We start from the raw sequence: 57671 nt of genomic DNA, 5'->3' as shown, positions 1-57671 counted from the left end.
CTCGATACACTCCCCATCAACCAATATATTAAAGTCAATGGAGAATGGAAAGAACGCTGCATTACAATCAATCAAGATGGAGATTTCATCTTTATTGCGGCCCCGCATAAACTTCCCTCTTCTTGTCTACAAACCTATTGTTCTAAAATCCCTGATGGAACAATTTTTGAACATGCCCCCTTACGACATCAATTCATGCAACAAATCAGCCACCATTTAGTGCAAGTAACAGGTTCTGCTTTGCTTATCGATTATGGTGCTTGTGATCTTGCCTTTGGCGATACCTTGCAAGCACTCTCACAACATAGATTTCGTGATGTTTTTGAGGCTCCTGGTGAACATGATTTAACATCCCATGTTGATTTTTCTTTTTTAAAAAATATAGCTCTTGAACAGGGCTGTTTTGCTGAAGTCTTTGAACAAGGAGATTTCCTTTTTAAAATGGGGCTACTGGAGCGTGCAAAACAACTTGGAGCGGGTAAAAGCGCTTCCTTGCAAGACAAAATCCATCAAGATATCGAGCGGCTCGCTGGCCCCAATCAAATGGGCAAACTATTTAAAGTTTTACATTTTAGTGATAAAAATATATCCATCCCTCCCCGATTTTGATGATCAGCATTTTTTTCAAGAAGCACATTATTATCTGAAATATTCATTGATAAATACAAACATCTCTCCCACTTCAAATAATCCCCATAAGGAACTTTTATGAAGCCTATCCCTCATCCCATCCTCGCAAAAAATCTTTCTCCTTTACACACCCATGGGATAAAACATGGATTTTTTACACGTCAAGCTGGTGTTTCAAAAAATTCTTATCATGACCTTCATGTCGAAAAAAGATCAAGTGATCAAACTGAACATAGTGTAGAGAATCGTCTTTTGATCGCTGATTATTTTTCTACTAAGGTGCAAAATCTCGTCACCGTCCATCAAATACACTCCTGTAACGTTGTCGTAGCCCATCAAGAAATTATCGGTGCTCCTCCTAAAGCTGATGCTCTTGTTACGACCACACCTGATCTCGTTATTGGGGTTCTTACAGCTGATTGTGGCCCAATATTGTTTGCTGATCCACAAGCTGGCGTCATCGCCGCAACACATGCTGGCTGGCGCGGAAGCTTAAATGGAATTATCGAGAAAACAATTGCTGTTATGGAAAAACAGGGAGCCAAAAGACAATCAATAACAGCAGCTCTTGGACCTTGTATTGGCCCACACCACTATGAAGTAACAAGTGAATTCTACAACCAATTTATTGAGAGTCATAGAAAATTTCAAAAATATTTTTTAAAAACAGAAAAAGCCAATCATTTTCATTTTAATCTATGGGCATTTATTATAAATCAACTCAAAGAAGCCGGTGTTAATGCTTCTTGCGTAGAGCTTTGTACCTATCAAAATGAACAGAATTTCTTTTCTTATCGACGTGCAATACACCGCAACGAACCTGATTATGGGCGGCAAATTTCTGCTATTATGTTGAAATAAATATTTTTTGCCTCACAAAAAGATCAAAACCACAAACAAAATAATGCCAATAAAATAAGTAAGCTTTTTTCTACTATGCTTTTTTCATAAAAATTCTTACTAGCTTCATAAAACACAAAAAATATAGCTTGAGAAATAAAACGAACTCTTCTTTTCAATGTTTGCTTATAATGACCTTTAACACGTCATTATTTAAACCTAAAATATCATTGAAACTGTTTTTTCAATCAAATAATTGAAGAAAAAGCTAAGCTAGCTGATTAAAAATATCTTCACTGCCTTCACTCTATCTACAAACAATGACATATCAATTTTTTAAAACATCTAGAAATACCAAAAAATAAAAAACATGACGCGCATCATGATCAGCAAAAGCAACCTTAGAACCGTAATATATCAAGGATTGTAGAGATAAAAAATATTTCTGAATTATGAAATAAAATTCATCATGCTATGGGCTATCTCACTTTTGAAATACAAGAGCATACCTATTTAAATGAAACTTTATAACAAAGCTTTTTAAGCGATCTCACTCATCAATGATCACAACAGATAAAATGAAACAGTCTCTCTTTATCAGAGAATTCCCCCGTACAAATAAACCGCATCCTTTATTTTTTCTTAACAATTTCAAAAATTAATTCTAAAAGAAACAAAAATTTTGGAAAAAGAGAAAACATACCGCATAGCTCTTTAACAATAATCGATAAAATTGTAAGGCTTTTGTAATTGTTTTCTTGCAATTTAATAAAAAGAAATTAAAAACCGTGTCGCATTCCTGTCATGATTATTCAGAGGTTCTATTATGAAACTTTTCTGCGGAAATTCTAATCCACGCCTTGCTGAAGATGTTACAAATTATCTGAACATACCCTTAGGCAAGGCAACTGTAAAGCGCTTTGCTGATCAAGAAATTTTCGTAGAATTGCATGAAAATGTACGTGGACAAGATGTTTTTGTTTTGCAATCGACATCTTATCCTGCAAATGATCATTTGATGGAATTGCTCATCATGATTGATGCCCTGCGTCGTTCTTCTGCGCGTCGTATTACAGCTGTAATACCTTATTTTGGCTATGCCCGCCAAGATAGAAAACCTGGACCACGGACTCCCATTTCTGCAAAACTTGTTGCCAACCTGATTACTGAAGCAGGTGCTCATCGTGTTTTAACGTTGGACCTTCATGCTGGACAGATTCAAGGTTTTTTTGATATCCCTACGGATAATCTCTATGCTGTTCCAGTCATTGCTCGCGATGTCAAAATGCATTACCCTCTTGAAAATGTTATTGTTGTTTCACCTGATGTGGGTGGTGTGGTCCGCGCTCGCTCACTTGCTAAGCGCTTAAACAGTTTGCTTGCTATTGTAGATAAACGTCGCGAACGTCCCGGTGAATCAGAAGTTATGAATATCATTGGGGATGTCTCTGGAAAAGACTGTCTTTTGCTGGATGATATTGTTGATTCTGGTGGAACTTTATGCAATGCAGCCAGTGCACTCCTGAAACACGGTGCAAATAGTGTCACAGCTTACATCACACACGGTGTTCTTTCTGGTAATGCGATCGAACGAATTACCAATTCAGAAATGAAAGAATTGGTTATTACAGATTCAATTATGCCAACAGAAGCCATTGAGAAGGCGCATAATATTCGTGTTTTGCCCATTGCCGATCTCATTGGAGAAGCAATCGCCAGAACAGCAGCAGAACAATCTGTCTCAAGTTTATTTGGTTAAAGTGGTTCTTTGGGATCTCCAGGTGCCGTTTCAACACCAAGATCAGGAAAGGCAACAATACGTTGACCACTAAAATGTGTATGAATAACAATGAGGCCGCGCTCTTCAAAGTAGGTTAAAAGCCGGCGTGCACGACTTAAAGAATGCGTCCCATAAAGTCGGGCCAAAAATGCATCGGATGGGCATGGCTTTCCGCTTAATGCGGCCTGTGCTATATTCAAGAAGACTCCTTGAACATCATCTTCCAAACTTTCTGATATCTGCAAAATATGCTTCCAGTGCTCACTAACAGCTGTTTGTTCATCGACAAAAGCTTGAGCAATCGCCAATTTACGCCGAAATTGTGAAAGATTAAAAGGAATCTGTGGCATACCATGGATACGACAACGAACCGAAAAATCTTGATAAAGTACCGCTGTTGAACGATAAAAGGCTTCAGGATCCTCAAGAATTTCTCGAATAATATGTTCTGCTTGACGATCAAGCTCAACATCAGACAGCTCAGGAAATAAACTTAGGGGTTCTTCCAACACCTCTTGTTTTTTATGCACGACCTCCTCTAACATCTCGTGCATTGATTTTTCTCTTACGGGCTCTCGTATTTGTTTAAATGGCGTTAAAATTTCCTCTGGTGATGCCGTAAAAACGAGTTCTTGTACATCATCCCGTTCTGTTGGAAGTGGCATTAATTTAGGGCTAGAAGAGCGTGCTAAAGTTTCAACAGAACCAATGATAATTGGTAAGGGGCGTCGTGATAAAGCAGGGCCTAAAGCGATAAAATGCCCCCGCTCAAGATCTCTAAACATTTCCGCTTGACGACGCTCCATTCCCAAAAGATCAGCCGCACGCATCATATCAATATCTAAAAAAGTCCGCCCTATTAAAAAGTTTGAAGCTTCAGCAGCAACATTTTTGGCAAGCTTAGCCAAACGTTGTGTCGCAATAACACCAGCAAGACCACGTTTACGTCCTCGACACATAAGATTGGTCATAGCGCTCAGAGAAAATTTACGCGCTTCATCAGAAACTTCCCCTGCTGCAGTTGGAGCAAACAATTGTGCTTCATCAACCACCACAAGCATAGGATACCAATAATCACGCTCCACATCAAATAGTGCCCCAAGGAAAGCCCCCACAGCACGCATCTGTTGTTCAGTATCTAATCCTTCAAGATTAAATACCACCGAAACCCGATGTTGCCGAATGCGATGGGCAATACGCGTCAACTCTAATTCGCTGCGTTGAGCCTCTACAATCACATGACCAAATTTATCTGCCAAAGTTACAAAATCGCCTTCTGGGTCAATTACGCAGTGCTGCACCCACTGAGCACTTTGCTCTAAAAGACGACGTAAAAGATGTGATTTCCCTGAACCGGAATTACCTTGTACAAGAAGACGTGTCGCCAATAACTCTTCCAAATCAAGAAGTGCCGGCATCGATTTATGCAAAGCACGACTCTCTGATACCTCACCTAAGGCAACTTCAACCTTCATAACATCTCCAGTGTTTGATTTTTAATATATCAGCGCCTAGCGGTTGATTCTCTATCCGCACCGCGATTTGTAACATTTCCTCCTTTTTAACGGTAGAAATCATCGATTTTTCCCACAACTCTTGCATCTATGAATAGTTTGAATTATAGAACAAGCTTCTACGTAGACACCCTTGGAGGCAACGTAGAATGGAGCAATCGCTGCTTATCAGCGCATATCTTCATGTCCATGCAAAAACTGTTATTGTTTTTGAAGGATCTCCAATCATGTAAAAAGGACTTAAATTATGAGTAAAAGCTACACTCTTAAGGCCGAAAAACGCGAGCGGGTTGGTAAGGGGTCCTCCCGTGAACTTCGCCGCAACGGTCTTATTCCTGCTGTCATTTATGGTGAAAAACAACCTCCTTTGGCAATAACAGTTCCCTATAAAGAAATTTTCTACAAAATCCATGCCGGTGGCTTTCGTACCACCATTGCAACAATTGTTCTCGACAAGCAAAAGATTATGGTCTTGCCTAAAGATTATCAATTGGATCCTGTGCGTGACTTTCCTTTGCATGTTGATTTCTTACGCATTTCAGCAAAATCCGTTGTGGAAGTGAATATCCCTGTCCACTTCCTCAATGAAGATACAGCACCTGGACTTAAAAAAGGTGGTGTCCTCAATATTGTTCGCCACGAAATTGAATGTACGGCTCCAGCAAATGCTATTCCTGAAGCCATTGAAATTGATCTCTCCAGCTACTCTATTGGTGATTCTATTCACATTTCAGCTGTGCAACTGCCTAAAGATGTGACACCTATCATCCAAGATCGAGACTTTACCATTGCAACCATTGCAGCTCCTGCTAGCTTGGATGTCAATGATGAAACTTCTGAACAAGAAAAGAATGAAGGTGAGACGCAAACTTCATAAAACTCAACAGGCGGGCATTTTTCCCGCCTTAATTTATGCCCCCTCTCACTTCGACTGAAGGTACACATGTGGCTTATTGCTGGTCTTGGCAATCCTGGTTCACAATATCAAAATAACCGCCATAATATTGGTTTTATGGCGGTTGATGCCATTTATCAGTCCTTTTCTTTTTCTCCATGGTCGAAGAAGTTTCAAGCAGAAATCTCCAATGGTTTCATAAATAATGAGAAAGTTTTTCTTATAAAACCGCAAACTTTCATGAATCTCTCTGGTCAAGCGATTGGTGAAGCGTTGCGATTTTATAAATTAGATTTAAAGAATTTGATCATCATTTATGATGAGTTAGACCTGCCACCGGGAAAAATCCGTATAAAAATTGGAGGAGGAAATAATGGGCATAATGGCATTAAGTCTGTTGATGCTCATTGTGGCACTGACTATTGTCGTATACGTATAGGAATTGGTCATCCTGGAAGCAAAGAACTTGTTCATCAACATGTTCTGGGAAATTTTACTAAATCTGATCAAGAATGGCTCCCCCCTCTCTTAAATGCAATTGCAAAAAATATTGCTCTCCTCATAAAAGGTGACAGATCTCTCTTTATGAATGAAGTTTCACAAACGATAAAAAACAGGAACTTGTCCTAACCGCTCCTTTTTCTCATCGGCAAAAAATCAATTCTTCTCTATAGATTTTTATGTAACATATTGATTTATAAAAATTAATTTTTATTTTTTTAATAAAAACGCCCAATATCATAAGATTCATTTTAAATCTTTTGATCGTAAAACAATAAAAACCATTTGGCCTACACTTCACAAGCTGAATGGTTATACGGGTAAAAACTCTCAAAAAAAGAAAGACAAATGCCTCTTATAAATCTTCTCAAAGGAAATGCATTCTGGAACAACACGAAAAGCTAGCAAACAGAATAATGATATTTATACATATCCTTTAAAAACAGAGATCTCTACTCTCTTTTTGGAAAAAGAGAAGATTGGACAGCAAACCAAAATACTCAAAGAGCTCTCTCCAATCTTCCCTTTAGAATTAAAAATCATTTGGTTGAATAGTTGACTGTAGTGGGTCGTAGTCATTTGATTGTTGGCTGTAAACTGTAGACATACTCCTATTGTTTTGCAACACTACGACGCGTGAACCAACGGGAACACGATCATAAAGATCAATAATATCTTGATTGAGCAAACGAATACACCCGCTTGAAATAGCGCGACCAATTGACCAAGATTCATGTGAACCATGAATACGGAAAAGTGTATCTTTCCCATTTTTGAAAAGATAAAGTGCTCGCGCACCCAATGGATTATCGGGTCCTGGTGGCATTCCTTTCCCCAAATGACCATAACGTTCTGGTTCTCGAACCATCATGGCTGCAGTAGGAGCCCAATTGGGCCACCGACGCTTGCGCTGTACAACTCCCTCACCTTCAAATGCTAGACCTTCTTTACCGACCCCAATCCCATAACGCAAAGCTTTTCCATTTTCACCAATAAGGTAAAGAAAACATTCTTGCGTATCGATAACCAATGTTCCAGGTGGATAAGATGTATAATAAATCACTTCTTGTCGCCAAAATTTGGGATCAATTGTCGCAAGATCAACAGCAGGTAACGGATAAGTTTCATTCGTTACAGGACCGTACAAAGCCTGCATTTCCGGTGGAATATATCGAGCTTGTTGCAAAGAAGCCGATGACATATCTGAGTGATGTGTAGCACATCCAGCTAAAGCTAAAAGTGCTGCAATTAAAAAGGCACAACGAGATAACACTCTTCTATTTTCTCCGATTAATTATTTATGCAGACTTGCGTAACATGAAAAACTTAGCACACTATTAACATTAACTCGAAGTTTTCTTAATTATTAAGATAAAAAAAGCAGATTATTCATTGCTGTAAACTTTTTCTCACTTAATCGCAATACAAAGACTATAACTCCTCTGAAAATATGCTATAAAAAAGAGGTTTTGTCTTGTCCAGAAAATCAATAGAAAAGAAAGACTCTCATGGGCTTTAAATGTGGTATTGTCGGATTACCTAATGTTGGGAAATCAACTCTTTTTAATGCATTAACAAAAACAGCCACTGCACAGGCTGCCAATTATCCTTTTTGTACCATTGAACCCAATACCGGTGAAGTTGCTGTTCCAGATTTACGAATGGAAAAAATTGCATCGATTGCAGGTTCAAAAGAAATTATTCCCACACGTATTAATTTCGTTGATATTGCGGGGCTTGTACGAGGTGCTTCAAAAGGTGAAGGTTTAGGGAATAAATTTTTAGCCAATATTCGTGAAGTCGATGCTATTGTCCACGTTTTACGCTGTTTTCAAAATGAAGATATTACCCACGTAGAAGGACGTATTGATCCTGTTTCTGATGCGACAACAGTTGAAACTGAACTCATGCTGGCGGATTTAGAAAGTCTTGAGAGACGAATCGTACAAATTCGTAAACGAGCAACTGGAAAAGATAAAGAAGCTCTCACAATTCTACCCGTTATGGAAAAAGCATTAAATATCCTGCAACAAGGAAATCCTGTCCGCTTATTACTCAAAGATATCTCTTTAGATGAACACCATATTCTAAAGAATTTAAATCTTCTCACTTCCAAACCTGTACTTTATGTTTGCAACGTAAGCGAAAATGACGCCGCTCATGGAAATAGCTTTACCCAAGCAGTTGAAAAAATGGCAACAGAGCAAAATGCGCAAAGCATTATCATTTCTGCTTCTATTGAAGCGGAAATCACACAATTGAGTGAAGCTGAAGCATCAGAATATCTTGATACTCTAGGACTCTTTGAACCAAGTTTAAATCGTCTCATTCGCGCTGGTTACCATTTGCTTGATCTCATTACTTACTTCACCTGCGGACCTAAGGAAACGCGAGCATGGACAATTACACGTGGTACAAAAGCGCCCCAAGCCGCCGGCGTTATTCACTCAGATTTTGAGCGCGGTTTCATTCGGGCCCAAACCATTAGTTACAATGACTATATTGCTCTGGGGGGAGAAAGCGGTGCAAAAGAAGCAGGTAAAGCACGCGATGAAGGAAAAGAATACATTGTGCAAGATGGCGATATCATGTTATTTAAACATAATACCTAAATCTTCACTCTCCCTTAATATTTTATCTTGAAGATCTTGTAATAAGTCCATGGAAGGGTGTTTTAAAAACTTCCAAAGCTCTTCTGAGTAAGAACTGTTGCTACCATAATTATTATGATAGCAACTTCTTTATCCATTAAAGGATGGAAATATAAAATTAGCGTGCCCAATGCCCTTCATATTTAAATGTTGGAGCGTCCTTTAGAGAATCCTTTGTTGCATTTGTAATAAGTTTCCACTTACCATAATCATTTGTCATCTGGATTGTTTCTGGAGAAACGACCACATAACTCTCTCCTATACCAAGGAAACCGCCAACAGCAATCACAAACCCCGCAATATTATTTTCACGTAAAATAATATCTTTTACTTCACCAATATTTTCATCTTCTATATTATAGACATTGGCACCTATAAGGCTGGAAGCGACAAAATCCGTTGCTAAAGGTGTCACATAACGCACAGACTTATCAATCCCTACCTGTACAATACCCGTCGAAGAGATTATTTCAGGTTTAGAAGGAACTTCAAAAGACTGAGCATAAGTACTAGAAACCATTAAAATTGACATAAGAGTAGTACATGCAATTTTTTTCATTTTAACATCTCCGTTTTTACTTTGCTTTTACTTTATAAAACCTCAATGCATCATAAACAGATTTGTTCCTTATGCTCTTTATACTCTCTACTCTTTCAAGAGCAGTCACTTTACTCTTTTCTCTTTATTTCGTCTGTTACTTCTTTCTCAAACTCTTCCTCTAAACCAAACCAAATACGATTTTTTAAAATATAAACAAGCCCCGCAAAAATAATTAAAAATAAAATAACACGAAAACCTGTTTTTTTACGAATTTCCATATGAGGATCGGCAGCCCACATCAAAAAAGCAGAAACATCACGCGCGTAATGTTCAACAGTTTGAGGGGTCCCATCTTCATAAGTAACGATACCATCACTCAAAGGAGGCGCCATGGTTAAAGAATTACTGGCAATAAAATAAGGATTATACCAATAACCATCCACAATTTCTAACTCCTTTGGCGCTTTCTGATATCCTGTTAAAAGAGCTGTAATATAATCTGGACCGGCTGTATCATAATGAGTCAAGACATCAGTAATTAAAGCAGGAAACGGCAAAGAGACACCGCGTGCACGTGCCATTAATGATAAATCTGGAGGGTAAGCACCATTTAAAGCAAATCTTGCTTCTTCTTCCTGCGTAAAGGGAGAAGGAAAATAATCCGTTGCGATCCCAGGACGTTTAAAATTTTTTCCTTCTCGATTAGGGCCATCACGCACTTCATATTGTGCTGCCAAAGTTTTAATCTGTTCTTGATCATACCCAAGAGCTTTTAAATGACGAAAAGCCACATATTTTAGCCCATGGCAGCTGGAACAAACTTGTTTATAAACCTTTAATCCACGCCGCAATTGCGCCTTATCATAAAATCCAAATGGCCCTGAAAAACTCCATTCTTGTTTTTTAGGAATTCGTAAAGGAAAAGAAATAAATTCTTCCTCTTGATCAGAGATATCACTCGCCAAACTCTGAGCGGAAAAGCTCATAGCAATCATAATAACCAGTCTGACAAAAACATTTACCATAGTCTCTTTTTTTTCTGTTTCAGATCTTGCACAATTGAAGAAGGAAGAGAACAGCTTTTTTCAAACCTAGGCAAAATCGGCAAAATAATCAAAAAGAATATAAAATAATAAACTGTAGCCAATTGCGTCCATAAAAGAATTTTGTCACTTATTTCTCTTGACCCCAACCAACCAAGAAAAACAACATCAATAACAAAGGCCCAAAAGAAAATTTTATAAACAGGTCGATATCTTGCTGAACATATTTTAGAACGATCTAACCATGGAACAAAAATTAACACGAAAATCGAACTGACGAAGAGAACAAAGCCCACAAGAGTTGAAGACAAAATACCAATATCAAAAGTTATAGCACGCAGAATCGCATAAAAAGGCAAGAAATACCATTCTGGAACCACACGAAGCGGTGCCTTTAATGGATCAGCTACGCTATAATTTTCGGCTTGCCCCATATAATCGGGCATATAAAACAAAAACCAAGCAAAAAAGATCAGAAAAACGGTAATGGCAAAAATATCTTTGATAAGCGCATAAGGCGAAAACGGTACCGTTTCCTTCTCTGATTGTATCGCAAGACCTGTTGGATTTCCTTGCCCCACACAGTGAATTGCCCAAATATGAAGCCCCACAAAAAGAAGCAAAACAAATGATAAAACATAATGGAAAACATAAAAACGATTCAATGTGGGTTGCCCCACACCATAACCACCAAGAAGTGTCTCATGCAACCATGCTCCCACCAAAGGTATCGTTTTTAAAAGCCCTGCAATCACTGAAGCAGCTGAAATAGACATCATCCCCCAAACAAGCACATAACCAAAAAAGGCGATTGCCATCATGATGATATAAATAAAAATCCCTGTGACCCAAACCATTTCTCGCATATTTTTATAAGAACCATAATAAAGTCCGCGCGCCAAATGGATATAAACAGCAATAAAAAAAAACGAAGATCCCACACTATGCCATGGACGAAAAAGCCATCCAAACTGCCCCTCCCGCCGAAATCGTTCACCTGTTTCAAAAGCCAAATGAATATCTGGAACATAATGCAGTGACAAAACAAGACCAGTCAAAAGCTGTGATAAAAGCATAATGGTCAAAATGCCGCCAAATGTATAAAAGTAATTAAGATTACGCGGAACAGGAAAAATTACAAATGCATTATAAAAAAAACGAGGAAGAGGAAAACGCTTATCAAACCAACGGGCAAGAGCATTTTTAGGACAATAAGGAGGAAACCTTGTCATAGACTTATCCTATTTTGAGCAAAGTATCAGAAAGAAATTGGTAAGGGGGGATAGCTAAATTATAGTTCGCTGGACCTGAGCGCACTCTTCCAGCGGTGTCATAAACAGATCCATGACACGGACACAACCACCCTCCAAACTTACCCGATTGCCCAAGTGTTACGCAGCCTAAATGCGTACAAAGATTAATGAAAATAAGCCAATTTTCACGCCCTTTACCTGCTGAACGTGCAAAATCCGTCGCTTCTTTTTCACCTTCAAGATTAGGATTGCGTGCTTGACGATCTTTTAGAAGACTCAGATTCGTAGCGCGCGCATCAGCAATTTCTTTTGCTGTACGATTTCGAATAACAACAGGCTGTCCTCGCCACTTTACTGTCACCGACATCCCCTCTTCGATACCAGAAAGGTCAACCTCAACAGAAGAAGATGCCAAAACAGCCTCATCTGGGCGCAACTGACGGATAAAAGGCCACGTAACAACTCCCATACCAACTGCTCCTGCAACAGCTGTTACCAAAAACAGAAAATCCCGCCTCGTCTGCTTACCCATTGCCTTAACTTCAAAGAGACACTTTTCAAAAACGTTCTTTTACCATACCCTCTCCCCTTGTACAATGACTGATCAAGCCACTGTCTTAACCCATAAAATATCCCTATAGAAAGCTTATATCATGTGTATGGTTGACATAAAAATCTAATTTAATGACAAATTATTGTTTTACAGATTGGATAAAAGACTAAAATACCGTAAGTTTTTTATTTCAAATCTCTGTTCCTATTCAATCAATCAAAATCCTTCTTTTTCCTGATAAAAATGGAGAAGGAGTGTAAATGAACGCTCTTAAAGAAAAAACTTTCTTGTTATGATCAAGTCTCTATCGAAATGAATGATCCTACCTCATTAAATATACCATTTTTAACCATAATAAACCAATTCATTTCATGTATTGCTCAATCAAAGGAAATCACCAATCAAGAAATTTTCTCTTATCTCAAACAAATCTTTATCCGTAACTTTTTCCCTTAAACTTAAAGGGTATAAAAACTAAATATAAAAATCATATATTTCTTAAAAATATTTTTCGAATAAATTACGGCGCTTCTTTACAAAGTTAAAAAAAATCATATTACAGAGAATATGACACTTCATATAGCTCTTTTCCAACCTGATATTGCTGGTAATACCGGAACGATTTTACGTCTTAGTGCTTGTTTTGGTTTACATGTACACATTATTGAACCCGCAGGCTTTAATCTGTCGGATCGTAATCTCAAACGCGCAGGATTGGATTATCTTGAATATGCTTCCTTAGAGCGACACGTTGATTGGCAACATTTTATAAGCTCCATGAAATACTTTAATCGCCGTCTGTTGCTTTTAAGTACAAAAGCAAAAACATGCTATACACAGATATGCTATCAAAAAAATGATGTTTTACTTTTTGGTCGTGAATCAGCTGGAGTTCCCGATTATGTTCATGAATCTGCTGATTACACATTGAAAATTCCCATGCAACCACATGCCCGCTCTCTCAATCTCGCCATGAGCGTAGCCATAACAACAGGGGAAGCATTGCGCCAAATTGGTTATCATGAAGGAAACTGTAATCTATAAAAACACGATGATTCTATCAAAGCTTTAATAGAATGATCAAAATGCATAAACTCTGGTTTTCTAATACGGAGAAAAAAATCTTGAAAGAATTTTATAAATCTTAAAAGCGCGTATTTTTCAACGATACTTTTGGAATAAAGCCTCTAAAAGCCCATAAGCTAGAAAATGAATAACAATTAAAGCGTATAACACCTGCCATTTCCCGATAATCAAGGGCTGATAAAATAAACAGCTATAAAACAAGAATAACTCTTTAATTAAAGTCACTTCTCTCACAAAGCAGCAAGTGCCATTCTATTGCCCATTACACCAATTTCATATCACTCACCTGTGAATGATTAAGTACCCCTTCATAGTAAAAATCCATTGGGTATCTCCCTCTTTATGCTCACACAAAGTACAAACTGCTCTTCTTACTCTCTTTATCCGTTTAAAAATTTTTTTCCCCTTACTTTGATATGGTTCATAAAAGAAATTTTCCTCCCTATAATCATTTTTCCTCACACGCCCCCCTTACTTGTGACGTATAAGGTAATCATTTTGATTGATGTAATATGAACAGATTTGAAATAAAATAACCTTACAATATTCGGTACTCTTAATTTCACATGAATAATGATAAATTATTATAATTTAAGTGTCTTAACTTAAAAAATAAAAACAGCCATGCATTTATAAAGAACCATATTATAAATCAATTTTTTCTAATAATGCRTGACGATCCATTAAAAAWCCGCTTTCAACCCATATCATTTCTARTTCTTTAAGYTTTTTTCCTAAAAGGATRCCTTTTGARAAACCTTTTTTTATTAAGTCGTTACCATTAATAGGAAAAGTCGGAATTTGCCATTTTTGAACAAGCTGATAAAGTTTGAGATAATCTTCTTTTTTCTGAAAAGCATCCCCTTTTTCTAGAGTATCGACATGTGATGCAGCAATAGACAGGGATAATTGATCTAAAACCGGCTGTCGTCCATGAAAATAAATCAGTTTTTGCACAAAATGATCAGAACAGTTTTGGCTTATGATTTCTAACTCTGCCCATTCTTTTAATCGTGTTATTTCTTTATGAGAAAAACGCAAGCGCTGTGCTATTTTATGAAGACGTATAGGATCAGGAGGAAGAAGACTTTCCAGCCGTAAAAATGGATCAACTTTCCAACCAAGCGTCTGTTCTGTTTTCACCAATGCGTGAATTGCATCAATGCCCCATTTTTCTGTTTCAGGAAAAATGAGTGACAAAATTCTGCTTTGTCGCATCCATAAAAGAGCACGAGTTGGGTCAGAAGCCAAAAGAAGCTTTTTCATTTCTGCCCAAATACGCTCAGAAGAAAGTTTTTTTAAACCGTGTTTTAAACGAACACATGCCTTTAATCCTTGCCCATCAGGTCGCCCCGCTCCATACCACGCAAAAAAGCGAAAAAAACGCAAAATACGCAAATAATCTTCGCTAATACGATTTTCTGCAGCGCCAATAAAACGAACTGTTCGGCTCTCAATATCGCTCAAACCTCCCACATCATCATAAAGCTTGCCGGCAGCATCACAATAAAGGGCATTTATCGTAAAATCACGCCGTTCAGCATCTTTTTTCCAATCACGACCAAATGCCACTTTTGCATGACGACCATCTGTTTCAATATCGCTGCGAAGTGTTGTGACCTCATAAGCACATGAATGGGCAATCACTGTTATCGTACCAAACGCAATCCCTGTAGGAATAGCTTTAAATCCTGCTTCTTCTACACGCGCTATAATCTGTTGCGGTAAGCAGGTTGTCGCAATATCAATATCACTAATAGGTTGCCCTAATAGTTGATTGCGCACTGCTCCCCCAACGATACGCGCTTCTTCCCCCTCTAAAGATAAAACACGAAGAAGTGTTTGGATATCATTTCGTTGTAACCACGCAACCTGTTTGAAGTTCTGCCTTATATTCACCCTTTAACCTTTCAAAAAAGTTGTCTTCATTGCTTTCAAAAACTCTCTTCATAAAACAAAATTTTTAAAACATCCCTTATAAAACATGCCTTTTTCTTTTAAAGAAACTTTTCTCTTCGCCTATACGATTATAAAAAAACGGCTTATGATGCTTCTTTTCTTCTCATTTTCTGTTACAAACAATAAGATGTCCATTAACATGCAGAGAAAATTACTATTTTTGCGACAAACGCCTTAAGGAAAAAATATGAGTCACCGCGATCCAGCATCTAATTCTGTGAAAAAGGTTAATCCCAAACATGAAGCCCAGATCATTATTGAGGATATTGATACGGCACACAAAGAATTAGATATTATACAACAAGAAATTGACAAAGTTATTTTTGGGCAAAGTTATGTCATTGAATATGCTTTAACGGCTATTTTTGCTGGTGGTCATGCTCTTCTTGTTGGCGCTCCAGGGCTTGCAAAAACACGTCTTGTAGAAACATTGGGAACCGTTTTAGGGCTTGATGAAAAACGTATCCAATTTACCCCAGACTTAATGCCATCGGACATTATCGGTTCTGAAATTATGGATTCCGATAAAGAAGGGAAACGTTCTTTTCGCTACGTTCAAGGTCCCATTTTCACGCAACTTCTCATGGCCGATGAAATCAATCGTGCCTCTCCACGCACGCAATCAGCTCTTTTACAGGCTATGCAGGAATATCATGTAACCGTTGCCGGTACCCGTTATGACTTGCCACAACCTTTTCATGTTCTTGCAACGCAAAATCCCCTCGAACAAGAAGGAACCTATCCACTTCCTGAAGCTCAACTCGATCGCTTTTTGATGCAAATTGATATTGACTATCCTGATCTTACAACAGAGCGGCGGATCATTTTAGAAACAACAAAAGAAAAAAAATCAAATGCAAAAGCAATTTTATCCGCCAAAAAATTACAAAAAATTCAAAATATCGTTCGCAAAATGCCTCTTTCAGAAAATGTGATCGAAGCTATTTTAAAAATTGTCCGTTCAGCCCGCCCTGATAAAGACAATAGCCTTGCCAATACTTATGTTTCTTGGGGACCTGGTCCGCGCGCATCACAAGCTCTTTCACTTTGTGTTCGCGCTCGTGCCCTTTATTATGGGCGTTTAGCCCCCTCACTTGATGATGTTGAAGCATTGGCCTATCCCGTATTACAACATCGCATGGCTCTTAATTTTTCTGCCCGTGCTGAAGATATAACCGTAAAAGATATTATCAATAACCTTGTGAAAGATGCTCTTTAAAATGGCTATTGGCAAAAAAGTTTTACAAAAACCTCCATTGTCTCTGGCAAAAGAGTTGTATAAGGATACTGGCAAAATGCCCCATTTTCTTTTACAAGCACGTCATATTGCCAATACACTGATAACTGGATGGCATGGGCAACGCAAACGCGGTAATGGAGAAAATTTTTGGCAATTTCGTCCCTATATGGAAGGAGAATCCATTACCCGCATTGATTGGCGTCGCTCAGCGCGTGATGAAAATACGTATCTACGCGAACACGAATGGCAAATGACACAAACCGTTTGGCTTTGGCCTGATCAGAGCGCATCGATGCATTACTGTTCGCGCTTTTCTAAAATCTCTAAAGGCAATCACGCCATCATTTTGACTCTCGTCTTGGCATCACTTCTGGCACGCAGCGGTGAACATATTGCTATTCCCAACTTAATGCCCCCCACAATGACACCCAATGTCGTAGAACGAATAGCCTTTGCTTTAGAAAATCATTTAGATGAAAATTCATTTCCGGATTTTTCAACAATTACACGTTTTTCGCATGCCATTATCATGAGTGATTTCCTCGACCATCCTGAAAAAATCATCCAACATTTAAACGTTTTATCGACAAAACAGGTGACAGCTCATTTAATTGAAATCGCTGATCCTGCAGAAGAAAGCTTTCCCTACACAGGTCATACAGAATTTTTTGATCCTGAAACGAAAGAAAAAAACATTTTTGGAAAAGCAGAAAATCTTCGTAAGAACTATTGTAAGCTATATCAAGCACGGCGACAAGAATTGGTCAATTTTTGCGCACGCCATGGATGGTCTTATCACGTTAGTACAACGGATCAACCTTTAACAGAAACCATTTTGCATCTTGCAAATACAATGCGTGACTCTTCATTGCAAAAAAGGAGGGCATTTTGAGTTTTGCTGCTCCCTTTCTGTTATTAGGACTTTTATTTCTACCAGTCATTTGGTGGCTGTTGCGGATATCCCCTCCATCTCCGCGTAAAGAGCTCTTTCCGCCTTTCCGTTTCTTACCCAAATCAACTCATCAGCAGAAAGAAGCAAAACATACCCCTTGGTGGCTGCTCTTGTTGCGTTTAACTATGGCTGCACTTGTTATAATAGCGCTAGCCCGCCCCACTTGGAATCAAAAACCAATAAGCTTTTCCGGATCTCAACCCCTTGCACTTATTATTGATAATGGTTGGGCATCTGTAAAAGAATGGAAAAAACGCATCTCTATCGCTGAAACGCTCCTTGCACAAGCAGAAAAACAGCAAAAAAATATTTATCTTGTTGCAACGGCTGAAAATGATATCTCCAATGTAGAACCCCAACCAGCAAAGATTATAAAACAGCATTTAATGCATTTGCAACCGCGTCCTTGGCCTGTCAACCGTGTGCATGCCTTTAAAAAACTCAGTAAAATAAGCAAAGGAAAACCTCTTGATATTGTTTATCTAAGTAATGGATTACAAACAAGTGAGGATGAGCAAACTTTTGCGATACTTGAAAAATTAAAACCTAGAAATTTCTTATGGTATTTGGCTGATATTTCCGATTTAATCGGCATAACATCCATAGAAAATAACGATGGAAATATGGTCGCGCGTATTATTCGCTCAACAACACACGGCACAATGCCTGCTACACTGAGCCTTTACGATTCAAACAATCAACTTCTCGGTCAATTTACAAAAAACTTCTCTGAAGGCGAGACAACAGCACTTGTTCCTTTTGATGTTCCCCTTGAATTACGCAACGATATCGCTTGGATAAAAATCAATAACCAAAACCATGCTGCTGCAACTTTCTTAGTAGATAGCCATAGCAGGATAAGCCGTGTTGCTCTTCTTTCCCCCGATACCAATGAAATGGCACAGCCTTTACTTGCTCCATTTTATTATATTATCAAAGCATTACGAGGTCATACACAGCTTATAACTTCCGGAGGAAGAGAACTTTCAACGGATATTGATCATTTGCTTAAACAAAATCCATCTGTTTTCATTATGGGCGATATGGTTAATATCCCCGAAAATGCAGAAAAAAAGCTTTCTGATTTTGTGAATAAAGGGGGAACACTCATTCGCTTTGCAGGAGAAAAACTCAGTAGTGCAGAACATTACGACAGTCTCCTTCCGGTACCGCTACGTCAGGGGCAACGCTCCCTTGGAAGTATTATGTCTTGGACGAAACCACAAAAGCTTGCCCCTTTTGCAAAAAATAGCTTTTTCTTTGATCTTCCTTTTCCAGAAGATGTTACTGTCTCGCGCCAAATTCTCGCAGAACCAACCCCAGATCTTTTTGAAAAAACGTGGCTTAGCCTTTCGGATGGAACTCCTCTTATTACCGCAGCAAAACGTGGTAAAGGAACCCTCATTCTCATTCATATTGCCCCTGATCCTACATGGTCTAATCTTCCTCTTTCTGGCTTTTTTGCACAAATATTGCAAAAACTAATCACATTAGGGTCTTACGAAAATACAGACCTAACACACAGAGAAAAAAGAACAATGGTCCAAAATCCTTGGCGAACCATAGCCGCTGACGGACAATTACAAGTACCACCCTCTGATGTTGTTCCACTGATCTTTGACGCTCAAAATCCACCCCATCCTTCCTATCATACGCCTCCAGGACTTTATGGGGTCAAAAACGATTTTTATGCACTCAATCTCTTAACTGATACATCGCACTTGATAAAACAATCATCATTGCCAACTTCTCTTAATAAGAGCCCTTTATCTTATAATACAAAAGAAAAAAATCTTATCGGTCCTCTTTTAGGATTAGCACTCTTATCATTTGCCTTTGATAATTTTCTCATTTTATGGATGGAGGGTATTTTTTCTTTTAATAAACGACGTAGCATGTTTCTCCTCCCTCTCATCATTTTGATTGCCCTGTTTTCATATGACCCAAGGCTTCATGCACAAACGACAGAAAATTATCATGATAGTGTAGAAGCCGCTGGTGCAACGCATCTTGCCTACGTTATAACCAACAATCATGAAATTGATACAACGAGTAAAAGTGGTCTAGAAGCCTTAAGCCAATTTATTGCAGAGCGCACAATGCTTACCCCCGGCTCTGTTATAGCACTTGATCTCGATAAAGATGAACTTTCCTTTTATCCTCTTATTTACTGGCCCATTGATGTTAAGAGTCCCACACTAACTCCAAAAAGTCTTGAAAAAATAAATAACTTTATGAAGCATGGGGGGACCATTTTATTTGACACGCGCGATCAGATAAAGAGCAATCTTAATCTTGAAGGAGATGCTACTCCAGAAACGCAAAGATTACGAACCATCTTAAAAGGGTTAAACATTCCCTCCATTGAGCCTGCATCAACAGATCATGTTGTTGCTCGTTCTTTTTATATTATGCCAGATTTTCCTGGTCTCTACCGTGGTTCACCTTTATGGGTTGAATCCTCATCAACAAACAAAAAAAATAAAAATTCTCTTGCCAGCGGCGATAATGTAAGTTCCCTGCTTATCACCGCAAATAACTTTGCCGGTGCTTGGGCACTCGATGAAAAAGGGACATGGAAATATCCCCTTGTTCCCAATGATCCGATGCAACGTCTATGGGCATTTCGTGCAGGACTCAATATTGTCCTTTATGTGCTTACTGGAAACTATAAAGCGGACCAAGTTCATGTTCCAGCGCTCTTAGAACGCTTTAAAAGAGAAAGAAGGCAATGATACCACTGTTCACTTTTCAGCCTTTTTTACCGCTCTTTTGGATTCTGCTGTTAAGCGGAATATCCATTCTTTTTGTCGTTGTTGGTCTCGTTACACAGCGTCAAGGGGCTTTATTTCGTCTGATGGCATTGAGCGCCCTCATTCTTACTTTGCTCAATCCAATGATTATCAAAGAACAGCGCGAACCCCTGAAAAGCACGGTGGGCATTGTCATTGACCGCAGCAAAAGCCAAACTTTTGGAACAAGGATAAAGGACAGTGATGAAGCGCGCGCGCAATTAATCGAAACATTGGCACATTATCCACAATTTGAACCACGTTTTATTGAAGCTGGAAAACTTGCTGATAACCAATATGCCCCCTCAACGAAGTTATTTGATGCTTTAACACAAGCACTTTCTGATGTACCGCCCTCTCGTTATGCAGGAACTATTTTTATCACCGATGGACAAGTGCATGACATTCCTGATCTATCAGATCTTCATCATGATGCACCTCTTAATGCTTTGATCACAGGACGTTCAGATGAATTTGATCGTCAAATCAAGTTTATTTCCCCTCCACGCTTTGCTCTTGTCAATAAACCACAAAAGCTCTCCATTTTGGTAGAAGATCAAGGCGTCCCCCAAGAAGCAATACCCCAGAAAGCCAATATTACACTTAGTGTGAATGGACAAGAGGTTAGCCATTATTCTGTAACGCCTGGTATTATTTTTGAAACTGAAATTACCCTTCCCCATGCTGAAAAAAATATTATCCAAGCGACAACTGAACCTTACAAAGGTGAACTAAGCTTTGAAAACAACCGCGCCATAACAACCATTGAAGGAATCAGAGAAAATTTGCGCGTTCTTCTTATTTCAGGGGCCCCTTATAATGGAGAACGGACATGGCGTGATCTTTTAAAAGGCGACACCAATATTGATCTTGTTCACTTTACGATTTTGCGACCACCCACCAAAGCAGATAATACGCCTTTAAGCCAATTATCCTTGGTGGTTTTTCCCACAAGAAAACTCTTTGTTGAAGAGATTAATAACTTTGATCTCATCATCCTTGATGGTTACCAGCATTCTGCTGTTCTGCCTTTAATCTATTATGATTATATCGCCCAATATGTACAAAAGGGTGGTGCATTGCTGATGGTAACAGGACCTGAATTTACCCAAAAAAACTCACTTGCAAAAACACCTTTAATAAGCATTCTACCGGCATTGCCTAATGGTGCTATTCTTGAAAAACCTTTTCGTCCCGCATTAACCAGAGAGGGTGAGCGTCATCCTGTCACAAGAGATCTTGCAACGCTTAACTTTCCGGCTTCTCAATGGGGACGATGGCTGCGACAAATTGCTATTCAAAACATAAACAACGGGATTGCTCTCATGAAAGGAGCCGATGAACAACCACTTTTACTTCTTTCACATGTTGATAAAGGGCGTGTAGGCATGTTGCTTTCCGATGAAAGTTGGCTTTGGGCAAGAGGTTTTGAAGGTGGTGGTCCTTATGCTGCACTTTATCGCCGAATTGCCCATTGGCTCATGAAAGAACCCGAACTTGAGGAAGAAAAATTAAGCGCGACCAGTAGCCATCATCATTTAACAATTCACCGCCAAACTCTGAAAGATCATCCAGAACCCGCTGAAATAACTTTTCCTTCTGGAAAAAAGCAAAAAATCATCCTTACTAAAGAGCAAGAAGGTCTCTTCACCGCAACTGTAGCCACTGATGAGACAGGGGTTTTTACCATCAAAAATGGCGATTCAACAATACTGTCTTCTGTAGGAATGCTCGATAATCTTGAATTATTTGACTTAATTTCAACACAAGAAAAATTAGCCCCTATTATTAAACACACTGGTGGCTATATCGGACGGTTATACCCTGAGGGAAAAGAAAATATTCAGCTTCCTCCTTTCCAGCTGGTTCAATCAAAAATAAACCTATCATCTTCCCCAGCACATTCCATTATTTTGAAAGACGCAACAGAAACGCGTTTAATCAATACCTTTTATTTTTCGATATTTTCTGGTTTTTTTGCACTGTTTGTTTGCCTTTTACTGTTGGGCAGCATGTGGTATCGTGAAAGCCGTTAAAAAATCCTGAAATTTCGTAGAATAGTTTTAAAATCAGCTTATCTTTTTATGTATTGTCTTATTTTTTACACTTAGATAACATATTGACTTATAATAAATAATTTATCATTTTTTCATATTCAATTAAAATCATTCTCTTACGCATCATTAGAAGAATACCGTATAAATAAAAAACATTGAGAAAGAGAAGAAAGTGTCTCTTATGAACCCCTAAAGAAAGGATTTTTAAGAAGTTTGGATAGGGTCGTATAATGGTTTTAGTTAGCATCTTGTATAAGTGTAAAGATGGTAACATGTAATAAGCCTTATAAACAAGGCTTTTCATAGCATTGAGAACTTTCGTGAAATGGAATCAAGTACTCTGAAAAATATTTCTTCAAAAAATATGCCCATGTACAACACAATGATATTTTATTTGGGATATTTTATTTGGAATATTCTTTTTGAGGTGTTCTATTTTGCGTAAAAAACATCTCCAAAAGTGATAGATGATAGCGTAAAACCATAAAATTTCCTGATAAATACAATACAGTGTCAATTCTCCTAAAAATTTTCTCATACTTTCAACAAGCTATTTTTCATTTTACAATCCTTCTTGCCTTTAAGTATCAACTTATCTTATGTTCATTCCTTAAATCGCGTTTAATACTCCACGAGTTTTTATGTTTTATCTTGCCCATATATCAGATGTACATCTTTCCCCTCTCCCAAAACCCTCCCTTTTTGAACTTTCTGGAAAACGTCTTACCGGTTATTTGAATTGGCAAAAAAAACGTAAGAGTCAAATGGCAACAAATGTCCTCGAAACTTTAATAGATGCCTTGAACAAAACAAAGCCTGATCATCTGGTGATCTCTGGTGATCTTGTAAACCTTGCTCTCGATAAGGAATTTGAACAAGCTCAGCGTTGGCTCCTTAGCTTGGGACAACCCCAAGATATTTCTTTGACATTTGGAAATCATGATGCCTATGTCCGCGGAGCCCTCCCAAAAGCATGTATTCTCTTTAAGCCTTGGATCACAGGTGACGTGCCTCAAAAAAGCGCCTTTCCTTTTCCTTATATGCGCATTCGCGAAGATGTCGCCATCATAGCTGCTTCTTCAGCTATTGCGACCCCCCCTTTTCAAGCTTCTGGTTATTTTGGTAAAATGCAAGCGCAAACGTTACCACACTTTTTAAATGAAGCAGCACAGCGCAACCTTTTTCGTGTCGTCATGATCCACCATCCCCCTTTTCCCAAAGCAACGTCTTGGCATAAAAAATTACGGGATACAAAACGTTTTCTAAACGTTATCAAACATCACGGTTGCGAACTTATTCTTCACGGACATACTCATTTACCCACTTTAAAATACATTGAAGGACCAACTAAAAAAATTCCTATTGTTGGTGTTCCTTCCGCATCACAAGCTTTTGGTGATAAAAAACCACCTGCAGGCTTTAATTTATTTTCCATTGAACACTTACAAAATCAATGGCATTGTGAATTGCAACGTTATAGCATTATCAACCCCCAAAATGAGATAGTCTGTACTGAAACAATTAATCTTTAAATACATTCAGCGTTCCCCAAACAACCTAAAGCGAGAATTTTGTCACTTCATATCTCTTTGTAAACCATAATTTTATTGCCCTCCTTCTCTTAACAAGACAAAATTCACCCTTCTTTTGTCGATAAATCAATTTCTCTCAAAGAGCTCCGTTGTCTACCCCCTCTTATGTAAGTAACCTTACAAATTCATTGTTTTACTTCCTTCCCATTCTCAAGAACGAAGATTTCGACTCCTATCTGATCCATAAATAATCCGAATTCTTTTCGTGGATTTCCCCTGCCGATTGTCTATGCGATTTACTTCACAAAGTTCTACAAACCTTGCTTTGTACTTCATCACACACTCCCCCTTGTAATTCATAAACAAACGATGCTGGTTGATTTATGGTAAATATATTTCAAACAATCCCATACTTTTATACTCTACAGTTATTTTTTATACATTTGAAAAATGTATAAAAAATAATAGATTCTATTTCAATAATAGTCATAAATAATAATATTTTTATATCTCAATAAATGCCTAACTTCTATCTACTTTTTCCTAATAATACGCTTTATTATTATTTTATTTCTCTGTATTACTATCTATAATAAAGCATAAAATATCCAATAATAATAAAAGATTATGATATGAATTTTTTATTATTATTGAGTTATATTACAATTGTCGTTTTATGCGATTTTTTTTGTTATTAAATAAAATATTTTATGATAACGTAAAACAACGAAAAGTTGATTGTACGAGAGATCTTTCCAATAAAAACAGAACGCCATTGTGTTTCCAATTCGCGCGTTTATTTTAAGGATATCTCTTTTAAAGCACCCAAACCTATTTCGTGACAGCACCCATGAATGGTGTAAAGATAAGCCCTTTCAGTAGCACCATCTTTAGGTTAATGAAAAAATACGTCAGTACCATCTCACACTTTACCAACCCCCAATGTAGAACAGCCTTTGAACCATTGAGACGGTTCATAAAAAGAAAGTTTTTTCTTTCTTTTATGTTTTTTATTCTCACGGCTCTCTCAGCTTTTGATATAAAAGGACATGGTTTAGATTGTTCCAATATAGAATAGATCTTAAATGAGAAAACATTATGATATTCGTAATTCTCATTCCACATGAAAATAGTGAATTATTTTTATAAATCAAACTATTGTTTGAATAAAATAGCCCCTTCCAAGTGTAGAAATATTTTCCAGCATCTATTTGAAAAATAAAAGCCTCATTTGAAAATGAGGCTTTTAAACTGTTTAATTCTGCAAAAAATTAAAATTTATAAGCTACACCCACGCGGAAATCGTTTGTCTTGTAGCTCATTTCAACTTTATCCTGTACGAACTTCTTCTTACCAAAATCCGAGTAACGATATTCCGCACGTACAATAATATTATCTGTCATTGCAAAATCAACCCCACCTCCAAGGGTATAACCAATCATGGTCTTTTTTTCATCATGCTGAAAATCAGAAAGATCAATTGCTCTACTTTTGTTATCATCTACCGTTTTGCTATCAACGACTACCGACAAAATATTCTGAAGCTGCGTATAAGCAATCCCTCCAGAAACATACGGCATCATACGATCAACAGCAAAACCAACTTTCACCCGTGTAGCACCAGACCATTTTTGTTTTAAAGTATGACTTACACTTTCAACAAGCGTTGTTGAAGCATCTTCATGAGAATCATCTCTTGAGTGACTTGCTCTTTCTAAAGATTTTTTTTCTCCAGGTTTATCTTTCTTCGGTAGAGGGATATTCTTCGTACTTTTTTTATTAGACCACATAATATCCGTATCAATACCTATAATAAAACCATTATCGATATCAATATTCGAACCGGCATAAACGCCTCCCATAAAACCAGAAAGTTTAGGTAAATTCTCTTTTTCAACTGGATTCCATATCCCTGTCTCTTTTGTTAAATAATTTGCAGTTGTTTTACCTGAAAAGTTACCAATCTGCCCTCCAAGATAGATCCCTGTCCAAGAAAAAGCAGGAGCTGTAATAACAGAAATGGGCTGTTCAGGAACAACACTATCTGCTGCCTGTAATACAGAAATTGAAATTAAAGAAAAGATAGATGTTGAGACTAAATACTTTGTAATCATAATTGCTCCCCTAAAAGCTAATGTGATACATAAATAATAGTGAATCGTTTCATACTTTTAAAAAAAAATCTATAGCAAAAATGACACAGTTATAAAAAATTAAAGTTTATATTTGAAAATAAAACTATTTTTTTAATAAAAATATTATAAAAACTTTTAAATATGATTTATATTTCAATTAATTATTACTCTATATTATTTGTTATATTTTCATATTTTTATTATTATTGAGCATTATTATAAATAATTATAATATCAACTATTTTGAAAAAATAAGAGAGATAATCAACAAAAATTTTGTCTTATTTATTTAAATTTCTTCGTAATATTAGTGTTATAAGAAGTCATATATAAGCCACTCCCTCTATAAGAGGTTATCTAAAGCTATGTGATAAAAAAACACTCTTGTCCATATTCTTGTGTTGAAGATCTCTCAATTCATAAGTGTATCTGATAGACTGCTGCTTTATAAATGAGCCATATACTTTTATCATACCCATGAGCTAAGGTTCATAATCATTCACTAAAAGCTCGTCACTACATTGCTTTTTTTATAAAGAATAATGCTTAGAATAAGCCCATTGAACAAAAAAATCTTTCATCACACTTGTAAAAACCAATAGAGAAAAATTTTTACTCTCTAAAGCTCTCAAGCATATAATGAAATATCAAACTTAATATATAAAACTGAAATGAACAGTGTTTATTATTCTATAATATTTGTTTATGTTTTAGCTGAAAATAACGTTCAATGCTTTCATAAAGTTATTATAAAATATATTCAATATTTCATAATTTTTGTAAAAACTGAACAGACCAATTGCCCAGTTTCTGCAATTAATTTTTCAACACGAAGCAAATCAGGTTCCCCAACACTATTTAGCAAAAGATCACTTAATCCAGGTGGCATATCGTTGGGATCAAGAGGATCATTTAAGCAAAGTCGTATAATTTGACTCAAATTTGTATAGAGACCATAGGCATAATGTAAATCAGCAATCCATGACTGATGAAGAAAATTGTTCGGTAAGTGGTCTAAAATATCTGCTGTCGTCGCTCCAATTTGAAACTCAATGACATGCGTAATAAGGGCAAATTGAGCGATAAACTCCAAATCCATAATGCCACCAGACATCGTTTTAAAATCCCATTGATTTTTGGGTGGCTTTTCTTTTGCAATTAAAGAGCGCATTTCACACACGTCTTTTGCAACTTCGTTCTTATTACGAGAGATAGCAATAATTGTACACACTTCATTTTCTAGCTTTTTTAAAAAATCAGAATCTCCTGCAATACCTCGAGCCCTTGTTAAAGCAAGATATTCCCATATCCATGCTTCTTGACGATAATACTTTTTAAAAAATGGAAAAGAAACAGCAACAGGTCCTTTATTGCCTAAGGGCCGTAACCTTAAATCAACGGAATAAAGAACACCTTGGCTTGTAAGTGTCGATAAAGCAGACACGAGACGCTGTGCTAAACGCGTATAATATTGAGAGATGTAAAGAGGCTTTTCTCCATCAGATATTTCTGCATCATCATCGTGTTCATAAAGCAAAATGATATCAACATCCGAACCAGCAGTTAATTCACGACTTCCAAGCTTCCCCATTCCCAATATGCCAACACGTCCGCCTTTAATACAGCCATGAAGACGAGAAAATTCCTCTTGAACGGCAGCAAATGTTTTTGTAATCATAAGATCAGCAAGCGCAGTAAAAGCAAAACCTGCTCTTTCTCCTGTAATTGTACCGTTCAAAATTCGAATACCAATCAAAAAACGTTGTTCATCTGCAAAAATCCTTAAATGATCGAGGATTTCTTCATAAGACAGAACATCTTCAAGAAAATATTCAAGCCGTTTTTCTAAATAGGTTTTTGTCGGTAATTCTGAAAGAATATTGGGATCTAACATTCCATCAAAAACGTGAGATCTGCGTGCAATAATTTCCGCAAGACGTGGTGCAGCTCCCATAATAAGAACGAGCATATCTAAAAGAGAGGGGTTAGACTGCAAAAGACTAAAAAGCTGAATTCCTGAAGGTAAGCCCTGTAAAAAACTATCAAAGCGCAACATCGCTTCATCGGCTCGTTTTGTTGCGCCAAAAGCTTTCAAAAGAGCTGGTGTTAATTCTGTTAATCTCTCACGCGCTTCAGCGGATTGCGTTGCTTTATAACGACCACAATGGAGGGTGCGCATAATCCGACAAATATCACTCGCTCTTTCAAAACCTAAACGACTTAATGTTATTAATGTCTCCGGATCATCTTCTTCTCCTGTAAAAACTAAATTGCCAATTTCTAAACCAAGCTCTTGTTCATTCTCAAACAGTGCTGCATAGTGTTTTTCAACAACCTGAAGTGTTTTTAATAAATCACGGATAAAATCGCTTCTGTCGTGATAACCCATTAAATAAGCAACGCTGGTGAATTGAGAAATATCATTGGGAAGAAGATGCGTTTGTTCATCCGCAAGCATCTGAATACGATGTTCCACATTTCTTAGAAAAGCATAACTTTTTATAAGACTATCTCTTGTTTTCTCACTAATCCAACCAAGCGTGTGAAGTTCCGCTAACATTGCAACTGTTTGACGTCCACGTAATTGAGGAAAACGCCCACCAGCAATAAGTTGTTGTGTCTGAACAAAAAATTCTATTTCACGAATACCACCACGACCTAACTTTATATTATGGCCATAAGCTGCAATTTGACCGTAACTTTTATGCGCATGAATTTGACGTTTGATCGAATGAATATCAGCAATCGCAGCATAATCTAAATATTTTCGCCACACATAAGGAAACAACTCTTTCAGAAAGTTAAAACCTGCCTTCTTATCGCCAGCAACTGGACGCGCTTTAATCATCGCAGCGCGTTCCCAATTTTGTCCACGCCCTTCGTAATAACGCAAGGCAGTCCTGACGGGTAAGGCTAAAGGTGTTGACCCTGGATCCGGACGAAGGCGAAAATCAAGACGAAAAACATATCCTTCAGCAGTGCGCTCCTGAATGATACGGATTAATCGGCGTACCATTTTAGAAAATACGTCGACACTTTCAGAAAGATTACCAATATGAGGGGACGTTTCATCAATGAAAACAATAAGATCAATATCAGAAGAATAATTAAGTTCTCCTGCTCCTAATTTTCCCATCCCTAAAATGATTAAACCACAATCTTTTTCTGGATTCTCGCGGCTCAGCAAATTTATTTTACCATGATCATGCGCTTCCCTTAATAGAAAACGTAATGCTACACTTAATGCTGCTTCACCCAAACGCGTCAACCACGCACATGAAACTTCGTAAGTAAATACACTACTCAAATCAGCTAAAGCAATGAGAACGTGCGCTTCTCGTTTTTTACGCCTTAAAGCAGCCATCAATGAAGTTTCATTGGTAGATTCATCCTTATCAATAACCGTAATATCATCAATAATTTCGCTCAGCCTTGTTTCTATATCAACATGTAATAAAGGACTAAGATATGATGGATTGGCAATTAAAACCTCACGCAAAAAAGGAGATAAAGTCATAACCGCACGGATAAAATCAATCTGCGTTCCATTCTTTGAAATAACGGAAACAAGCGGTTCTAAACCTTCTTTCTTTACTTGTTCTTCCATGTCTTTTAGCCACTGGGAACCACTTTCATTGAGAGGGCATAAAGGGAGAAGCTGCGTTTTTAAAAAAGCTTGTTTCATCTCATCTCCCTTGAAAAGCATTTTGCCTTATATTTTTAAAATCATCGTTCCGTATGAAAAGAAAAAAATGAAAAATATCTTTAAGGAAATAACAAAATAGCTCTGAGTCCTGGATTGGCATTTTCAAGTAACAATTCACCACCGTGCAGCTTCATAACTGCTTTTGCTATGCTTAAACCAATCCCAAAACCAGGTTGTGTACGGCTTTCTTCAAGACGAACAAATCGTTCTGTTACTTTTTCACGCTTATCTTCTGCTATTCCTGGACCATTATCGCTTACAACAACTAATAAATGTTCATCACGATATTCCATTGATAAGCAAACCTTTGCTTTTCTTCCATCTTTAGATGCATATTTAATCGCATTATCGATAAGATTAAAAATTGTTTGTGCAACAAGCTCACGATTCAATTTAAGCTCTTTATCAAAGATATCTCCTAACTGAAGTAAAACACCTGACTCTTCAGCAAAAGGTTCGTAAAGCTCAACAGCATCCTCAAGGATCAGTTTCATATTTATCATCTCAAGATGCTCGATTGCACTGCTCGCTTCGATGCGTGAAATCATTAAAATCGCATTAAATGTACGAATAAGTTGATCTGATTCAACAATAACACTCTCAAGAACCTGACGATATTCAAACTTTGTCTTGTTTGCCGAAAGCGCCTCTTCAGCACGATTTCTAAGACGCGTTAACGGTGTTTTCAGATCATGAGCAATATTATCTGATACTTGACGTAAACCAACATTTAACTCTTCAATGCGGTCTAACATAACATTAAGATTCGTTGACAATCGATCAAACTCATCACCTACCCCAGAAACCGGTAAACGCCCACTGAAATCACCATCCATCAAGCGCCGTGATGCCGCTGTTACCTGATCAATCCTTTGTAAAGCTCTCCTGCCGACAAAAAACCATATGAGTAAAGCGCCTCCCACCATTGCAGTAAGTGCAATGATCACAGCTTTACGAATAACCGCTGCAAAACGTTCTGGCTCATCCAAATCGCGTCCTATAAGAATCTTCATAGCATTAGGTAAATCAAAGACAACTGCCAAAGCGCGATGTTCACTTGTTTTGCCATGTTCTCCAAAACGTGAATACAAAAAAGAGGTCGAAATAAAACCACTCTGATTCAAAAGACCTAATTCAATACGTGCTACATTGCCTGCTAAAATACGTCCCATAGAATCCGTGACAAGATAAAGAAATGCCCCTGGCTGCCTTGAACGATAATCTATCGTACGCATTAATAAAGGAAGCCCTCCATAATTATAGGCATTTTCAATATACTTTAATTCTTCATGTAAAGCCTGTTCAGTTTGCTCTGTTAACAATGAAGCAGAAAAAGCCGCCATATAAATAGAAAGGCCTGTTGCCACCAATCCAAACAATAAAATGTAAAGGGCCGAAAGCCTTAGCGCCGTTGTGCGCATTATATTAATCAAACGATTCATGCTTTGTTATCTGGTGCTTTCAGCATATATCCAGCGCCACGCACAGTATGAAGAAGCGGAACATCAAAATCTTTTTCAATTTTAGCTCTCAAACGAGAGATATGGACATCAATGACATTTGTTTGTGGATCAAAATGATAATCCCAAACATTTTCCAAAAGCATAGTGCGTGTAACAACTTGTCCCGCATAGCGCATTAAATATTCAAGTAAACGAAACTCTCGTGGTTGTAATAGGATGCTTTTACCACCCCGTTTTACCGTATGTGCTAACCGATCAAGCTCAAGATTGCTTACGCAATAAACAGTTTCTGCTTCTTTAGGATTTTTCCGCCGTTGCAAAACTTCAACACGCGCAAGAAGTTCAGAAAAAGCATAAGGCTTTGTCAAATAATCATCCGCTCCTGCACGCAACCCTGTTACACGATCATTAACTTGCCCTAAAGCTGACAGAATAAGAACCGGTGTCTCGTTGCCTTTAGCCCGCAATTCAGTAATAATAGAAAGTCCATCACGATGCAAAAGCATTCGGTCAACAACCATAACATCATAATTTTCCGTGCTTGCTAAAGCGTATCCCGTATCTCCATCATAAGCAACATCAACAGAATGCCCTACTTCCAAAAAAGCTTTTTCGAGATAACGTCCCGTTTCATGATCATCTTCAATAACGAGTATCTTCATAAAACGCATCTCCATTATTTTATTGCGTTGTAGGACAAATGTTTAATAAACATTTGTCCTATACTCAAAGCCTTATTTTTTGAAAATTGGAAGAGCAACAAAACGATTTTGATCATTTGTTCGCACTTGTAAGAGGATAGCTTTTCGTCCTAACTGCTGAGCATTTTTGATTGTACTGATAATATCAGAGACTTTTTTAACCGATTTATTATTCACTGTCACAATGATATCGCCAGGGCGTATCCCTTTATCTGCAGCATCTGAATCGGTATCGACATCCGTTACGACCACGCCTACACCATCATCAGAAGGAATAACAATCAAACCATAATCTTCCAATGTTTCCTCTAAATTACCATGTTCATTTGAAGATTTTGAACCCTCTTTCTTACTTTCATCTTCAGACATTGAAGCAAGCTTGACCTTTATATTCTCCTCCTTGCCTGATCTCCAAATCCCTATGGTGACCGTTTCTCCTGGTTTAATATTTGCGATACGTTTTGCCAAATCACGCGCATCAGTAATCTTTTCATTATTCACCGAAATAATGACATCACCAGCCTTGATACCAGCTTTTTCTGCTGGTCCTTTTAAAGGATCAGTAACCAAAGCCCCCTTGGCTTCTTTCAAACCTATTGAATCGGAAATCTCCTTTGTTACTGGCTGAATCTGAACGCCTAACCAACCCCGCTGAACTGAACCTTTTTCGATAAGTTGTTGTACAACCTGTTTTACAGTTGCTGCTGGAATAGCAAATGCAATCCCTACGTTTCCTCCAGAAGGAGAAAAAATTGCTGTATTAACCCCTACAACCTTTCCATTAAGATCAAAGGTTGGACCACCAGAGTTTCCTCTATTAACAGCAGCATCAATCTGAATAAAATCATCATAAACACCCGTTCCAATATCACGTCCACGTGCTGAAACAATACCTGCTGTTACAGTTCCACCAAGACCAAATGGATTTCCGATAGCAACAACCCAATCTCCAACACGAAGCTTTGAATCATCACCAAAATCAACATAGGAAAATTTTCTTGTATCATTCACCTTTAATACAGCAAGATCGGTTTTGGGGTCTTTCCCAATGAGCTTTGCATTCAATTCTGTACCATCATCAAGAACAACGGTATAACTTGTCCCGTCAGAAATTACATGATCATTGGTCACAATATAACCATCAGATGAAATAAAAAACCCCGATCCAAAAGCAACAGGACGGAGTCTTTGTGAATGATTGGGAAATTTATTTTTAGGCTTATCAAAATCATAAAACTCTTTAAAAAGCCTTTTTAAAGGATGTTGATCGGGTAATTGGTCAATCCCTGGACCACTAAAAAAGTTGCTAAAGAACCAATCTTCTTTCTTTTTATTGCTCTTTACTTGCACTGCAACAACCGCTGGTTTCACTTGAGCAACGATATCTGCAAATCCCTGTTGTTGCACTAACGAAGTAAACACAGAACTCGCATGAGCCTTTGTCGTCCATAAGCTTGATGTGCAGCCACTAAAGAACAATGCACTCTCTAATACGGCAGAAAAACTTACTGCGACAAATGTTTTAAAGAAAGTTTTTTTTAACATTTATTCCATGCTCCTATTCAATCACACTTTCTATCCCAATCTGATCTCTTATAAAATACCAGACCTTACCGTTTTCTGTCTAAATTGTTAAAGTTTTGTAAGATTTCAGTATCCTCCAATATAATTACGATAAGGTTGAATGCTCATTGCAGATGAGATAAACTTTTTATGTTATATCCTTTTTAACGCAATGGCGTTTTTGAATGTTTTTTCTCAGTTGTGTTTATAATCATTATTTTTTCACGCTTATACCATTTTAACTGGAAAAATATGATACTTGCACCAATGATGATAATAATCAAAGGAGAAAACCATAAAAACCAAGTTGTTTTATTCAAAGGTGGTTTTAAGAGAATGAATTCACCATATCGCTCAACAAGAAAATCAACCACTTGCTGATTGCTATAGCCCATTTTTAGTTTTTCCCGAATTAAAAGCCTTAAATCACGTGCTAGAGAAGTATCTGAATCATCAATTGATTGATTTTGACAAACCGGACAACGTAAATGCGATGAAATATCGCGCGCGCGCCTTTCAAGAACTGCATCCTTTAAAATCTCATCCGGCTCTACTGCTATCGCTAATCGAAAAGGAAACATTGCGATTAAAAATAATAAAATCCCAAGAATTTTTCTCATCTTAATGTCTCCTCCAAAAATTTAAAGCAAGCAGCCCCCTCTTATACATGCCAGTGCGAAACCAATACCCCAGAAGAGAAAGACATCCTCCCATAGCCATCATGAATGCCCCTAACCAAATGCATATTATATAAGGTTTCCACCATATGTGCACAACAAGCCCCCGATTATCGAGATGTCCCGGCACAATATAGAGCTGCGATAAGCCATGATTTTGAAGACCAACTTCCGTTGTCGATGTATTTTGGCTGGAATAAAATCTCTTTGAAGCTGTTACATGACCCACAATATTTTTATTTTCATATATTTTAAAACAAAAATCTATTGCCGAATAATTCGAACCAAAACGATTATGCATGGTATCAAAATGAAGCATTTTATCCGCTATCGTCACCCACTCTCCTATGTTCATGGTTAAAATACGTTCTTGACCAAAACTTGCTACACAGACAATACCAAATAATGTAACACCTAATCCCATATGAGCCATTGCTGCCCCAAAAACAGACCACGGCAATCCAAGAAACCTCTTAATGCGTACTAAAAAAGCTTTCTTGCCATGTCCACTTTTTATCCATAGATCCGCTAAACTTCCTAAAAAAACAAACGCTGAAAGACCAATGCCTAAAACGGCAAAAATATCACGCACAGATGTCGCACAAAATAGTGTAAAACAGACGATACCAACCAAGACAAAAACAAACCACAACCGTTCAAAAACTGCAAAAAAATCACCGCGTTTCCATGCCATCATTGACCCAAACGGAACAAGCAACAACAACAAAAGCATGAGTGGTCCACAGGTAAGATTAAAAAAAGCAGCTCCTACAGAAATTTTTTGCTCTGTTAACATCTCAATAAAATAAGGATAGAGCGTACCAATCAATACTGTTGCTGTTATTGTTGTTAGTAACAAGTTATTTAAAACAATAAACCCTTCACGCGAAATTGGTTGAAAAAAGCTTTCTGTTCTTAAAAGAGGGATGCGCAAAGCAAAAAGAAGAAAAGCCGCTCCGGTGAAGAAAAATAAAATTGCAAGAATTGCTTGCCCCCGTGCTGGATCAACAGCAAAACTATGAACAGAAACTAAAAGTCCTGAACGAACAAGAAACGTTCCCATCAAAGAAAGAGAAAAAGTAAGCAGTGCTAAAAACAAAGTCCAACTTTTCAATATTCCTCGTTTTTCGAGAACAAGAGCAGAATGTAAAAGAGCCGTTCCTGAAAGCCAAGGCATAAACGAAACATTTTCAACAGGATCCCAAAACCAATACCCTCCCCATCCTAGCTCATAATAAGCCCAATAGGAACCAACCATAATCCCCAATGTCAAAAAACACCAAGAAAGTAAAAGCCAAGGACGAACCCAACGTGCCCAACTTCTATCAATATGCCCCATAATCAATGCCGCAATAGCAAAAGAAAAGCAGAGTGAAAAACCAACATAACCTAAATAAAGAAGAGGTGGATGAATCGCTAATGCGATATCTTGTAAAAGAGGATTGAGATCATTTCCCTGTAATACTGGTGGATTCACACGTAAAAATGGGTTGGAGACAAAAAGAATAAATAAAAGAAAAGCGCTTGTAATCCAACTTTGGCAAATTAAAACGAGTGTCCTAAAATCTTCTGGCAAATATTGGCTAAAGAAAGCCATCAATGCACTTAAAAAAGTGAGACATAAAACCCATAACAACATAGAGCCTTCGTGGTTGCCCCAAACACCCGTGATTTTATAGAGCATTGGCTTTTCTGAATGAGAATTCTCAACAACATTCAACACAGAAAAATCAGATACGGCATGAGCGTAAATCAGTACTAAAAAAGATAAGAGCAATAATGTAAAAGTGATATATGTTAAAGGAATAGCTGTTTGCATTAACAAACGCTCTTGCCTCCAGAAACCTAAAGCAGGCAACAAAGCTTCTAATAAACTTACGGCAAATGCTGCGGCTAAAAAAATATGACCCAGTTCAACAAGCACAATCGAATTATTTCTCCACACTGTAATGTTTTTTCAAGCGATCAGCGGTTTCTTTAGGCATATAAGTTGCATCATGTTTTGCGAGAATACGCGTCCCTATAAAAAAACCCTGTTTGTCAAAATGCCCTTCTACAATCACCCCCTGACCTTCACGAAAAAGATCTGGTAAGGCACCATTGAAAACCACTTTTTCATGTTTTGTGTTATCCGTTACAAAAAAGATAACACCACTTGCTCCCACATATTGAATGGTCCCCTTTTCAACAAAGCCGCCCAAACGCAAAGGGCGCCCAGTTAAAATATCTTCTCTTGTAATTTCAGAGGGCATTCTAAAAAAACTAACCGCATGACGCATTGCATACACGATGAGACTTGCTGCAATTGCCATAACCAAACAACATAATAAGATGATCAGTAAGCGCTTTTTTTTTCGCTTCTTTAAAATAAGCCTCAATGAAGCAGAATTTCTTAAAGATTGATTGTTCATAGATACTCTACGAAAAAAAATTTAAACACGTTCTATAAGCATCCATATTTTGTTTTTTAAGAGCTTCGCACATCTTTTCTATAGGTGCAACTTTTTATCCAAGCCCCAACAAGCCTATCAATATCTTTCTTCCTTTTTTAGTTTTTACACCAATTTTTATTTAATCTATAATGATTTATATCACGCTCTTTAAATTCTTCATTTCTGTTTTTCTATCTCCTCCACATACCTTCCACTTCTAGAATGATCACTTCTCTTATCTTTATAAATAGCTTTTCTCTATCTCAATTGGCGACGATGATTTTTCTTTGTCTGTTCACTTTCTGAACCCAGTAACTGGATCATCATGTTTTCAACCCGTGATCGTCCGGCAAAATTTTCAGGCATTGTATCAAGAAATCTTTGTAAAAACTGCACTGCCTGCGCCGTTTTTCCAGCTTGATGAAATGCATCAGCCAACAATAAGCGTGGATAAAAATCTGTTGGCGCTAAATCCGCGGCTTTTTGAAAAGCATTTTGTGCTTCTTGCGTTATCATTCCCCCTTCATAACCAACCAATGCTAAACCATACCCTACAAGCCTTTGAGCTGTTTCTCCATTCAAACGAAGGGCATCTAAATAAGTATTTACAGCTTCTTGAAAAAGGCTTTCTTCGAGATATCCTACCGCTAACGCATCTGCTAGCTTGCCATCATGAGGAGAGCGGAAAAAAAGCACTTGTAGACGAACAAGCTTTTCTTGCTGACTTAGAACTTTAGGATCCTTATCCATTAATTCGCTAAAAAAATAACTTTTCACTTCTGGATTACCTGTGAGCCCATAGATACTCCATGTTATCAGAAGAACAAAAAAAACACTTAAAGCTTTAAGAATATTTCTTTTTTTATCGGACCTATAAAGCTTATGAGCATCAACCGTATGCCTATGACTTGTATGCCCATCTATGCTTTGAATTTGCCACTTTTTCTCTGCCTCATCGTCAAAACGGAGTGAAAAAAATAGAATAATTGCCAGAAAAGTGAGAAAAAATGCTGCAAAAATGAGTAAAAGCATATCATTTTTTTCCAATACGAACAGARGATAACGCGCTTATCTTTTACCCTATTCATGAGATGTGAGAAGAGTGATTTGAAATGATAAAAATTCATCTTTTTATGAAAAACATCGTAAAATTTATTGTTCCTTTCTCTCATAGAGATTACTTCTATCAAACAAATTAAAACAAGGCTTTATTTTCATATTTTGATTATAAATACGGATCTTCTGAAATGCCGCCCTACTTTTTGTCTCTACTTTTTTGTATTGTCTAAAGATTTCTTTTCAAAGTTTATAGTCCTTTCCTGCTTAAGGAGCAAATATGTTATTCTCCCATTTTAGGTAATAAGACTTTTGTACATAACCCACCCAAGACAGAACGTGATAAAAAGAGAGTACCTCCATATTCATTGACCATATCTGAAACTATTGCTAATCCCAAACCTGTCCCTGGTTTACTTTCATCAAACCGTCGCCCTCTTTTTAATGCTTCATCAATTTTATCGTCTGTTAAACCAGGACCATCATCTTCAACCAAGATACTAAAATATTTTTCTTCTTCAACGTTTTCTTCTAAACAACAAGAGATCACCACCTTTGCACGAGACCACTGAGTAGCATTTTCAATCAAATTCCCGATAATTTCTTCTAAATCTTCTTTCTCTCCAGAAAAAATAATATCATCAACATCCATAATAAATTCAATTTTTTTTTCAGGATTAAGCTTTTTCATAACCCGCACTAAACGATCAATTACACTGCGAACAGATATATGATAGATAATACTATCGCATTGTGCTGCAATCCGCGCCCGCTGAAGATAATGATTGATTTGAGCTTGCATAATTTGCGTTTGCTCTCTCAACAAACCAGCCTTTTCTCCGCGCATCTTATCTGCCTCATTCATAATTACGGACAAAGGCGTTTTCAATGAATGCGCAAGATTACCAACTTGTGTGCGAAATCGCTCAATAATACGCTGATTATTCCTAATGAGAGCATTCATCTCTTGGGCAAGCGGCATGACTTCACTGACTAAATCGGTATTCACATAGTGAACTCTTCCTTCTCGAATATCATTCAATGCGCGTCGAATAAGCTTCAATGGTTGAAAACTAAAGAAAATAAGAGCAATATTAATCAGAACACTCCCAATACCAAAACTCCAAAGAAAAATTTGCAGAGTTCGCTTAAATTCCTTTACTTGGGCATGCGCTTCATCAATATTCCCAACAAGCCGAAAACGTGCAACATGATTTTGATTATCAAGAACAACATCACTCTCAATCACTTGTAGCTTTTGACCATTGTTTCCCTTTATCCGATAAGAGCGAAAGAATTTATTGTCAAAAGGTATATCGACATCGCTGGGCGTAGATATCTCTCCTGTTCCCAATGAGGGAGAGGTCAATCTTCCTTTTAAATTATGGGATATGGCAACAACTTCCCAATACCATCCCGTTGTTGGATCAGCATAACGAATGTCATCAATCCCTGCCCCTCCTTTCAAAGTACCCTCGGGTGCTACCGTCACTGTTGCAATCAAACTGTAAAGTTGAGCAGAAAGGATACGCTCTAGGCTCTCTTCAGTTGAACGTTTATAAAATAAAATACTCACTGCAGAAATTGATAAAAGAGAGATAACAACCCATAGTGTTGATAAAATCACAACACGTAAACTGAGAGATCGCGTAATTACAAAAAAGAACTTCTGGAACCAATTATCCTCTTTAAAAACATTCATTGATCACCTAGTGTTCTCACGCAATATCCCATTCCTCGAATAGTCTCAATCAAATCCACGCCAAGTTTCTTCCGTAACCGCCCTACAAAAACTTCCACCGTATTCGAGTCCTTATCAAAATCCTGATCATAAAGATGCTCAGTAAGCTCCGTTCTTGAAATAATCCTGTCACAATGATGCATGAGATATGAGAGAAGTCTGAATTCATAAGATGTGAGTTTAATCAATTGACCATCCACAAAAACACGAGATGTCTTCGTATCCAACAAAACATTTCCGCAACATAAGGCACTTGTCGCATGTCCCGTCGCACGGCGAATGAGCGCCCGCAAGCGTGCCATCACTTCCTCCAAATGAAATGGCTTCACAACATAATCGTCAGCCCCTGCATCAATACCAAGTACCTTATCAGACCAACGATCTCGTGCCGTTAATATTAAAACAGGCATGGTGTGCCCCTCTTGACGCCATTTTTCAACAACGCGAAGACCATCAATCTGCGGTAAACCTATATCAAGTATCACCGCATCATAAGATTCTGTGCTGCCTAAAAAATAAGCCTCTTCTCCATCAAAAGCGCTATCGGAAACATACCCTGCACGCCCTACAGCTTCTGCCAATTGACGGTGAAGATTTCGATCATCTTCGGCAATTAAAATACGCATGACAACATCTAATGCTAATCGGCTGGAACCTCAACCTCAACACGGCGCAACTTCTCACCATTGCGGGCTGGTACAACAACCACAATTGCACACACATCCCTTCCATCCTCAACAACCAGTTTTGCACGAACGAGAACCCCCTTCTCCTGAGTTGCAATCTTCTTACCCACCTCAGCACAACCAGCAGCCAAAACAGAATCTGCTCCTAAAAAAACTGCCATTATCACAAACAAGAAAACTTTTTTCATCATCGATATTTCAATAACCTATCTTCTAGTAAGATATAAAGAAACTATGCCTTTTTGAGGGCAATTTAAAAGCCACAAATGAAAAATAACCATCCCCTGTCTTACAGAATAATGTATTAATACTAATCCAAATTTTTAAAACTTCAAAATAAAATATTTTTAACAATGCGAATAAAGTTTATTGGATAAAATAATAAAAGACTAATACACTATCTTACGAGAAATGAATAATTTTCAACTAAACTCTTTCTCTATAACACTATAGAAAAAAAATACTTCTACTCCATATAATTTTTATAGATTTGTTTGGTTGTATTGCTTTGCCATAGGCTCTTTTTAAATGTTTAATTTTTTTAAAAAAAAGAAAAGACAACAGCATAAGCCATTTCACAGCCCTACTCTCATCGAATTAGATGCACGATTAGATACAGCGCTTTATCGCATTCGTTCTGCTAACAGCTTTTTCTGGAAAAAGGCAAAAATCATCTCACAAAATTTTCATCTTCAAGGATGGAAACGCTTTATTGTTGAAATTCTCGATGAAACACTAACATTAGGGTTGATAGGCTTTACTCTTTTTACCATTTTGGGCATTTCTGTTTTTGAACTAACCAAAACAGATTGGGTTTCTCCTAAAAATTTTTCCGTTCTTTTTCTCGATCGCTATGGAAATTCCATTGGTCACCGTGGTGCACTGCCGGCGATTTCTGTCCCTGTTGAAGAAATGCCTGATACCGTTATTAAAGCGGTTCTCGCTACAGAAGACCGCCGTTTTTTCGATCATTGGGGGATTGATTTTCAGGGCCTTACACGAGCAATTTCACAAAATATGCAAGCTAAAGGTGTCGTTCAAGGGGGGTCAACTCTCACACAACAATTGGCTAAAAATTTATTCTTAACAAACGAGAGAACCATAACACGTAAAATCAAAGAAGCTTATCTTGCTCTTTGGTTAGAGGCAAATTTTAGCAAAAAACAGATTTTGCAACTTTATCTTGACCGTGCCTATATGGGAGGAAACAATTTTGGTATTGCAGCCGCGGCAAAATTTTATTTTGGAAAAAACATACGTCATCTCTCTTTAAGTGAATCGGCCATGCTCGCAGGTCTCTTTAAAGCTCCCACAAAATATGCCCCTCATAGCCATCTTTTTGCTGCTCAAACACGTGCCAATGTCGTCCTTTCTAATCTTGTTAACAGCGGCTTTATGACGAAGAGCCAAATTATCAACGCGCATCGCCATCCTGCTAGGGCACTTCCCCAAATAGACAACGATCAGCCTGACTATTTTCTTGATTGGGCATTTGAAGAAGTTAAAAAAATGCGTGATCAACTTCCAAGCCATAGTTTAATTATTCAAACAACGCTTGATCCAGAACTTCAAAAAATAGCAGAAGAATCAATTGCATATCACTTACATCAATATGGTCAACAATATCGCGTAACACAAGCCGCCACTGTTATACTTGACAATAATGGTTCCGTATGTGCCATTGTTGGAGGGCTGGACTATAAAAAGAGTCAATTTAACAGAGCAACCCAAGGCGGACGACAAGTTGGTTCTTCATTCAAGCCTTATGTTTACGCAACCGCACTGGAACACGGCCTTTCACCTTCAACAATTGTTTTAGATGTCCCCATCAATTGGGGCGGTTGGACACCCAAAAATAATTCTGGTCGTTATATGGGGAAAATTGACTTAGCAACGGCTTTAGCCTTTTCCATTAATACCGTTCCTGTCTATCTTACCTATCAATATCTTCACCGTGATACAAAACCCATCATAGATCTCATCAAGAATATGGGAATTAACGCGCATATTTTATCACATAAAACGATGGTTCTTGGTACTTCCAATATGACCCCCATGGACCAAGCAACTGGCTTTAATGTCTTTGCGAATGGTGGGATAGCAGGTAATCGGCATGGTTTTACACAAATAAGAACAATTGATGGGCATGTGGTATGGGATTTTGAACGTAACGGTAATAAGCTGCATCGAGTACTCAGTGAACAATCAGCAGCTTATATGAACCAAATGATGGTGGGTGTCACAACACGAGGGTCCGGTAAGCGTGCTGCTCTGCCTATGACACTTGTTGCTGGAAAAACTGGAACATCACAATCCTATCGCGATGCTTGGTTTGTTGGCTTTACAGGCAATTATACGGGAGCCGTATGGATGGGAAATGATAACTTTTCACCAATGAACCGCGCTTTTGGAGGTGGCGTTCCCGCCATGATATGGCATCGTATCATGCTCGCTGCACATCAAAATATCATGCTCAAACAGCTCTATGGGGTTAAAAATTCTCTCCTTCCTTATCAGCCTCCGACACTTTCTTCCCATGCCGATTCTGAATCTTCCCCTCCAATCCCCTCTACGCTTTCTCCTGAAACATTGAATATTGTGCGATTGATTAACAAAGATCTAAAGAAATCCTCTGCAATCTCTTTGAAAACAACGGGAGATTCAATATTTTAAATTCAAGCTATTCACAGATGTTTTTTAATATCACTATTTTCTTTTTTATCTTCGCTTTTTCCATTTTATGTGGAACACTAAGTGTCGATTATGTGCTCAATTTCTTTCCGCATTTTGGACGCTTCACAATTGGAAAATGGAGTGCTTATCCACAAGTGGGAACCAACAATATGGATCCTTATACCCGTGCTCGCACTGCCAAACAAGGCATTGTTTCACTCGGACGTACTGAAGGTATTAGGTTCCAGATTTGGCAAGATAACCAAGGGCGTCCACTCCACCCCCGCTGTCATTATTTGCTCAAAGGTACTATCCCTGAAACCCGTCTTTTTACGCTTTATACAGCTGATCAATCCCTGAAACCCTATACTTCATCGAAAGATATACCTTTTGAACTCCACACAAACGCTATTACTTATGAACATGATGGCTCATTACGCATCAATATTTCACCCACACCGCAAGCCGGAAATTGGCTTGCAACAGTTAGTCAAAAAGAATTCGGGCTTATTCTTACCTTATACGATACCTCAATCATCTCTGCAACAGCATTACAAAAGCTCACAATGCCCTCTATTGAACAAATCCCATCAGGACAAATAAATTGTGACTAGATTCATTTATACCGCACTTCTTGCAATCATTGGCGCTATTATTGTTCATATTTGCGTTTTATTTCTAATCCCCACTTGGACACAAAATAATATATGGGCAAGCCTTAAAAAATCTGGAGTGCCTTATCAATTTGTTGATTTTACGCACGATAATCCTATTCAACAATCTGCTGATCCACTCTTTCTTCTTAAAGTCTGCAGATTTAATCTTGAAAATGGCCCTGTTCATTTAAAAGCTTTGAAAACACGACAATTTTGGTCGCTGGCAGCCTACACACACAACGGAATTATTTTCTATAGTCTTAATGACCGAACAGCCCCTGATGCTACCCTCGATCTTATCATTGGAAAACCAATACAAATCATAGAACTCAAAAAGACAAAACCTCAAAAAAATGCCAATTCAGTTTTGGTTGCCAAAAATTTGAATGAAGGTTTTGTCATTTTACGTATTTTTGCTCCTTCTTCCCTTGCAAAAAAAGAAAGTGAAGCTTTTCTTTCATCAGCAACCTGCCGCATATTTTACGAATAAAAACATTTTCACTTCTCATTTGTACAATGACCTGCTTTTTAATAAAAACGAAATAAGATCTATCAAAATGGTTATCTTTTTCCTCTGTTCAGCGAATACTCGAATTCAGGTTTTTCTGATTTTAGATTCTCAAATTTTTTATTGAGATAGAAAAATTTTTTTAATCCTCTATTAGAAATACAAACCACATGTATAAAGAAAAAATCAGCTCATTGATTACCAATATGAGGTAGAATAAACTCCCCATAACGAGAAGAGAAAAAGGCAAGTTATATTGCTGATAAAAAAGGAAAAACTTGTTCATTGAGCTTATTTTATGTATTGACCAACATTCTCATAAAGTTCGATCAGTGACATCATAAAGTGCTGAAGAAGTACTTATTACCTTCAATGAAACACCTAAACAATCGCTAGAAATTGATGAGACATCATGTATCCTTGACCTCAAAAATAAGTGCTTTACTTTTGTCTTATGAGCAGAAGCTTTTAGTAAGATAGGTAATCTGAAAAAACTTTGCTTATAGTTTACAGTTGAGGGGAAAAACTTCATGCAGAAGAGATATGTCCGATTAATTTCAAGAGCAGCGGTATGGTCCCCTCGATTTGGTGGTTTAGCCTTCTTTATTTTATTGTTTTCGATCATTTTACAACGTTTTTCCGTACTTAACGTAAGCGACTTCATAATCTTGGTAGGAATCTCTACTTGCTGTGTGATTATTTCTCTTTTTCTCGCGATTAAAGCACTTCATAGTTTGTGGGTCTATGGCGCCCTAGGAGGAATGAAAGCTTTAAAAGGGATCGTTTATTCATTAATAACTGCGACACCATTGATGCTCTTTTTTGGACTTTGGTTTACCTTACCTGCTCTTTATGATGTTTCTACCGATACACAAAGACCACCGGCTTTTTTTCGCACAATACGTCCCAGCGATGCTTTACCACTCAAAAGTACCTTAACTGAACAAGCAACATTACAGAGGTCACAATGGCCAGAAATGTCAGCGCGCCGTTATGATGGCTCACCAAAGCGCATTCGTGAATCCGTTCTCAATGTTTTAGAAGCCTACGATTGGCCTATTGTCGCACAACGAGAATTCAAAGGCGAAGAAAATGAGATTTATATTGAAACAAGAGCTAAAACTTTTTACCTCGGTTTTATTTCAGACATTGTCATTCGTTTAACTGATGAAGGCAATACAACCTTTGTTGATATGCGTTCTTCTTCTCGTTATTTGCCAAGAGATTTGGGAACCAATGCTGCTTTTATTATTGATTTTATGGACGCTCTTGATACGGAAATCGCCTCACTTCCTCTCTCACAAGACGATGAATAACAATCAAGAGAGATAAGCTACTTTATTTCATAAAAACAGCTTATTTTTCAATAAATTATGATATATAAGAAAATAATCACTTTTCACAAACTATCAACTGATAATCCTTATACAAAAGATAATATTCTCAAACCTAACCATTCTTGAAATAATGAAAAAGATTAAAAAAATAGGAAATAAAAAACAAAATTCTTGATGATAATGCTGATATTAAAGACTCTGTCTAACTGTAATCAGTAAATATTTTTTAAATTTTAATATTAAATAAATTATTATAAAACTCATATCAAAACATTATCATATAAAGATAATAAATAATCATTGTTCGTATAAATAATGTATACAAATGAAAAATGTTATAGAGAGTAATATAATGAATATAATGAACAAAAATGTGCTTAACAACATTTTTTTCACGATTTCTTTGTTACTATAACCTTTAAATTTATACCGTAAAAACATTGCATAGAAAAATATAAAGAAAGCACCTATAGAAGATAATAATTCTGCGATAATACGAATAATATCACTCATAAAAAATCCAAACTAAAATATATAAAAACAATAAACATTAATATATATTATTTCATATAAAAATTAATAAAGTAAAATAATTTATTATTAATTAATTATTTAATTTTAATATCTTTATCATTACATCACTTATATATATACATAATACAATTCAAAAAATATATTTAAAATATAAACAAAACGTAAAATTTCTAAATTAACCTATGATTATAAATTAATAATGAATAATCATTGTTTATAAAAATAACATATATAAATAAAAAATGTCATAGAAAATAATATAACTAACAAAAATATTCTTAACAAAATTTTTTTCCAAATTTCTGTTTTACTATAACCTTTAGATTTATAATATGAAAACAATGTATAGAAAAATATAAATAAGGCACCTATAGAAAATAATAATTCTACAATAATACGAATAAGATCATTCATAAAAAAATCCAAATTAAATATATAATTTTGTAAAGATATATAAATTATAATAAATAATAAAATAATGATAATAAATTAATGCTATATTATTATAAAATTACCATATATTTAACTAATAAACTTCCAGAATAATATATTATAAAAAATATAATTGTTGATAATATTATTCTTTTTATACTCCAGTTCTCACCTTTAAATCTATTGAAAAAAAACATGAAAAATCCAAATGCAATTGCTGTCACTAAGGAGCTAATAAAAGTATACATAACAAAGAATCCAAAATAAAATATCTATTATCATAAACAAAAATATCCCTGAAATCAGTTTAGCCATAGCTTTAAAGTATGTTTACAATATTAACTGATCTCAGAAATATCTTTATAGCTATTTTCTAAATAAATTAAAAACAGTGTCCCTCCACTTTACGGATGGCATTGATTGTATTTATCGATAAAACCGGTAGCAGCTCCTGTTAGTCCGCCGCCTACTACTCCACCGAGCGCACCAACAGGACCTCCAGAAGCTCCTGCTATTCCACCTCCTATTGCTCCTATCCCTCCCTTTATGGCAGCTGATTCAACGTAATCGCCTACTTGACAGCTCGGATTTGGATGACATTGATTATACTTATCTACAAAACCGTTAGCTGCTCCTGTTAGTCCGCCGCCTACTGCTCTAGGTAGACCAGCTACTGCACCAGCCCCTCCTCCTAATAAGGCTCCCACGAGACCGCCTGTGCCTACTGTTTGAGCATAAGAGCCTGCGCTACAATCATCTTATTCTGGAAAAAGCCAACTTTTTGGATGTGAGTTACTACTTGAATCATCTGATGAGCATGCTATTTAGCAAAAAATCAAATATAATTTGTAAAAATATATAAATTATAATAAATAATAAAATAATGATAATAACGTAATTCTATATTATTTTAAAATTCCTATATATTTAACTAATAAAATTCCAAAATAATATAATATAAAAAATGTAATTGTTGATAATATTTTCCTTTTTACACTCCAGTTCTTACCTTTAGATCCACTGTAAAAAAAAATTGAAAATCCATATATAAACGTTACCAATAAGGCGCCAGTAAAATTATTCATAACAAAAAAATCCAAATTAAATATCTATTGTCTTAAACAAAAATATTCCTGAAATCAATTACCATAGCTTTAAAGTATGTTTACAATATCACTGATCTCAGAAATATCTTTATCGTTATTTTCTAAATAAATTAGAAATAGTGTTCTTCCACTTTACGGATGGCATTCATTGTACTTATCTATCAAACCAGTAGCAGCTCCTAATAATCCGCCTCCTACTGCTCTAGGTAGACCAGCTACTGCACCAACCCCTCCTCCTAATAAGGCTCCCACGAGACCGCCTGTGCCTACTGTTTGAGCATAAGAGCCTGCGCTACAACCATCTTATTCTGGAAAAAGCCAACTTTTGGGATGTGAGTTACTACTTTAATCATCTGATGATGCATGCTATTTAGCAAAAAAATCAAATATAATTTGTAAAATGTATAAATTATGATAAATAATAAAATGCTTATAATAAAGTAATTCTATATTATTTTAAAATTCCCATATATTCAATTAATAAATTTGCAGCATAATATAATATAAAAAACCTAATTGTTGATAATATTTCCATTTTTATACTCCAATTCCCACCTTTAAGCATATTATAAAAAATCATTAAAAATTCGTATATAAACGTTGCCATTAAGGAGCTAGTAAAAGTATTCATAACAAAAAAATCCAAAATAAAATATCTATTATCATATACAAAAATATCCCTGAAATCAGTTTAGCTATAGCTTTAAAGTATGTTTATAATATCACTGATCTCAGAAATATCTTTATTGTTATTTTCTAAATAAATTAGAAACAGTGTTCTTCCACTTTACGGATGGCATTCATTGTACTTATCTATTAAACCTGTAGCAACTCCTCCTAATCCGCCTGCGGCTATTCCACCTAGCCCCTTAATACACCAATTAATGCTCCTACGCCTCCCTTTATGACAGCTGCTTCAACATAATCGCTTGTTTCACAACTTGGTGCCGAATGGCATTGATTGTATTTATCTGCCAAGGCATCACCAGCTCCTCCTATTCCGCCGCTTACTGCTCCACCGAGTAAGCCAGCACCTGCACCTCCTAGTCTAGCAATAGAACCTCCAGCTGCACCAGCACCACCTCCTAATATTGCTCCTACAATGCCACCTGTACCTGCTGCTTGGGCATAAGCGTCTGTACTATAATCATCTTCTGGAAAAAGCCAACTGTGGGGACGTGAACTACTACTTGAATCATCTGATGATGCATGCTATTTTAGCAAAAAATCAAATATAATTTGTAAAAGTATATAAATTATAATAAATAATAAAATGCTGATAATAACGTAATTCTATATTATTTTAAAATTCCCATATATTCAATTAATAAACTTGCAGCATAATATAATATAAAAAACCTAATTGTTGTTAATATTGTCCTTTTTATACTCCAGGTCTCACCTTTAAATCTTTTGTAAAAAAACATGCAAAGTCCAAATCCAATTGCTGTCACTAAGGAGCTAATAAAAGTATACATAACAAAGAATCCAAAATAAAATATCTATTATCATACACAAAAATATCCCTGAAATCAGTTTAACCATAGCTTTAAAGTATGTTTACAATATTAACTGATCTCAGAAATATCTTTATAGCTATTTTCTAAATAAATTAAAAACAGTGTCCCTCCACTTTACGGATGGCATTGATTGTATTTATCTATAAAACCGGTAACAGCTCCCATTACTCCGCCTGTTACGGCTCCTTCCGGACCAGCTAATACACCAATTAATGCTCCTGTGCCTCCCTTTATGACTGCTGATTCGATATAATCACCTACTTCACAACTTGGATTCGGATGGCATTCATTGTACTTATTTATCAAACCGTTAGCAGCTCCTCCTAATCCGCTTACTACTACACCTGCACCAGTTACTAAACCAGCTGCTACTCCTATGCCTCCGTGTATGGCAGCTGCTTCAACATAATCGCTTGTTTCACAACTTGGTGCCGAATGGCATTGATTGTATTTATCTGCCAAGGCATCACCAGCTCCTGCTAGCCCGCCTCCTACTGCTCCACTGACAAAGCCAGAACCGACACCTCCCGGTCCAGAAAAAAGACCTCCGACTGCACCAGCAACACTTCCTATTAATTCTCCTACGATGCCGCCTGCACCTGCTGCTTGGGCATGAGCGCCTGCACTACAATCATCTTCTTTTGGGAAAAGCCAACTTTGGGGACGTGAACTACTACTTGAATCACCAGCTCCTCCTATTCCGCCGCTTACTGCTCCACCGAGTAAGCCAGCACCTGCACCTCCTGGTCCAGCAATAGAACCTCCAGCTGCACCAGAACCACCTCCTAATATTGCTCCTACAATGCCACCTGTACCTGCTGCTTGGGCATAAGCGTCTGTACTATAATCATCTTCTGGAAAAAGCCAACTGTGGGGACGTGAACTACTACTTGAATCATGTGAAGAGCTTGAACCACCCATTTTATCCTCCTTTTTTATTAAAAAAACGTATCATAGCGATACAATTAAAATGGCTAGCATGCGGTTTAGACAACTGTCAAATATAATTTAAAAAATAACAATAAAAATACTGTATAAAATAATAAATACATTTTATTTGTATTGTGTTCATACAAAATGTATATTTAAATTAAATAATAATACTATTTACAATACTGTTAAAATATGAGACACAAAGCCCTCTTTTTCTTAAACAAAATCATAAAATCAAATGAGTCATTCACAAGAAAAACCAGTAGCCTTCTCTTGGTTTACAAGCACAACAAAGAAATATATTTATTATGTTCTTGAACTTAGTTGCATTGCCATCGTTTTGCGTTTGCTGGGCTTGGTAAACCCTTTTATTTTTCAGACAATTATCGACCGTATTCTCCCTTTCCAGCGCATTGAAAGTCTCTATGCTATTGTTATCCTTATGATTGCTATCATGCTGTTTAGCACAGCTCTTAGCACTCTATCAGGTTACCTAGGTGCTTATTTAGCCAATCGGCTTACATTAGAATTTGGACGACGTATTTATACCCATCTGTTAAGCCTCTCTTTGCCTGTGTTACGTCATTGGCAAGTGGGGGAACTGTTTTCGCGTATTGGAGAGGTTGATACAATTCGCGGTTTTTTAACAGGAACCATCGCCACAACCGTACTGAATGTTCTCTTTGCCATTATTTATCTTGCTGCACTCTTTTCTATTAGTCCGAAACTTACCTTTATTGTCCTTATCATTTTACCTTTACAAATGGGCTCTTTGGCATTCGTCGGTCCCTTCTTGCGCCGCCAATTACGCCGTGCTTTCACTCTACAAGCCGCCCATAAATCACGCCTTATTGAAAGTTTTACCAATCTTGAAGCTATCAAAGCGCATGTAAAAGAAGCTGCTCATACGATACGGATGCAAGAAACTTTAGCCCGCAGTCTAGATCAAAGCCTCACAACCAGTAAATTTCATCTCTTAAATGGGGCTTTAAGCCATATTTTTGGTGATCTTTTCACTATTTTTATCATCTTTTTTGGTGCTCAAGCAGTGCTGCAAAACCAGATTACGCTAGGGCAACTTATTGCCTTTCATCTTCTTGCTGGCAATGTTTCTGGTCCTATTTTAAGCCTTTCCTCTTTATGGGAAGAATGGCAGCATTTAAAAATTTCTCGTCTTCGTTTGGGTGATATTCTTAATGCACTTTCAGAATGGGAAAAGGAAAAGCCCCCCCTTCAACTCATCACCAAGCCCCATCTTGAAGCTAAAGATATCTGTTTTTCTTATGGAGACACACCTATTATCAACCACCTTGATGTCTGTTTACAACCTGGTAGGCCTATCATGTTGCTTGGCCCTTCAGGATGTGGAAAATCAACCTTTGCCAAACTCCTCTGTGCTCTCTATCCCCCATCAAGTGGGAAAATATTGTGTAATGATCAATCTTTACAAAATTTTGATATCCGTAGTGTGCGTAAAGTAATTGCATATTTTCCCCAAAGCCCTTGCCTTTTTTCCGGAACCATTCTTGAAAATATGCTTCTTGCCAAACCAGATGCTACAGAGGATGAAATCGTTGCTGCTCTTCATGCGAGTGCTTGTCATGATTTGATCTCTCAATTGCCTCAAGGACTTCATACCCAAGTCGGTGAACAAGGGGGCTTTTTATCAGGTGGTCAACGACAGCGCCTAGCATTGGCTTGTTTTTTTCTCATCAAACCGCAAATTCTTATCTTGGATGAACCAACTTCCGCATTGGATGACAAGGTTAGTGCACAAATTGTTGAACATTTATACACGCTTTCGCAAGAGCGTATTGTTCTCGTCATTACCCACAAACGCGATCTTTTTCCCAAGCATGCAACCGTATTAAATTTCGCTGAAATGGGAACACAAAATGGTAGATAAGGCTCCTCATTTGCGCCCTTTATCGCCAACCCTTCATATGGTGGTTGCTGTTTTTGTCGCCTTATTCCTCTTTATTGTCATTGGTAGCTTTATCTCAAAAACAGAAATTGTTGCACGAGGACAAGGGGCGGTTATTCCCACCTCCTATGTTCAACTCGTCCAAGCGCAAAATACAGGACGCATTGAAAAAATTCTTGTAAAAGAAGGGCAATTTGTTCATCAAGGTGATCTCCTTATTCAATTAGATCCCCGTGAAGCCTTAAATGAACGCGCACGCGTTCAAGCAGATATTGCTCAACAGACCCTTCAAGCGCAAATTGCCGCCGCTATTTTAGCTGCCTTGAGTGAACGAGATCCTTTGGATACGGATTTTGTAACCAAAGGGCTTTCTTATTTGCAAATTCCTGCCTCTAGCAGCAATACAGCAAGAATGAAAGGGGAAAAACTCATCCACGCGACTCTTCAATCGCTCCAAGATAAAGTAAAAACACTAAAAGCTCAGGCGGACCGTGTTACACGCAGCGGTGCTGTCCAATACGCACAATTGGACAAATTACAAGATGACCAACAATTAAGCCAAGAAAAACTCAAAGCTGCCAAAAGCCTGATGGAAACAAAAGTCATCAGCAACGCTCTTTATTTAGAACGTCTTCATGATTTTAAAAATGTAGAACATGAAATTTTAGCCAATAAAAGACGCTTGGAAGAAAATACCGCTGAAATAGAGGCACTCCACCAACAAAGACAAAGCCTTATTTCCGATGAAATCGCCCGCTATCAGCAGCTTTCTCGTGAAACAGAACTCTCTTTGCAAGGCTTAAAAGCCAAACTTGACAGCAGCCAATATCGTCTTGATCACTTATCACTTTATGCACCTGTTGATGGACGCATTGATGATTTAAGTATCCATACTTTGGGTGGCTTTGTAGAAGCTGGTAAAACGCTCATGCGTATTGTCCCTGACACAGGGGGGCTCATTGTTGAAGCATTTTTTGATAATCGAGATATTGGTTTTTTAGAAAAAGGCCAACGTGCTTACGTAAAATTTTCTGCCTTTCCACCTGAACGTTACGGCGTTGTCTACGGTACAGTTATGAATGTAGGTGCAACAGCGCGCCATGAACAAGAAATTAATGGAGCTTATGCTGTTTTAATCAAAATCGACCAAGATCACATCACCTTTAATCACCAAGAGCTTAAATTTATCCCTGGCATGACCGTGACAGCTGATGTCATTACTTCAAAACGGCGCCTCATTTCTTATTTCTTTGAACCTATTACAAAAATTTTAGAACAATCCCTAAAAGAAAGATAATCTGTATGAATGAAACTCCATCACCCTCACTCATAAACCCAATAATGGCTTTAGGAGCTATGGTCGTTTTAATGCTTCAATCCCCCCTACACCGCCGTTGGCTAATCTGGGATATTGAACGAAACTTAGGTCCAGCCTTACGGGTTGGGCAATACAAACTCTATCAAAATGAACATGGAGAATTTTGCGCCTTTATCACTTGGGCTTTTTTAGATGAAAAAAATCATCAATCCATGCTTGAAATGGGAGAGCTTTTGCCCAATGCTGACTGGCAGACTGGAAAATACGTATGGTTTATTGATTATGTAGCACCTTATGGCCATACTGCACATATTGTCCGCGATATGCAACGAAATATATTTCCTGATCAGCGTTATTTTTATGCTGTACGACGTAATGAAGATGGCGGAATACGAAAAATTGCTCGCTGGTGTTCCTATAACCCATCCAAATAGCTTTTATCTACTTAAGTGCGCCTCAATCATTTAAACCCACTCTCTTAATAGAAAAGAATCTTTTAAAAGAGCGAGTTGGAAATCATTATCGTAAAAGAGAATCTTAGCGTATTGATTGAGAGCTAACGCGCTAAAAACGGATATTTCTCAGCTTACCGGATTAATATCAATAGCAACAAATCGTCAAAAAATCTAATCCACTCAAAGCTTCCTAAAAATTCGACTTAACTCATTTCATTAAAGCATGGCTGGGGTACCTGGATTCGAACCAGGGAATGCCGGTACCAAAAACCGGTGCCTTACCGCTTGGCTATACCCCAAAAAAACACGCTTTATAATTACTTTTGCACCTTATAGCGATTCCTGTGATTGGACGCAATATCTGAAAACCAAAGACCTTACTTTTTTATCACAAAGTCTCTACCCCTTGTACCATAATGCAACGCTCCACATTCGCAGCAAAAATAATATGCGGTTGCCCTTCTAACACAAGTCACAACAATTTATCCATCAATTATTTTGCTCTTTTATTGATTTCTTAGAAAGAGAAAATCTTAATCGTTTACTCGTGTCTTTAAATAAATGAGCATATGCTTTACTTTCCTTGATATATTCCAATCTCATCTTGCTCAATTAAAACAAAAGTTGTCACTACATTGGGGCCGTTGTGCTCTTTCATTAAGCATAAAGATAATAATGTCTAATGGTTTTATATGTCATCTTTTTCATGGATCGCTTCATAAAATGAAATCAAACGCATTGAGAAAGTCTTGCAAAAAATTAAAAGTATTTTATGTTGTATTTGAAAAAATATTTTGAGGTATAAGAACAAAAAACCAGAGATTCTCTATTTTTTCATTCAAAAGATCATGAATATTTTTATCCGTTCATAGATGTAAAAAAATCCTCAGAAGCACTATTTATATAAACACGTATCCTTTTTGATTGATTAGCATAAATTTTCTAAAAACAAAAAAAGAGACATTAAAATTAATTAACATACAATAAGCATTCAATATTTGCTTTTAGGTGCCGAAAATGGCAAATTAGGCTTTTAATTTAAAGTAAGCTTAACAATTAGAATCGAGGAGATTTTTAAATGGCTTTTGAATTGGCTGCATTGCCTTATGATTACGATGCTCTTTCGCCCTATATGTCACGCGAAACGCTTGAATATCATCATGATAAGCATCACCTCGCTTATCTTACCAATACCAACAACCTTATAAAAGACGCAGGCTTGGAAAATGAAAGCCTTGAAGAGATCGTTAAAAAAAGTTTTGGAAAAAATGTTGGTTTGTTTAATAATGCAGCGCAATATTACAATCATAACCATTTTTGGAACTGGATGAAAAAAGATGGTGGTGGTCAAAAGCTTCCTGAAAAACTAGAAAAAGCTATCGAATCTGATCTAGGTGGCTATGACAAATTCCGTGCTGATTTTATTGCTGCTGGTGGTGCCCAATTTGGCTCAGGATGGGCATGGGTTGCTGTTAAAAATGGTAAGCTTGAAATTATGAAAACGCCTAACGGTGAAAATCCTTTGGTTCATGATGCTCAACCTATTCTAGGTGTGGACGTGTGGGAACATTCCTATTACATTGACTACCGCAATGCTCGTCCGAAATATCTCGAAGCTTTCGTGGATCATTTGATCAATTGGGATTATGTTTTAAAACTTTATGAAGATTGCGGATTATAAGCTATCTAGATAATTTTTAAATATCTATAAGTCCCTATAGTCCAGTAAATTATAGGGACTTAAAAACAAAGAGATTATAGATTAGCAACAGTCTTTGCCTGCTATCTTTAGAATATATGCATAGATATAAGCGATTTCTTCTAACTTTGAAAAACGTCCAGCCACACCAGCGTGTCCTGCATCCATATTAATACGCAATAAAATTGCATTATCATCTGTTTTTAACGTACGCAATTTTGCTACCCATTTTGCAGGTTCCCAATAAGTTACACGAGGATCTGTTAATCCTGCGATCACAAGCATAGGGGGATATTTTTGCGCCTTGACATTATCATAGGGCGAATAAGAAGCTATAAGATTATAATCTTCTTGTGATTCAAGAGGATTTCCCCATTCCGGCCATTCAGGGGGCGTTAGAGGCAAAGAAGCATCAAGCATCGTTGTTAAAACATCAACAAAAGGGACATTGGCTATAATCCCAGCAAAATCCTGTGGCGCTATATTGGCAACAGCTCCCATCAACATTCCGCCAGCCGAACCACCATGCGCAATAAGCCGATCATGCGCTGTGAATTTATTGTTTACAAGGTAGCGCCCACAAGCAATAAAATCGGTAAATGTGTTGTATTTAAAAAGATGCTTTCCTTTCTCATACCATTCAACCCCTTTTTCTTTGCCTCCCCGAATATGAGCAATAGCATAAATAAAACCTCTGTTTACGAGAGAAAGGACGTTACTATTGAAACTGGCAGGAGTAGAGATTCCATAAGCACCATAACCATAAAGCAGACAAGGTGCACAACCATTAAGAGATGTCGTTTTATGATAAAAAAGTGAGATAGGAATTTTTTCACCATCCTCTGCAGTAGCCATAATACGTCGCGTTATATATTCATCTTTATTATGCCCAGAGGGAATTATTTGCGTCTTTAACAATATTCGTTTGCGACTTTTCATCTCATAATCAAATACTTGATCAGGCGTTGTCATAGATGAATAAGAAAAGCGAATGGACGGACTATTATATTCCGCTGCACCTTGTAGCCCCAAAGAATAAGCCTCTTCATCAAACGCAATGGAATGAATCTGTTTTGTCGTACGCTCCATAATTTTTATGCGAGGAAGCCCTTCAAAGCGTTCGAGCCAAATAAGAAAATCTTGATACGCATCATGGGATAGAATCAAACATCCAAGCTGATGAGACACCAGTTCTGACCAATTTTCTGATTGCGGAGCTCTATACGGCGCAACCATAATTTTAAAATCCTTTGCGTTATCTAAATTGGTAAGAATATAAAAGACATCACCACCTTCTGTAAGTGAATATTCAACACCTTTTTGCCGTTTTCGTACACATTGAGGAACGCTAAGAGGTGCTTCAGCAGGAATTAACCAGACCTCTGACGTTTCATGATCATGAATATTAATATAAATAACATCATGAAGCTTAGAACCGCTTACACTTAAGAAAAAACCTGGATTATCTTCACGAAAAATAAGCTTATCTTGTGATTGATCCGTGTTTAAGCGATGATAATAGAGCTCTGAAGGTCGGTGGTTTTCATTCACCTTTGTATAAAAAAAACCTTCAGATTGAGCATCCCACACAATTTGTCCGGATGTATCAGTTATGGTGTCCGTAAAATCAGATAATGTTTCTAAATTACGAATTTTAGCTGTATAGAATTCTGATCCTTTATCATCATAGGTCCATACAATATATCTATGATTAGGAGATTCTTGAACTGAACCAAAGCTGAAATATTCTTTACCTTCAGCCAAAAGATCACCATTAAGATAAACATGTTTTTCCCCACCATTCCTTGATGTCCGAAAATAATGTGGTTGTTGCCCGCCGGTAATATAAGAAAACCCGTAAGCAAAAGGTCCATTTTTTATAGGAACAGAACTATCATTCTCTTGGATCCTGCCTTTCATTTCGTTAAAAAGAAAATCTCGTAATGGCTTTGTATCAGCCATTTTAGCCTCTTGATAAGCATTTTCCTCTTCGAGATGATCTCGAATATTGGGATCAAGACAGTTAGGATTTTTAAAAACATCTTGCCAATTAGATGCACGTAGCCAATAATAGGGATCGTCACGGGAAATACCATGATATATTTCTTTATGAGTGATTCTAGATGCTTTGGGAGGAGTTGTAAAAGTGCGGGTCATACACAATCCTATATTTTAAATGTGTTAATAGCTTTGTTTATATGTTAGAATCACAATTATTGATGCAAGTGTAAAAATATAAGTTCTATGCACTTGCAAAAATAGCGTCGTGATAATCTTTACCATTAATGTCCTTCTATTCATTAGCTGTTATCATTATTGTTTTCTAGAGATAGAATACCACTTTTATAATGGAAGTGACGGGTAAGACAATTAAGTTTTGAGGAAAAGAATTGATTTTTTTTGAAACAGTATAAATCTATAATTTTATAGAAAGGACTGAATATATATAAAGTATTGACATTATATAATAAAAACTAAAAAAGTATTCCATATTATCTTAATGAGTATCTGTATATTATAAACAGTGACATGATGTCATCATTTATAATATAAATTTACATTTTGTTATTAAATATAAGTAATATAAGTCATTAAAA

43 protein-coding genes and 1 tRNA gene (1 of these 44 running past the window's edge) are annotated in these 57671 nt (G+C 37.1%); 21 read left to right on the top strand and 23 right to left on the bottom strand.

From position 1 onward, the window contains the following. The 3 genes from CER18_RS01205 to CER18_RS01195 form a co-directional block, all read left to right on the top strand. Positions 1-609: the 3' portion of a class I SAM-dependent methyltransferase gene (locus tag CER18_RS01205; protein WP_100128294.1), read on the top strand. Its footprint begins 471 nt before the window's first position; only the last 609 of its 1080 coding nucleotides appear in the window; the start codon falls outside the window, past its left edge; its stop codon occupies positions 607-609. Positions 610-708: 99 nt separating this feature from the next. After that, a complete protein-coding gene (pgeF, locus tag CER18_RS01200) occupies positions 709-1491 on the top strand; it encodes a peptidoglycan editing factor PgeF (RefSeq protein ID WP_100128293.1) in 783 nt (260 codons plus the stop codon). Between the two features lie 805 nt (positions 1492-2296). Further along, positions 2297-3229: a ribose-phosphate pyrophosphokinase gene (locus tag CER18_RS01195; protein ID WP_100128292.1), complete on the top strand. Its 933-nt coding sequence runs from the start codon at positions 2297-2299 to the stop codon at positions 3227-3229. On the opposite strand, the gene CER18_RS01190 is transcribed toward CER18_RS01195, so the two are convergent. Beyond that, positions 3226-4725 carry a helicase HerA domain-containing protein gene (locus CER18_RS01190; RefSeq protein ID WP_100128291.1) on the bottom strand — a complete coding sequence of 500 codons (1500 nt, stop codon included), beginning with the start codon at positions 4723-4725 and terminating at the stop codon, positions 3226-3228. The genes CER18_RS01195 and CER18_RS01190 overlap by 4 nt on opposite strands. Positions 4726-5011: 286 nt before the next feature. Between CER18_RS01190 and CER18_RS01185 the strand changes: the two genes are divergently transcribed. Together CER18_RS01185 and pth are read left to right on the top strand one after the other, a co-directional pair. After that, positions 5012-5641 carry a 50S ribosomal protein L25/general stress protein Ctc gene (locus CER18_RS01185; protein WP_100128290.1) on the top strand — a complete coding sequence of 210 codons (630 nt, stop codon included), beginning with the start codon at positions 5012-5014 and terminating at the stop codon, positions 5639-5641. A 66-nt stretch (positions 5642-5707) separates the two neighbouring features. Next, complete coding sequence (pth, locus tag CER18_RS01180) at positions 5708-6289, top strand: aminoacyl-tRNA hydrolase (RefSeq protein ID WP_100128289.1); 582 nt, start codon at positions 5708-5710, stop codon at positions 6287-6289. Positions 6290-6692: 403 nt separating this feature from the next. Here the strand turns inward: pth and CER18_RS01170 are convergent, their stop codons facing one another. Then, positions 6693-7433: a L,D-transpeptidase gene (locus tag CER18_RS01170; protein WP_100128287.1), complete on the bottom strand. Its 741-nt coding sequence runs from the start codon at positions 7431-7433 to the stop codon at positions 6693-6695. A 235-nt stretch (positions 7434-7668) separates the two neighbouring features. On the opposite strand from CER18_RS01170, the gene ychF reads away from it, so the two are divergent. Continuing rightward, on the top strand, positions 7669-8772 hold the full coding sequence (ychF, locus tag CER18_RS01165) for a redox-regulated ATPase YchF (protein ID WP_100128286.1): 1104 nt from the start codon (positions 7669-7671) through the stop codon (positions 8770-8772). A 157-nt stretch (positions 8773-8929) separates the two neighbouring features. On the opposite strand, the gene CER18_RS01160 is transcribed toward ychF, so the two are convergent. From CER18_RS01160 to petA, 4 genes are all read right to left on the bottom strand, one after another. Beyond that, entirely contained in the window at positions 8930-9370 is a 441-nt protein-coding gene (locus CER18_RS01160; RefSeq protein ID WP_100128285.1) for a PRC-barrel domain-containing protein, read from the bottom strand. A gap of 110 nt (positions 9371-9480) precedes the next feature. Next, entirely contained in the window at positions 9481-10377 is an 897-nt protein-coding gene (locus tag CER18_RS01155; protein ID WP_100128284.1) for a cytochrome c1, read from the bottom strand. Continuing rightward, the gene (locus CER18_RS01150; protein WP_100128283.1) at positions 10371-11627 is read right to left on the bottom strand and encodes a cytochrome b; all 1257 of its coding nucleotides are present in this window, start codon (positions 11625-11627) and stop codon (positions 10371-10373) included. The genes CER18_RS01155 and CER18_RS01150 overlap by 7 nt, the downstream gene beginning before the upstream one ends. 4 nt (positions 11628-11631) lie before the next feature. Continuing rightward, the gene (petA, locus tag CER18_RS01145; RefSeq protein ID WP_100128282.1) at positions 11632-12180 is read right to left on the bottom strand and encodes a ubiquinol-cytochrome c reductase iron-sulfur subunit; all 549 of its coding nucleotides are present in this window, start codon (positions 12178-12180) and stop codon (positions 11632-11634) included. Positions 12181-12768: 588 nt separating this feature from the next. Between petA and CER18_RS01140 the strand changes: the two genes are divergently transcribed. Then, the gene (locus CER18_RS01140) at positions 12769-13245 is read left to right on the top strand and encodes a tRNA (cytidine(34)-2'-O)-methyltransferase (RefSeq protein WP_100128281.1); all 477 of its coding nucleotides are present in this window, start codon (positions 12769-12771) and stop codon (positions 13243-13245) included. 687 nt (positions 13246-13932) lie between these two features. On the opposite strand, the gene CER18_RS01130 is transcribed toward CER18_RS01140, so the two are convergent. Then, positions 13933-15186, bottom strand: a complete 1254-nt coding sequence (locus tag CER18_RS01130; protein ID WP_100128279.1) for a CCA tRNA nucleotidyltransferase — start codon at positions 15184-15186, stop codon at positions 13933-13935. 247 nt (positions 15187-15433) lie between these two features. Here CER18_RS01130 and CER18_RS01125 point away from each other — a divergent pair, with 247 nt between their 5' ends. The 5 genes from CER18_RS01125 (at position 15434) to CER18_RS01105 (ending at position 23819) form a co-directional block, all read left to right on the top strand. Then, positions 15434-16465, top strand: coding sequence for an AAA family ATPase (locus CER18_RS01125; protein WP_100128278.1), 1032 nt, complete (start codon positions 15434-15436; stop codon positions 16463-16465). A 1-nt stretch (position 16466) separates the two neighbouring features. After that, positions 16467-17378, top strand: coding sequence for a DUF58 domain-containing protein (locus CER18_RS01120; protein ID WP_100128375.1), 912 nt, complete (start codon positions 16467-16469; stop codon positions 17376-17378). Beyond that, positions 17375-20173, top strand: coding sequence for a DUF4159 domain-containing protein (locus tag CER18_RS01115; protein ID WP_100128277.1), 2799 nt, complete (start codon positions 17375-17377; stop codon positions 20171-20173). The genes CER18_RS01120 and CER18_RS01115 overlap by 4 nt, the downstream gene beginning before the upstream one ends. Next, a complete protein-coding gene (locus tag CER18_RS01110) occupies positions 20170-22266 on the top strand; it encodes a glutamine amidotransferase (protein ID WP_100128276.1) in 2097 nt (698 codons plus the stop codon). Before CER18_RS01115 ends, CER18_RS01110 begins: the two co-directional genes overlap by 4 nt. Positions 22267-22928: 662 nt before the next feature. Continuing rightward, positions 22929-23819: a metallophosphoesterase family protein gene (locus CER18_RS01105; RefSeq protein WP_100128275.1), complete on the top strand. Its 891-nt coding sequence runs from the start codon at positions 22929-22931 to the stop codon at positions 23817-23819. Positions 23820-25090: 1271 nt separating this feature from the next. Here CER18_RS01105 and CER18_RS01095 read toward each other — a convergent pair. The 12 genes from CER18_RS01095 to CER18_RS01040 form a co-directional block, all read right to left on the bottom strand. Next, the gene (locus CER18_RS01095) at positions 25091-25933 is read right to left on the bottom strand and encodes an outer membrane protein (RefSeq protein ID WP_100128273.1); all 843 of its coding nucleotides are present in this window, start codon (positions 25931-25933) and stop codon (positions 25091-25093) included. Positions 25934-26714: 781 nt separating this feature from the next. After that, positions 26715-29639, bottom strand: a complete 2925-nt coding sequence (locus CER18_RS01090; protein WP_100128272.1) for a bifunctional [glutamine synthetase] adenylyltransferase/[glutamine synthetase]-adenylyl-L-tyrosine phosphorylase — start codon at positions 29637-29639, stop codon at positions 26715-26717. An 80-nt stretch (positions 29640-29719) separates the two neighbouring features. Continuing rightward, positions 29720-31102, bottom strand: a complete 1383-nt coding sequence (locus CER18_RS01085; protein ID WP_100128271.1) for a sensor histidine kinase — start codon at positions 31100-31102, stop codon at positions 29720-29722. Next, entirely contained in the window at positions 31099-31785 is a 687-nt protein-coding gene (locus CER18_RS01080; RefSeq protein WP_100128270.1) for a response regulator transcription factor, read from the bottom strand. The genes CER18_RS01085 and CER18_RS01080 overlap by 4 nt, the downstream gene beginning before the upstream one ends. Positions 31786-31857: 72 nt before the next feature. Then, entirely contained in the window at positions 31858-33369 is a 1512-nt protein-coding gene (locus CER18_RS01075; protein WP_100128269.1) for a Do family serine endopeptidase, read from the bottom strand. 182 nt (positions 33370-33551) lie between these two features. Continuing rightward, positions 33552-34007 carry a cytochrome c-type biogenesis protein gene (locus tag CER18_RS01070; protein WP_100128268.1) on the bottom strand — a complete coding sequence of 152 codons (456 nt, stop codon included), beginning with the start codon at positions 34005-34007 and terminating at the stop codon, positions 33552-33554. A 1-nt stretch (position 34008) separates the two neighbouring features. Beyond that, positions 34009-35988 carry a heme lyase CcmF/NrfE family subunit gene (locus tag CER18_RS01065; protein WP_100128267.1) on the bottom strand — a complete coding sequence of 660 codons (1980 nt, stop codon included), beginning with the start codon at positions 35986-35988 and terminating at the stop codon, positions 34009-34011. A gap of 7 nt (positions 35989-35995) precedes the next feature. Beyond that, entirely contained in the window at positions 35996-36475 is a 480-nt protein-coding gene (ccmE, locus tag CER18_RS01060; RefSeq protein WP_100128266.1) for a cytochrome c maturation protein CcmE, read from the bottom strand. 279 nt (positions 36476-36754) lie between these two features. After that, positions 36755-37528 (bottom strand): tetratricopeptide repeat protein, encoded by a 774-nt coding sequence (locus CER18_RS01055; protein ID WP_100128374.1) that lies wholly within the window; start codon positions 37526-37528, stop codon positions 36755-36757. Positions 37529-37835: 307 nt separating this feature from the next. Further along, the gene (locus CER18_RS01050) at positions 37836-39254 is read right to left on the bottom strand and encodes an ATP-binding protein (RefSeq protein WP_100128265.1); all 1419 of its coding nucleotides are present in this window, start codon (positions 39252-39254) and stop codon (positions 37836-37838) included. After that, positions 39251-39919 (bottom strand): response regulator transcription factor, encoded by a 669-nt coding sequence (locus CER18_RS01045; RefSeq protein WP_100128264.1) that lies wholly within the window; start codon positions 39917-39919, stop codon positions 39251-39253. Before CER18_RS01045 ends, CER18_RS01050 begins: the two co-directional genes overlap by 4 nt. A gap of 14 nt (positions 39920-39933) precedes the next feature. Beyond that, positions 39934-40170 carry a hypothetical protein gene (locus CER18_RS01040; protein ID WP_100128263.1) on the bottom strand — a complete coding sequence of 79 codons (237 nt, stop codon included), beginning with the start codon at positions 40168-40170 and terminating at the stop codon, positions 39934-39936. A 337-nt stretch (positions 40171-40507) separates the two neighbouring features. On the opposite strand from CER18_RS01040, the gene CER18_RS01035 reads away from it, so the two are divergent. The 4 genes from CER18_RS01035 to CER18_RS01020 all read left to right on the top strand — a co-directional run bounded on the left by CER18_RS01035 (position 40508) and on the right by CER18_RS01020 (position 45132). Further along, complete coding sequence (locus tag CER18_RS01035; RefSeq protein WP_100128262.1) at positions 40508-42652, top strand: transglycosylase domain-containing protein; 2145 nt, start codon at positions 40508-40510, stop codon at positions 42650-42652. A gap of 17 nt (positions 42653-42669) precedes the next feature. After that, positions 42670-43266, top strand: a complete 597-nt coding sequence (locus CER18_RS01030) for a DUF1214 domain-containing protein (RefSeq protein WP_100128261.1) — start codon at positions 42670-42672, stop codon at positions 43264-43266. After that, positions 43259-43798, top strand: coding sequence for a DUF1254 domain-containing protein (locus CER18_RS01025; protein ID WP_100128260.1), 540 nt, complete (start codon positions 43259-43261; stop codon positions 43796-43798). Before CER18_RS01030 ends, CER18_RS01025 begins: the two co-directional genes overlap by 8 nt. A 548-nt stretch (positions 43799-44346) precedes the next feature. Then, positions 44347-45132, top strand: a complete 786-nt coding sequence (locus CER18_RS01020) for a DUF1499 domain-containing protein (RefSeq protein WP_100128259.1) — start codon at positions 44347-44349, stop codon at positions 45130-45132. Between the two features lie 1391 nt (positions 45133-46523). On the opposite strand, the gene CER18_RS01015 is transcribed toward CER18_RS01020, so the two are convergent. Next, positions 46524-46826, bottom strand: coding sequence for a hypothetical protein (locus CER18_RS01015; RefSeq protein WP_245410024.1), 303 nt, complete (start codon positions 46824-46826; stop codon positions 46524-46526). A gap of 1360 nt (positions 46827-48186) precedes the next feature. Here CER18_RS01015 and CER18_RS09940 point away from each other — a divergent pair. After that, positions 48187-48357 (top strand): hypothetical protein, encoded by a 171-nt coding sequence (locus CER18_RS09940; protein WP_180299361.1) that lies wholly within the window; start codon positions 48187-48189, stop codon positions 48355-48357. 502 nt (positions 48358-48859) lie between these two features. Here the strand turns inward: CER18_RS09940 and CER18_RS10350 are convergent. Further along, positions 48860-49666: a hypothetical protein gene (locus CER18_RS10350; protein ID WP_245410023.1), complete on the bottom strand. Its 807-nt coding sequence runs from the start codon at positions 49664-49666 to the stop codon at positions 48860-48862. 250 nt (positions 49667-49916) lie between these two features. Between CER18_RS10350 and CER18_RS00985 the strand changes: the two genes are divergently transcribed. Genes CER18_RS00985 through CER18_RS00975 form a run of 3 tightly spaced genes read left to right on the top strand, consistent with a single transcriptional unit; the run spans position 49917 to position 53354 of the window. After that, positions 49917-51584 (top strand): peptidase domain-containing ABC transporter, encoded by a 1668-nt coding sequence (locus CER18_RS00985; protein ID WP_100128255.1) that lies wholly within the window; start codon positions 49917-49919, stop codon positions 51582-51584. Continuing rightward, a complete protein-coding gene (locus tag CER18_RS00980) occupies positions 51574-52899 on the top strand; it encodes an HlyD family type I secretion periplasmic adaptor subunit (RefSeq protein WP_100128254.1) in 1326 nt (441 codons plus the stop codon). The genes CER18_RS00985 and CER18_RS00980 overlap by 11 nt, the downstream gene beginning before the upstream one ends. Before the next feature lie 5 nt (positions 52900-52904). Then, entirely contained in the window at positions 52905-53354 is a 450-nt protein-coding gene (locus CER18_RS00975) for a toxin-activating lysine-acyltransferase (protein WP_012231224.1), read from the top strand. A gap of 245 nt (positions 53355-53599) precedes the next feature. Here CER18_RS00975 and CER18_RS00970 read toward each other — a convergent pair. After that, a tRNA-Gln gene (locus CER18_RS00970) sits at positions 53600-53674 on the bottom strand. A gap of 779 nt (positions 53675-54453) precedes the next feature. Here CER18_RS00970 and CER18_RS00965 point away from each other — a divergent pair. Next, complete coding sequence (locus CER18_RS00965) at positions 54454-55056, top strand: superoxide dismutase (RefSeq protein ID WP_100128253.1); 603 nt, start codon at positions 54454-54456, stop codon at positions 55054-55056. An 81-nt stretch (positions 55057-55137) separates the two neighbouring features. On the opposite strand, the gene CER18_RS00960 is transcribed toward CER18_RS00965, so the two are convergent. Next, on the bottom strand, positions 55138-57231 hold the full coding sequence (locus tag CER18_RS00960; RefSeq protein ID WP_100128252.1) for a S9 family peptidase: 2094 nt from the start codon (positions 57229-57231) through the stop codon (positions 55138-55140). Positions 57232-57671: the final 440 nt, after the last annotated feature.

It is taken from the genome of Bartonella tribocorum, from assembly GCF_002777915.1.
Taxonomy (GTDB): domain Bacteria; phylum Pseudomonadota; class Alphaproteobacteria; order Rhizobiales; family Rhizobiaceae; genus Bartonella; species Bartonella tribocorum_A.
This window is presented reverse-complemented; position numbering and strand designations above follow the sequence as displayed.

Coding starts and splice junctions, on each gene's coding strand:
- pgeF (WP_100128293.1), top strand. CDS start 709: ATGAAGCCTATCCCTCATCCCATCCTCGCAAAAAATCTTTCTCCTTTA.
- CER18_RS01195 (WP_100128292.1), top strand. CDS start 2,297: ATGAAACTTTTCTGCGGAAATTCTAATCCACGCCTTGCTGAAGATGTT.
- CER18_RS01190 (WP_100128291.1), bottom strand. CDS start 4,725: ATGAAGGTTGAAGTTGCCTTAGGTGAGGTATCAGAGAGTCGTGCTTTG.
- CER18_RS01185 (WP_100128290.1), top strand. CDS start 5,012: ATGAGTAAAAGCTACACTCTTAAGGCCGAAAAACGCGAGCGGGTTGGT.
- pth (WP_100128289.1), top strand. CDS start 5,708: ATGTGGCTTATTGCTGGTCTTGGCAATCCTGGTTCACAATATCAAAAT.
- ychF (WP_100128286.1), top strand. CDS start 7,669: ATGGGCTTTAAATGTGGTATTGTCGGATTACCTAATGTTGGGAAATCA.
- CER18_RS01160 (WP_100128285.1), bottom strand. CDS start 9,370: ATGAAAAAAATTGCATGTACTACTCTTATGTCAATTTTAATGGTTTCT.
- CER18_RS01155 (WP_100128284.1), bottom strand. CDS start 10,377: ATGGTAAATGTTTTTGTCAGACTGGTTATTATGATTGCTATGAGCTTT.
- CER18_RS01150 (WP_100128283.1), bottom strand. CDS start 11,627: ATGACAAGGTTTCCTCCTTATTGTCCTAAAAATGCTCTTGCCCGTTGG.
- petA (WP_100128282.1), bottom strand. CDS start 12,180: ATGGGTAAGCAGACGAGGCGGGATTTTCTGTTTTTGGTAACAGCTGTT.
- CER18_RS01140 (WP_100128281.1), top strand. CDS start 12,769: ATGACACTTCATATAGCTCTTTTCCAACCTGATATTGCTGGTAATACC.
- CER18_RS01125 (WP_100128278.1), top strand. CDS start 15,434: ATGAGTCACCGCGATCCAGCATCTAATTCTGTGAAAAAGGTTAATCCC.
- CER18_RS01120 (WP_100128375.1), top strand. CDS start 16,467: ATGGCTATTGGCAAAAAAGTTTTACAAAAACCTCCATTGTCTCTGGCA.
- CER18_RS01110 (WP_100128276.1), top strand. CDS start 20,170: ATGATACCACTGTTCACTTTTCAGCCTTTTTTACCGCTCTTTTGGATT.
- CER18_RS01105 (WP_100128275.1), top strand. CDS start 22,929: ATGTTTTATCTTGCCCATATATCAGATGTACATCTTTCCCCTCTCCCA.
- CER18_RS01095 (WP_100128273.1), bottom strand. CDS start 25,933: ATGATTACAAAGTATTTAGTCTCAACATCTATCTTTTCTTTAATTTCA.
- CER18_RS01090 (WP_100128272.1), bottom strand. CDS start 29,639: ATGAAACAAGCTTTTTTAAAAACGCAGCTTCTCCCTTTATGCCCTCTC.
- CER18_RS01085 (WP_100128271.1), bottom strand. CDS start 31,102: ATGAATCGTTTGATTAATATAATGCGCACAACGGCGCTAAGGCTTTCG.
- CER18_RS01080 (WP_100128270.1), bottom strand. CDS start 31,785: ATGAAGATACTCGTTATTGAAGATGATCATGAAACGGGACGTTATCTC.
- CER18_RS01075 (WP_100128269.1), bottom strand. CDS start 33,369: ATGTTAAAAAAAACTTTCTTTAAAACATTTGTCGCAGTAAGTTTTTCT.
- CER18_RS01070 (WP_100128268.1), bottom strand. CDS start 34,007: ATGAGAAAAATTCTTGGGATTTTATTATTTTTAATCGCAATGTTTCCT.
- ccmE (WP_100128266.1), bottom strand. CDS start 36,475: ATGAACAATCAATCTTTAAGAAATTCTGCTTCATTGAGGCTTATTTTA.
- CER18_RS01055 (WP_100128374.1), bottom strand. CDS start 37,528: ATGCTTTTACTCATTTTTGCAGCATTTTTTCTCACTTTTCTGGCAATT.
- CER18_RS01050 (WP_100128265.1), bottom strand. CDS start 39,254: ATGAATGTTTTTAAAGAGGATAATTGGTTCCAGAAGTTCTTTTTTGTA.
- CER18_RS01045 (WP_100128264.1), bottom strand. CDS start 39,919: ATGCGTATTTTAATTGCCGAAGATGATCGAAATCTTCACCGTCAATTG.
- CER18_RS01040 (WP_100128263.1), bottom strand. CDS start 40,170: ATGATGAAAAAAGTTTTCTTGTTTGTGATAATGGCAGTTTTTTTAGGA.
- CER18_RS01035 (WP_100128262.1), top strand. CDS start 40,508: ATGTTTAATTTTTTTAAAAAAAAGAAAAGACAACAGCATAAGCCATTT.
- CER18_RS01030 (WP_100128261.1), top strand. CDS start 42,670: ATGTTTTTTAATATCACTATTTTCTTTTTTATCTTCGCTTTTTCCATT.
- CER18_RS01020 (WP_100128259.1), top strand. CDS start 44,347: ATGCAGAAGAGATATGTCCGATTAATTTCAAGAGCAGCGGTATGGTCC.
- CER18_RS10350 (WP_245410023.1), bottom strand. CDS start 49,666: ATGGGTGGTTCAAGCTCTTCACATGATTCAAGTAGTAGTTCACGTCCC.
- CER18_RS00985 (WP_100128255.1), top strand. CDS start 49,917: ATGAGTCATTCACAAGAAAAACCAGTAGCCTTCTCTTGGTTTACAAGC.
- CER18_RS00980 (WP_100128254.1), top strand. CDS start 51,574: ATGGTAGATAAGGCTCCTCATTTGCGCCCTTTATCGCCAACCCTTCAT.
- CER18_RS00975 (WP_012231224.1), top strand. CDS start 52,905: ATGAATGAAACTCCATCACCCTCACTCATAAACCCAATAATGGCTTTA.
- CER18_RS00965 (WP_100128253.1), top strand. CDS start 54,454: ATGGCTTTTGAATTGGCTGCATTGCCTTATGATTACGATGCTCTTTCG.
- CER18_RS00960 (WP_100128252.1), bottom strand. CDS start 57,231: ATGACCCGCACTTTTACAACTCCTCCCAAAGCATCTAGAATCACTCAT.